Annotated in this window: 55 protein-coding genes and 2 pseudogenes (1 of these 57 running past the window's edge); 22 read left to right on the top strand and 35 right to left on the bottom strand. The window is 68.8% G+C overall.

Annotated elements, in window-relative coordinates; all coding sequences use genetic code 11:
• The 5 genes from ABD355_RS44195 to ABD355_RS44175 form a co-directional block, all read left to right on the top strand.
• Nucleotides 1-305 carry the 3' end of a 2-oxoacid:acceptor oxidoreductase subunit alpha gene (locus ABD355_RS44195; RefSeq protein ID WP_344407095.1) on the top strand. 1600 nt of this gene lie to the left of the window's left edge, so 305 of the gene's 1905 nt are visible here — the last part of the coding sequence; its start codon lies off the left edge, out of view; its stop codon occupies nt 303-305.
• Nucleotides 302-1354: a 2-oxoacid:ferredoxin oxidoreductase subunit beta gene (locus tag ABD355_RS44190; protein ID WP_344407093.1), complete on the top strand. Its 1053-nt coding sequence runs from the start codon at nt 302-304 to the stop codon at nt 1352-1354. Before ABD355_RS44195 ends, ABD355_RS44190 begins: the two co-directional genes overlap by 4 nt.
• A 45-nt stretch (nt 1355-1399) precedes the next feature.
• The gene (gene fdxA, locus ABD355_RS44185) at nt 1400-1714 is read left to right on the top strand and encodes a ferredoxin (RefSeq protein WP_344407092.1); all 315 of its coding nucleotides are present in this window, start codon (nt 1400-1402) and stop codon (nt 1712-1714) included.
• 3 nt (nt 1715-1717) lie between these two features.
• A complete protein-coding gene (moaA, locus tag ABD355_RS44180; RefSeq protein ID WP_344407091.1) occupies nt 1718-2707 on the top strand; it encodes a GTP 3',8-cyclase MoaA in 990 nt (329 codons plus the stop codon).
• A gap of 85 nt (nt 2708-2792) precedes the next feature.
• Entirely contained in the window at nt 2793-4031 is a 1239-nt protein-coding gene (locus tag ABD355_RS44175; protein ID WP_344407090.1) for a molybdopterin molybdotransferase MoeA, read from the top strand.
• Nucleotides 4032-4309: 278 nt separating this feature from the next.
• On the opposite strand, the gene ABD355_RS44170 is transcribed toward ABD355_RS44175, so the two are convergent.
• A complete protein-coding gene (locus ABD355_RS44170; protein ID WP_344407088.1) occupies nt 4310-5011 on the bottom strand; it encodes an SDR family NAD(P)-dependent oxidoreductase in 702 nt (233 codons plus the stop codon).
• A 143-nt stretch (nt 5012-5154) separates the two neighbouring features.
• On the opposite strand from ABD355_RS44170, the gene ABD355_RS44165 reads away from it, so the two are divergent.
• Together ABD355_RS44165 and ABD355_RS44160 are read left to right on the top strand one after the other, a co-directional pair.
• Entirely contained in the window at nt 5155-5856 is a 702-nt protein-coding gene (locus ABD355_RS44165) for a TetR/AcrR family transcriptional regulator (RefSeq protein ID WP_344407086.1), read from the top strand.
• A gap of 335 nt (nt 5857-6191) precedes the next feature.
• Nucleotides 6192-6389 (top strand): annotated as a pseudogene (locus tag ABD355_RS44160) (response regulator transcription factor); the annotation flags it as partial.
• Nucleotides 6390-6533: 144 nt separating this feature from the next.
• On the opposite strand, the gene ABD355_RS44155 reads toward ABD355_RS44160, so the two are convergent.
• From ABD355_RS44155 to ABD355_RS44140, 4 genes are read right to left on the bottom strand one after another with little or no spacing between them, the layout of a single operon-like run.
• Nucleotides 6534-8549, bottom strand: coding sequence for a beta-galactosidase (locus ABD355_RS44155; protein WP_344407085.1), 2016 nt, complete (start codon nt 8547-8549; stop codon nt 6534-6536).
• A gap of 47 nt (nt 8550-8596) precedes the next feature.
• Nucleotides 8597-9478 (bottom strand): carbohydrate ABC transporter permease, encoded by an 882-nt coding sequence (locus ABD355_RS44150; protein WP_344407082.1) that lies wholly within the window; start codon nt 9476-9478, stop codon nt 8597-8599.
• Entirely contained in the window at nt 9475-10455 is a 981-nt protein-coding gene (locus ABD355_RS44145) for a carbohydrate ABC transporter permease (RefSeq protein WP_344407080.1), read from the bottom strand. The genes ABD355_RS44150 and ABD355_RS44145 overlap by 4 nt, the downstream gene beginning before the upstream one ends.
• Nucleotides 10456-10468: 13 nt before the next feature.
• A complete protein-coding gene (locus ABD355_RS44140; RefSeq protein ID WP_344407079.1) occupies nt 10469-11782 on the bottom strand; it encodes an ABC transporter substrate-binding protein in 1314 nt (437 codons plus the stop codon).
• Between the two features lie 449 nt (nt 11783-12231).
• On the opposite strand from ABD355_RS44140, the gene ABD355_RS44135 reads away from it, so the two are divergent.
• Both ABD355_RS44135 and ABD355_RS44130 read left to right on the top strand, forming a co-directional pair.
• Nucleotides 12232-13296 carry a LacI family DNA-binding transcriptional regulator gene (locus ABD355_RS44135; RefSeq protein ID WP_344407078.1) on the top strand — a complete coding sequence of 355 codons (1065 nt, stop codon included), beginning with the start codon at nt 12232-12234 and terminating at the stop codon, nt 13294-13296.
• 132 nt (nt 13297-13428) lie between these two features.
• The gene (locus tag ABD355_RS44130) at nt 13429-15486 is read left to right on the top strand and encodes an RICIN domain-containing protein (protein ID WP_344407077.1); all 2058 of its coding nucleotides are present in this window, start codon (nt 13429-13431) and stop codon (nt 15484-15486) included.
• 414 nt (nt 15487-15900) lie between these two features.
• Here ABD355_RS44130 and ABD355_RS44125 read toward each other — a convergent pair whose 3' ends face one another.
• From ABD355_RS44125 to ABD355_RS44115, 3 genes are all read right to left on the bottom strand, one after another.
• Nucleotides 15901-16593 carry an NADPH-dependent F420 reductase gene (locus ABD355_RS44125; protein WP_344407076.1) on the bottom strand — a complete coding sequence of 231 codons (693 nt, stop codon included), beginning with the start codon at nt 16591-16593 and terminating at the stop codon, nt 15901-15903.
• Between the two features lie 143 nt (nt 16594-16736).
• On the bottom strand, nt 16737-17180 hold the full coding sequence (locus tag ABD355_RS44120; RefSeq protein ID WP_344407075.1) for an SRPBCC domain-containing protein: 444 nt from the start codon (nt 17178-17180) through the stop codon (nt 16737-16739).
• Between the two features lie 5 nt (nt 17181-17185).
• Entirely contained in the window at nt 17186-18169 is a 984-nt protein-coding gene (locus ABD355_RS44115) for an NADP-dependent oxidoreductase (protein WP_344407074.1), read from the bottom strand.
• Nucleotides 18170-18259: 90 nt separating this feature from the next.
• On the opposite strand from ABD355_RS44115, the gene ABD355_RS44110 reads away from it, so the two are divergent.
• Complete coding sequence (locus ABD355_RS44110) at nt 18260-19120, top strand: LysR family transcriptional regulator (protein WP_344407072.1); 861 nt, start codon at nt 18260-18262, stop codon at nt 19118-19120.
• 287 nt (nt 19121-19407) lie between these two features.
• Here the strand turns inward: ABD355_RS44110 and ABD355_RS44105 are convergent.
• Nucleotides 19408-20802: pseudogene (locus tag ABD355_RS44105) on the bottom strand (PHP domain-containing protein); the annotation flags it as partial.
• 372 nt (nt 20803-21174) lie between these two features.
• On the opposite strand from ABD355_RS44105, the gene ABD355_RS44100 reads away from it, so the two are divergent.
• Entirely contained in the window at nt 21175-22809 is a 1635-nt protein-coding gene (locus ABD355_RS44100) for a 3'-5' exonuclease (RefSeq protein ID WP_344407070.1), read from the top strand.
• A gap of 58 nt (nt 22810-22867) precedes the next feature.
• Here ABD355_RS44100 and ABD355_RS44095 read toward each other — a convergent pair whose 3' ends face one another.
• The gene (locus ABD355_RS44095) at nt 22868-23146 is read right to left on the bottom strand and encodes a hypothetical protein (RefSeq protein WP_344407069.1); all 279 of its coding nucleotides are present in this window, start codon (nt 23144-23146) and stop codon (nt 22868-22870) included.
• 182 nt (nt 23147-23328) lie between these two features.
• On the opposite strand from ABD355_RS44095, the gene ABD355_RS44090 reads away from it, so the two are divergent.
• Nucleotides 23329-23628 (top strand): DUF6300 family protein, encoded by a 300-nt coding sequence (locus ABD355_RS44090; protein WP_344407067.1) that lies wholly within the window; start codon nt 23329-23331, stop codon nt 23626-23628.
• A 48-nt stretch (nt 23629-23676) separates the two neighbouring features.
• Here the strand turns inward: ABD355_RS44090 and ABD355_RS44085 are convergent, their stop codons facing one another.
• The 12 genes from ABD355_RS44085 to ABD355_RS44035 all read right to left on the bottom strand — a co-directional run bounded on the left by ABD355_RS44085 (nt 23677) and on the right by ABD355_RS44035 (nt 30029).
• A complete protein-coding gene (locus ABD355_RS44085; protein WP_344407066.1) occupies nt 23677-24057 on the bottom strand; it encodes a toxin Doc in 381 nt (126 codons plus the stop codon).
• Nucleotides 24058-24060: 3 nt separating this feature from the next.
• A complete protein-coding gene (locus tag ABD355_RS44080) occupies nt 24061-24312 on the bottom strand; it encodes an antitoxin MazE7 (RefSeq protein WP_344407065.1) in 252 nt (83 codons plus the stop codon).
• Between the two features lie 37 nt (nt 24313-24349).
• Nucleotides 24350-25324 (bottom strand): ATP-dependent DNA ligase, encoded by a 975-nt coding sequence (locus ABD355_RS44075; protein WP_344407064.1) that lies wholly within the window; start codon nt 25322-25324, stop codon nt 24350-24352.
• Nucleotides 25325-25545: 221 nt separating this feature from the next.
• Nucleotides 25546-26100, bottom strand: coding sequence for an RES family NAD+ phosphorylase (locus ABD355_RS44870; RefSeq protein WP_425585874.1), 555 nt, complete (start codon nt 26098-26100; stop codon nt 25546-25548).
• A 116-nt stretch (nt 26101-26216) separates the two neighbouring features.
• Nucleotides 26217-26852, bottom strand: coding sequence for a hypothetical protein (locus ABD355_RS44070; RefSeq protein WP_344407063.1), 636 nt, complete (start codon nt 26850-26852; stop codon nt 26217-26219).
• A gap of 210 nt (nt 26853-27062) precedes the next feature.
• Entirely contained in the window at nt 27063-27440 is a 378-nt protein-coding gene (locus ABD355_RS44065; RefSeq protein WP_344407062.1) for a PIN domain-containing protein, read from the bottom strand.
• Complete coding sequence (locus ABD355_RS44060) at nt 27437-27700, bottom strand: hypothetical protein (RefSeq protein ID WP_344407060.1); 264 nt, start codon at nt 27698-27700, stop codon at nt 27437-27439. Before ABD355_RS44060 ends, ABD355_RS44065 begins: the two co-directional genes overlap by 4 nt.
• Before the next feature lie 72 nt (nt 27701-27772).
• The gene (locus ABD355_RS44055) at nt 27773-28249 is read right to left on the bottom strand and encodes a hypothetical protein (RefSeq protein WP_344407057.1); all 477 of its coding nucleotides are present in this window, start codon (nt 28247-28249) and stop codon (nt 27773-27775) included.
• A 29-nt stretch (nt 28250-28278) separates the two neighbouring features.
• On the bottom strand, nt 28279-28437 hold the full coding sequence (locus ABD355_RS44050) for a hypothetical protein (protein ID WP_344407054.1): 159 nt from the start codon (nt 28435-28437) through the stop codon (nt 28279-28281).
• 136 nt (nt 28438-28573) lie between these two features.
• Nucleotides 28574-29251 carry a hypothetical protein gene (locus tag ABD355_RS44045; RefSeq protein ID WP_344407053.1) on the bottom strand — a complete coding sequence of 226 codons (678 nt, stop codon included), beginning with the start codon at nt 29249-29251 and terminating at the stop codon, nt 28574-28576.
• On the bottom strand, nt 29248-29853 hold the full coding sequence (locus ABD355_RS44040) for an RNA polymerase sigma factor (RefSeq protein ID WP_344407052.1): 606 nt from the start codon (nt 29851-29853) through the stop codon (nt 29248-29250). The genes ABD355_RS44045 and ABD355_RS44040 overlap by 4 nt, the downstream gene beginning before the upstream one ends.
• Nucleotides 29850-30029, bottom strand: coding sequence for a hypothetical protein (locus tag ABD355_RS44035; protein WP_344407050.1), 180 nt, complete (start codon nt 30027-30029; stop codon nt 29850-29852). Before ABD355_RS44035 ends, ABD355_RS44040 begins: the two co-directional genes overlap by 4 nt.
• A gap of 495 nt (nt 30030-30524) precedes the next feature.
• On the opposite strand from ABD355_RS44035, the gene ABD355_RS44030 reads away from it, so the two are divergent.
• The gene (locus ABD355_RS44030; RefSeq protein WP_344407048.1) at nt 30525-31739 is read left to right on the top strand and encodes a UDP-N-acetylglucosamine--N-acetylmuramyl-(pentapeptide) pyrophosphoryl-undecaprenol N-acetylglucosamine transferase; all 1215 of its coding nucleotides are present in this window, start codon (nt 30525-30527) and stop codon (nt 31737-31739) included.
• Here ABD355_RS44030 and ABD355_RS44025 read toward each other — a convergent pair.
• The 4 genes from ABD355_RS44025 to rfbB are packed head-to-tail and all read right to left on the bottom strand — an operon-like array spanning nt 31705 to nt 35343.
• The gene (locus ABD355_RS44025) at nt 31705-32196 is read right to left on the bottom strand and encodes an arsenate reductase/protein-tyrosine-phosphatase family protein (RefSeq protein WP_344407045.1); all 492 of its coding nucleotides are present in this window, start codon (nt 32194-32196) and stop codon (nt 31705-31707) included. The genes ABD355_RS44030 and ABD355_RS44025 overlap by 35 nt on opposite strands.
• Complete coding sequence (locus ABD355_RS44020; RefSeq protein WP_344407044.1) at nt 32193-33197, bottom strand: ATP-grasp domain-containing protein; 1005 nt, start codon at nt 33195-33197, stop codon at nt 32193-32195. The genes ABD355_RS44025 and ABD355_RS44020 overlap by 4 nt, the downstream gene beginning before the upstream one ends.
• Entirely contained in the window at nt 33194-34327 is a 1134-nt protein-coding gene (locus ABD355_RS44015) for a DegT/DnrJ/EryC1/StrS family aminotransferase (protein ID WP_344407042.1), read from the bottom strand. The genes ABD355_RS44020 and ABD355_RS44015 overlap by 4 nt, the downstream gene beginning before the upstream one ends.
• Nucleotides 34324-35343: a dTDP-glucose 4,6-dehydratase gene (rfbB, locus tag ABD355_RS44010; protein ID WP_344407041.1), complete on the bottom strand. Its 1020-nt coding sequence runs from the start codon at nt 35341-35343 to the stop codon at nt 34324-34326. Before rfbB ends, ABD355_RS44015 begins: the two co-directional genes overlap by 4 nt.
• Before the next feature lie 299 nt (nt 35344-35642).
• Here rfbB and ABD355_RS44005 point away from each other — a divergent pair, with 299 nt between their 5' ends.
• The 3 genes from ABD355_RS44005 (at nt 35643) to ABD355_RS43995 (ending at nt 42035) form a co-directional block, all read left to right on the top strand.
• Complete coding sequence (locus ABD355_RS44005; RefSeq protein ID WP_344407039.1) at nt 35643-37046, top strand: NsdA family TPR-like regulatory protein; 1404 nt, start codon at nt 35643-35645, stop codon at nt 37044-37046.
• 265 nt (nt 37047-37311) lie between these two features.
• Nucleotides 37312-40335, top strand: coding sequence for a tetratricopeptide repeat protein (locus ABD355_RS44000; RefSeq protein WP_344407038.1), 3024 nt, complete (start codon nt 37312-37314; stop codon nt 40333-40335).
• A 50-nt stretch (nt 40336-40385) separates the two neighbouring features.
• Nucleotides 40386-42035: a hypothetical protein gene (locus ABD355_RS43995; protein ID WP_344407036.1), complete on the top strand. Its 1650-nt coding sequence runs from the start codon at nt 40386-40388 to the stop codon at nt 42033-42035.
• Nucleotides 42036-42185: 150 nt separating this feature from the next.
• Here ABD355_RS43995 and ABD355_RS43990 read toward each other — a convergent pair whose 3' ends face one another.
• From ABD355_RS43990 to ABD355_RS43975, 4 genes are all read right to left on the bottom strand, one after another.
• Nucleotides 42186-44030 (bottom strand): hypothetical protein, encoded by a 1845-nt coding sequence (locus tag ABD355_RS43990; protein ID WP_344407033.1) that lies wholly within the window; start codon nt 44028-44030, stop codon nt 42186-42188.
• Nucleotides 44031-44279: 249 nt separating this feature from the next.
• On the bottom strand, nt 44280-45434 hold the full coding sequence (locus tag ABD355_RS43985; protein WP_344407031.1) for a protein kinase domain-containing protein: 1155 nt from the start codon (nt 45432-45434) through the stop codon (nt 44280-44282).
• A 110-nt stretch (nt 45435-45544) separates the two neighbouring features.
• On the bottom strand, nt 45545-46411 hold the full coding sequence (locus tag ABD355_RS43980; protein ID WP_344407029.1) for a DciA family protein: 867 nt from the start codon (nt 46409-46411) through the stop codon (nt 45545-45547).
• 9 nt (nt 46412-46420) lie between these two features.
• A complete protein-coding gene (locus ABD355_RS43975; RefSeq protein ID WP_344407027.1) occupies nt 46421-47923 on the bottom strand; it encodes a helix-turn-helix domain-containing protein in 1503 nt (500 codons plus the stop codon).
• A gap of 921 nt (nt 47924-48844) precedes the next feature.
• Between ABD355_RS43975 and ABD355_RS43970 the strand changes: the two genes are divergently transcribed.
• On the top strand, nt 48845-49480 hold the full coding sequence (locus tag ABD355_RS43970) for an SGNH/GDSL hydrolase family protein (protein ID WP_344407026.1): 636 nt from the start codon (nt 48845-48847) through the stop codon (nt 49478-49480).
• Nucleotides 49481-49536: 56 nt separating this feature from the next.
• Here the strand turns inward: ABD355_RS43970 and ABD355_RS43965 are convergent, their stop codons facing one another.
• The 5 genes from ABD355_RS43965 to ABD355_RS43945 form a co-directional block, all read right to left on the bottom strand.
• A complete protein-coding gene (locus ABD355_RS43965) occupies nt 49537-50472 on the bottom strand; it encodes an FAD-dependent oxidoreductase (RefSeq protein WP_344407025.1) in 936 nt (311 codons plus the stop codon).
• Nucleotides 50469-51059, bottom strand: a complete 591-nt coding sequence (locus ABD355_RS43960) for a cysteine hydrolase family protein (protein WP_344407024.1) — start codon at nt 51057-51059, stop codon at nt 50469-50471. The genes ABD355_RS43965 and ABD355_RS43960 overlap by 4 nt, the downstream gene beginning before the upstream one ends.
• Nucleotides 51056-52222 (bottom strand): helix-turn-helix domain-containing protein, encoded by a 1167-nt coding sequence (locus ABD355_RS43955; protein ID WP_344407022.1) that lies wholly within the window; start codon nt 52220-52222, stop codon nt 51056-51058. Before ABD355_RS43955 ends, ABD355_RS43960 begins: the two co-directional genes overlap by 4 nt.
• 213 nt (nt 52223-52435) lie before the next feature.
• A complete protein-coding gene (locus tag ABD355_RS43950; protein WP_344407020.1) occupies nt 52436-53122 on the bottom strand; it encodes an AAA family ATPase in 687 nt (228 codons plus the stop codon).
• Nucleotides 53119-53877 carry a GntR family transcriptional regulator gene (locus tag ABD355_RS43945; protein WP_344407019.1) on the bottom strand — a complete coding sequence of 253 codons (759 nt, stop codon included), beginning with the start codon at nt 53875-53877 and terminating at the stop codon, nt 53119-53121. The genes ABD355_RS43950 and ABD355_RS43945 overlap by 4 nt, the downstream gene beginning before the upstream one ends.
• Nucleotides 53878-54211: 334 nt before the next feature.
• Between ABD355_RS43945 and ABD355_RS43940 the strand changes: the two genes are divergently transcribed.
• The 5 genes from ABD355_RS43940 (at nt 54212) to ABD355_RS43920 (ending at nt 56357) form a co-directional block, all read left to right on the top strand.
• Nucleotides 54212-55000 carry a hypothetical protein gene (locus ABD355_RS43940; RefSeq protein WP_344407018.1) on the top strand — a complete coding sequence of 263 codons (789 nt, stop codon included), beginning with the start codon at nt 54212-54214 and terminating at the stop codon, nt 54998-55000.
• A 161-nt stretch (nt 55001-55161) separates the two neighbouring features.
• A complete protein-coding gene (locus ABD355_RS43935) occupies nt 55162-55473 on the top strand; it encodes a hypothetical protein (protein WP_344407017.1) in 312 nt (103 codons plus the stop codon).
• The gene (locus tag ABD355_RS43930; protein ID WP_344407015.1) at nt 55473-55739 is read left to right on the top strand and encodes a WhiB family transcriptional regulator; all 267 of its coding nucleotides are present in this window, start codon (nt 55473-55475) and stop codon (nt 55737-55739) included. Before ABD355_RS43935 ends, ABD355_RS43930 begins: the two co-directional genes overlap by 1 nt.
• A 75-nt stretch (nt 55740-55814) precedes the next feature.
• A complete protein-coding gene (locus ABD355_RS43925; protein WP_344407014.1) occupies nt 55815-55985 on the top strand; it encodes a hypothetical protein in 171 nt (56 codons plus the stop codon).
• 213 nt (nt 55986-56198) lie between these two features.
• Nucleotides 56199-56357, top strand: coding sequence for a DUF5999 family protein (locus ABD355_RS43920; protein WP_344407157.1), 159 nt, complete (start codon nt 56199-56201; stop codon nt 56355-56357).
• The last annotated feature ends 21 nt before the right edge of the window (nt 56358-56378 follow it).

The following is a 56378-nucleotide window of genomic DNA, read 5'->3' as shown; positions in this document are numbered from 1 at the left end:
GCTCCACCTACGGTCCGATCACCGCCGCCGTGCGCCGTGTGCGTGCTGACGGCGGACGCGTCGCGCAGGCACACCTGCGCACCCTCAACCCCTTCCCTGCCAATCTCGGCGCGATATTGCGGAGCTTCCGCAGGGTGATCGTGCCGGAGATGAACCTCGGCCAGCTCGCCCTCCTCCTGCGCGCCCGCTACCTGGTGGACGTCCAGTCCTGCAACCAGGTGCGCGGCCTGCCGTTCAAGGCCGCAGAGCTGTCCGGCGTCCTGGCAGCGGCGCTCAGCACCCTCACTTCGGAGGACCAGCGATGACCGAGTCCAACCGGTACCCCTCACTCCAGCTGGTGCCCAAAGCCGACGGCCCGCAGAGCGCCAAGGATTTCAAGACCGACCAAGAGGTCCGCTGGTGCCCGGGGTGCGGGGACTACGCGATCCTCTCCGCCGTCCAGTCCTTCATGCCGGAACTCGGCATCAGGCGCGAGAACACCGTCTTCATCTCCGGCATCGGCTGTTCGTCCCGCTTCCCGTACTACATGAACACCTACGGGATGCACTCCATCCACGGTCGTGCCCCCGCCATCGCCACCGGCCTGGCGGCATCACGCCGCGACCTGTCGGTCTGGGTCGTCACCGGCGACGGCGATGCCCTGTCCATCGGCGGCAACCACCTCATCCACGCGCTACGCCGCAACACCAATCTGAAGATCCTGCTGTTCAACAACCAGATCTACGGGCTGACCAAGGGCCAGTACTCGCCGACGAGCGAGATCGGCAAGATCACCAAGTCGACGCCGATGGGTTCGCTGGACGCCCCGTTCAACCCGCTGTCCCTGGCGCTCGGTGCCGAGGCCACGTTCGTGGCCCGGACCATCGACTCCGACCGCAGGCATCTGCAGTCCGTACTCCGCGCGGCTGCCGAACACGAGGGCGCGGCACTGGTCGAGATCTACCAGAACTGCAACATCTTCAACGACGGCGCCTTCGATGTGCTGAAGGAACCGGGCACCCGCGACAACGCGCTGATCCCTCTGGAACACGGCCGGCCGATCCGCTTCGGTACTGACCAGGGCGTATTCCGCGGCTCGAACGGTGCGTTGTACGTGGAAGCGGTCACCGCCGCCAACGAAGACGACGTCATCGTCCATGACGCCTGTGACCCCAACCCGGCAACGGCCTTCGCGCTCACCCGCCTCACGAACGCCGCGACGCTCCACCACACCCCGATCGGCGTTCTGCGCTCCGTACGACGACCGGTCTACGACGCGCTGATGGCAGAACAACTGGAGCGCGCCGAGGCCGAACAGGGGCGCGGCCACCTCGGCGCACTGCTGGCCGGCAGCGACACGTGGACCACCACCTGACCCCAAGCCCCGCTCCGCCCATTTCCCTCGCCTCAGGAGACACCCATGACCTATGTCATCGCCGAACCGTGCATCGACGTCAAAGACAAGGCGTGCATCGAAGAATGCCCCGTCGACTGCATCTATGAAGGCCCCCGGTCGCTGTACATCAACCCGGACGAATGCGTCGACTGCGGCGCCTGCGAACCCGTCTGCCCGGTCGAAGCGATCTTCCTCGAGGAGGACCTGCCATACGAATGGACGGCTTTCGCGAAGGCCAACGCCGAGGTGTTCGACACCGCGCCCGGCGGAGCCGCGCAGCATGGTCCCCTCGACCGCGACCACCCCCTGATCGCCCAGCGCGGCAAGACGGGAGCCTGAACGATGCTCCGGGACAGTCACGGACGGGTGGCGACCGATCTGCGTGTCTCACTGACCGACCGCTGCAACCTTCGCTGCACCTACTGCATGCCGGCCGACGGTCTGGCATGGCTTGGGTCCGAGTCGGTACTGACCGACGAAGAGGTGGTGCGACTGGTGAGCATCGCCGTCGAGCACCTGGGCGTACGCGAGGTCCGCTTCACCGGCGGCGAACCCCTGCTGCGCCCCGGACTGCCGGGCATCATCGAGGCCGTCGCCGACCTGCGGCCCCGCCCGGAGATCGCCCTCACCACCAACGCCGTCGGCCTCGAAACCCTGGCCGACCCGCTTCGTCGTGCCGGCCTCGACCGGATCAACGTATCCCTCGACACATTGGACGCAGACGTCTTTCACCGGCTGACGCGACGGCACCGGCATGCCGACGTTCTGGCAGGTCTGGCGGCCGCCGACGCCGCAGGCATGACCCCGATCAAGATCAACTCTGTGCTCATGCGCGGAATCAACGATCACGAAGGACCCGAACTGCTGCGCTGGTGCCTGGCCCGAGGGTACGAGCTTCGGTTCATCGAGCAGATGCCGCTGGACGGCGACCGCGCCTGGACCCGGGACGGCATGATCACCGCAGACGAGATCCTCGAGAACCTCCGCCATGACTTCAGGCTGACGCCGCAACCGCAAGACGTCCGAGGCAGCGCCCCCGCCCAGACGTGGCTGGTCGACGGCGGCCCTGCCCGTGTCGGTGTCATCGCCAGCGTCACCGCGCCGTTCTGCCAGGCGTGCGACCGTACGCGACTGACCGCAGACGGGCAGGTGCGGGCCTGCCTCTTCTCCCGCACGGAGTCCGACCTGCGCGGCCTGCTGCGCTCAGGCGCCACGGACGAGGAGATCGCCACCCGGTGGCGGACCGCCATGTGGGGCAAGCAAGCAGGTGGCGCCATCGGCACAGACACCTTCGAGCAACCCGCCCGCACGATGTCGGCCATCGGGGGCTGAGCAGATGACCAAGGGCGTCCGCCGGGACCGGACTGATCACACCCACCCGGTCGGGACTCACCGTTCCCCGTCCGCCGATGCCAGCGTGCCCGATGCCCCCCACCACCGCGAGCACCGCAAAACTCCCCACCAGTCGTCCGCCGTGACCTGGGACCAGGCGCGCGCCTACGCATACTCCGCGGCCTTGCCGTGCCCCGCTGTCCGTGTGGCGCTTGCGGACGCGCTGGGAGAGCGCCTCGCTCGACCTCTCACCGCGCTGAGCGCCATGCCGGCCTTCGACACCGCAGCCATGGACGGCTTTGCCGTCTGCGGCCTCGACACCCAACGCTGGACCATCGTCGGCAGGCTCCGCGCCGATGCCGCCGACCAGGACATGGACCTCGCCCCAGGACAGGCCGTCGAGATCGCCACCGGTGCCGCCCTGCCCCGAGGTGCCAGCGCAGTGCTGCCCTACGAGCACACGCAAAGGGAGGCGAATTCGGTCATCACCGTCGGGGCGACGAGGCGTGCACTGGAGCCCCGACAGCACATCCGTCACAGGGGCGAGGAGTACGAAGCGGGGGACGTCCTGCTTCCGGTGCGGACAGAGCTGACCGCCATGGCACTCGGACTGGCCGCTGCTGCCGGCCACGACACCCTGGAAGTGATGGGGCGCCCCTGCGTGCGAGCCCTGGTCACTGGCGACGAGCTGATCACCTCGGGCCTCCCCGGCCGCGGCCGAGTCCGCGATGCCACCGGCCCACAGCTTCCCGGGCTCGTCGCCTGGGCAGGCGGCCGGCTCACGAGCGTGCGGCACGTTTCCGACAGTCTCGACGCCCTTGTCGGCGAGTTCGACCGGGCCACAGAGGAACTGGTGATCGTCTCCGGCTCGTCGTCCGTCGGGCCGGTCGATCACCTCCAGGCAGCCCTGCGACGCCTGGGCGCCGAGCCGCTGGTGACGTCCGTCGCCTGCCGGCCGGGCCATCCCCAGAGCCTGCACCAACTGCCGGATGGCCGCCTGATCGCCGGCCTTCCCGGCAATCCGCTCGCCGCGCTCGTCGGGTTTCTCACCCTGGTAGTCCCCGCCATACAAGGCGCCCGCGGGCTGCCTCTGCCGCCACTCCCACGGGTGGGCAACGGCGGGATCACGTCCCACCCGACGATGACCCGTCTCGTCCCGGTCCAAGTCCGCGACGGCCGAGCGGTACCCCTTCCACATGGCGGCAGCGCCATGCTCCGCAGCGTGGCTCAAGCAGATGCCCTTGCGGTCATGAAACCGGCCGCTCGACCGGCGGAGGGAGCACCGCTGCTCGCCTTGCCCACTGCCCACAACTCGTCTTCGTGACAAGGATCCCGCAACGAGCCCCGGGAATGCGGCCGTCGGCGGCGGAACTGCCCTCGCCGCCGAGTTCGACCGTGCCGACGAGCGGTAGGTGCGCGCCCTGTTCGACGCCGCTGTCGACCAACTCGGCCATGGTCCCGGCCGTCTGGCGGCGAACCCTCGAGGCCACGGACCTTCCCCCGAGAAGCTGGGCTCACAGCCGCGTCGCGGCGCGAAGCTGGAACGCCGCGACGCGATCAGGTTTCGACAAGGGGGGCCGAGTCAGCAGAGCCGGCGCAGCGTCAGGCGCGGGGGAAGCCCTCGGCATCGAGGCGGAAGACGAGCTCGGCCTCGTCGCGCTTGGTGGTGTGCAACTCCCAGTAGAGCGGGGCGATCTGCTCGGGCTTGGCCGCCTCCACGCCAGGGATGACAGAGACGCCGATCGACGAGTCGATACCGACGTGGGCAGCCTGGACACCGGTACGGTCCAGCTCCTTGTGCAGGTTCATCACCCAGTTGCGCAGCGCCGCGGCGGCGGCGTTGACGTTGGCGACCCGCGGATCGGGCCAGATCGAGCCGGCGCCGGTGGTGTAGAGCAGGGTGCCCGCACCGGCCTCCCGCATCGCCGGCAGTACCGCCTTGGTGGCAGTGATGGCTCCGTAGAGCTGGAAGTTCATCTCGAACTCCACATGAGACGGCTCGGTCTCGGTCGGGGCGGTCAGCTTGATGGCACCGAACGACCCCACCGGGGAGTACTCCAGGACATCGATCCCGCCGAACCGGGCGGCGGCGTCCTTGAGCGCCTGGGTGAGCGCGTCGCGGTCGAGCACGTCCGCGGGGAACGCGGCGGCGGTGATGCCCTCGGTGGCGAGCGTGCCGACAAGACCGTCGAGCTTCTCGCGGTTACGGGAGATCAGGGCGACGTCGAAGCCCTGGGAACCGAAGGTGCGGGCGATGGCCAGGCCCATCTGCGGGCCGGCTCCAACGATGGCGATGCTGGTCACAGCGATCCTTTCCAAAAGCCAGTCAGGAAGAAAGTCATCCGGATAGACCTATCCAAATCGAGATCCGGATAGGCCACTCCGTTTCACTGGTGTCACCGTACCACCAAAAATGGATAGGGCAATCCGATTGCTAGACTCCCGGTATGACCCCTGCCCCCCAGCATCCCGACGGCCCCGCCACCCAGCCGCTGCGCAGCGACGCCGAGCGCAACCGGGAGCGGATCACCGTCGCCGCGCGCAAGGTGTTCGCGCGTGACGGTCTGGGTGCCTCGATGGCCTCCGTGGCCCGTGAGGCCGGCGTGGGGATCGCCACCATGTTCCGCCGCTTCCCCACGAAGGAGGAGCTGGTCGACGCCGTCTTCCTCGACCGCATGGACGCCTACGCCCAGGCGGTCGCCGTCGCCCTGGACGACCCCGACCCCTGGCACGGGTTCGTCGGCTACATCGAAACCGCCTGCGCGATGCAGGCCGCCGACAGCGGCTTCGCCGACGTCCTGACCACGACCTTCCCCACCGCCAAGGCCCTGGAGCGGCGCCGCAACGAGGCCTACGAGGGGATGGTCGAACTTATCAACCGGGCCAAGGCGACGGGCCGGCTACGCGAGGACTTCGACTCCTCGGACCTGGTGCTGCTGCACATGGCCAACGCCGGTGTCGTCAACGCCACCGGCGCCGCCGCCCCCGACGCCTGGCGCCGCGTCGTCGCCCTGCTGATCCAGTCCTTCGAAGCCCCGGCCCGCGGCCCCCTGCCCGCCTCACCCGGACACGACGACCTGTACAAGGCCATGCTGCGCGCCAGTCCGCCGGCTGATGCGGCGCCGGAGCTGGATGCGGGGGACGGCTGACCTGAGGCTGGAGCAGCCTTCTCGTGGCGCTCGATCCCTCGCTGAGCTCCCTGTGATCTGCGCCCGCGGGTGTATCCCGGTCCAGTCGGCTGTGTGGGAGCGCGGCGGGTGCTGTCGCGTTCTCACCGCGAAACACTGCTTGCACACCATCGTGTGCACTTCCTCGACCAGCCGGTTCCGCCCAGAGCCCGCCTTTCCTCAGGGTCTGTTGTGCGCCTGTCCCAGGGCTGTACGAATCGCCATGCTGTCGGCCGACTTCCCTGGGTCCCGGAAGAAGGGCAGTCGAGGGTCGGACAGGTAGGGGAGTACGTAGGCGGGGCTGCCCTCCTGGGCAGGCCGCCGCGCAGCCCCCTGTTCCCGCGAAGGCTGCCCCGCCGGTGGAGCCCCTCACCGACCGCGAACTCGACGTCGTCCGCTTGGTCGCCCTCGGCCGGACGAACGCCGAGATCGCCGCCGAGCTGTATGTCTCCCTCTCGACGGTCATGATCGCGGCCTGGGCCTGGCAGCACGGGCACGCCCAGCCGGGCTCCTGAAGCGGGGTCGTGCAGCCGGGCCCGTGACAGCGGTCTCCGCGCAGTTGAGCGGTGACCTGGCTGCGGCGGCGGCCCGGCTGGGCCAGGGACCACACGGTTTGAGGGCGCCGCTTGTGTGGAGCGAAGAATCCTGCTCCTCTCCGGTCAGCGCGTCTCGCGCACGACCGCGACACCTCCCGCCGGAACGGTGACCCATCCGCTGACGTCCTTGCCGGTGAGGAGTTCGACGCCGTCGGTGGGTACTTCGCCACCGATCCCGCCATGGTCGATCAGGAACAGGTAGTCGGCATCGGGACCAGTGCGCCGGACGGCTTCGATGCCCTTCACCGGGGTGGCGACGACCGGCTCGACACCGGCCTCGTCACAGATGCGGGCCAGCAGGGCGGCCAGCGTTTCGGAGTCGGGGCGAGTGGCCACGTACCAGGCGGTCCCGTCACCGGGAGAGTGCCGGGTGACGGCCGGTACGCCCTGCAGCGGCCCGTCGGCATAGGAGGCGACCGCTTCGGCGCCCTCGAGCCGGACGCGCTCGGACCAGGCGGTGGCGGTGGCGTCCGCCGGAATCGCCCCGGTGAGGGAGAGCGTCTCGCCGGGCAGCAGCGGGAAGAGCTCGTCGGTGTGTACGCCGAGGACGTCCCGGAAGGCGCCGGGGTAGCCGCCGAGCTGCACATGGCAGTTCTCGTCGACGGCACCGCTGTGGAAGCCGACGGTCAGCGTGCCGCCGCGCTCGGCGAAGCCTGCGAGATTGGCGGCGCCGGTGTCGTCGACCAGGTAGAGGCTGGGAACGAGAACCAGGCGGTAGGAGGACAGGTCGGAGTCGGGTCGTACGAAGTCCACGGCCACGCGGGCCTGCCACAGAGGCCGGTACCAGTCCCGTACGAGGTCCACGAAGCGGAGCTCACCGTTGGGCTGGGACGGCTGTTCCATAGCCCAGCGGGCGTTCCAGTCCCACACCACCGCGACCTGGGCGGTCGTCGTGCTGCCCCGCACCTCTGCCAACGCCTTGAGATCAGCGCCGAGTTGTACGACGTCCCGCCAGATCTGGCTGTCGGTGCCGGCGTGCGGCAGCATCGCCGAGTGCCACTGTTCGGCGCCCGCCTTGGCGGCCCGCCACTGGAAGAAGGCGATGCCGTCGGCTCCGTGGGCGACGTGCGCCAGAGCGTTGCGCCGCATCTCGCCGGGCCTCTTGGCTCGGTTGACGGGCTGCCAGTTGACGGCTCCGGTGGAGTGCTCCATCAACAGCCAGGGGCCGCCGGCCATGGAACGAACCAGATCACCGCTCAGGGCCAGGTCGATCTCGGACTCGGGGTCGCTGGACCTCAGATAGTGGTCGTTGGAGACGATGTCCAACTCCGGTGCCCAGCGCCAGTAGTCCAGCGCCTCGATGCTGAAGTTCACCATGAAGTTGGTGGTGGCAGGGGTCGACGGGTCCGCCGCCCGCAGCACGTCGCGTTCTGCCGTGTACAGTGACAGCAGTTCGTCGGAGCAGAAGCGGCGCCAGTCCAGCAGATGGGCCGGGTTGGGGTCGGCGCCGGTGGCGCGGGGCGGCAGTACCTCGTCCCAGTTGTAGTACCACTGGCTCCAGAAGGTGGTGCCCCATGCGTGATTGAGGGCATCCAGGTCGTCGCCGTACTTCGCCTGCAGCCACCTGCGGAACGCCTCCGCGCTGGTATCGCAGTAGCAGGCCGCGTTGTGGCAGCCGTACTCATTGTGGATGTGCCACATGGCGACGGCCGGGTGGTCGGCGTAACGCTCGGCCAGGGCGCGTGCGATGCGCAGCGCGGCGGTGCGGTAGGCCGGGCTGGATGGACAGAAGGTCTGGCGGCTGCCGTACGACAGCGTGCGGCCGTCGCGGTCGACGGGCAGGGCCTGCGGGTGGGCCCGGAAGAACCATGCCGGTGGCGCGGCCGTCGGAGTGGCCAGGTCGGCGGCGATGCCGTTGTCGTGCAGCAGCTTCAGCAAGCGGTCCGTGCGGGAGAAGTCGAACTGCCCCTCGGCGGGCTCCAGAAGCGCCCACGAGAAGATACCGACGTTCACCATGGTCACCCCGGCCTCGCGCATGAGGCGCATGTCCTCGGCCCAGACCTCCTCGGGCCACTGCTCGGGGTTGTAGTCGCCACCGTAGGCGATGCCAGGCAGGCGGAGGCGGCGTTCAGTGCTCACTGGTGGGTGCTCCGGGAGGTAGCAGGAAACAGATGGCTTGAGGGGGGTCAGCCCTTGTTGGCGCCCAGGGTGAGGCCGCTGACGAACTGCCGCTGCAGCACGAAGTACACGATCAGGGTGGGGATCGCGGTGAGCAGGGCGCCGGCGGCGACCAGGTTGGGGTCGGTGAAGTACTGGCCGGAGAGGTTGTTCAGCGCCGAGGTGATCGGCATGTTCTCGCCGGTGGAGATCAGCACGATGGCCCAGAAGAAGTCGTTGTAGATCCAGATGGACAGCAACGTCGCCAGGGCGGCCATCGCGGGCTTGCACAGCGGCAGCACGATCTGCCAGTACATCCGCCACACCGACGCGCCGTCGACGAGGGCGGCCTCGGTCAGCTCGTGCGGCAGCATCCGCATGTAGTTGCTCAGCACGAACGCGCAGAAGCCGGACTGGAACGCCACGTGGATCAGCACCAGGCCGAGCGCGGAGTCGTACAGCTTGCCGCTGACGGTGATGCCGGGCAGGTCGATGAGCAGGTACATCCGGTACAGCGGGGTGATGATGACCTGCTGCGGCAGCAGGTTACCGGCCGTGAACACCAGCAGCAGGAACACGTTGAGCCGGAAGTCGAACCGGCTGACGTAGAACGCGACCATCGACGACAGCAGCAGCGTGAGCAGCACGGCCGGGACCGCGATGATCAGCGTGTTGCCGAAGTAGTGCATCATGTCCGACTGCCCGAACGCGTTCTTGAAGTTGTCGAAGTTCAGCTTGTCCGGCCAGGAGACGTAGCCCTTGGTGCTGGTCTCCGAGTACGGGCGCAGCGCCGCGAAGATCGCCCACAGCAGCGGGGCTAGCCAGGCGAGCGAGGTGACGACCAGGAAGGTGTGCAGCAGGATGCGGGCGGGGCGGACCGGAGTGCGCTTCTTCAAGGCGATGGTGCTCATGCGCGCCGCTCCTTCCGGAAGGTCGCGATCAGGTACGGGATGATGACCGCGAGGGAGATGACCAGCAGGACCCCCGCGATCGCCGACCCGTATCCGATCCGGCTGGACTCGCCGATGATGTTGTTGGTGATCAGGATCGACAGCAGCTCGGTGCCCTGGGCGCCCTTGTTGAAGACGAACACCAGGTCGAAGGCGCGCAGGGCCTCGATGATGGTGACGACCAGGACGACCGTGTTGGTGGGCCGCAGGGTGGGGAAGATGACGTTCTTGAACGTCTGCCACTCGTTGGCGCCGTCCAGGGAGGAGGCCTCGCGCAGCGACGGGTCGACGCCCTTCAGACCGGCCAGGTAGAGGATCATCATGTAGCCGGTGTGCCGCCAGGAGGCGGCGACCAGGATGGCCCACAGGTTCAGGTGCGGGTCGCCGATCCAGTCGATGTAGTGGCCGGGCTTGTTGGCCCCGATGAGGCTGTTGATCAGGCCGGTGTCGGGGTTGTAGACGAGTTGCCAGACGAAGCCGGTGACCGCCAGCGACACCACGACCGGGAGGAAGTACGCGGTCTGGTAGACGCGAGTGAAGCGGATCTTCTTGTCCAGCTGTACGGCGAGGAACAGGCCCATCGGCGTCGGGATCAGGATGAGCACGACGAACCAGATGATGTTGTGCTCGACGGCCGGCCAGAACTGCGGGTTGTCGGTGAACAACTGCTTGAAGTTGTCCAGCCCCACCCACTTGATCGAGTCGAAGCCGATGCCGTCCCAGCTGGTGAAGGCCAGGGCGATGGAGGCGAGGGCGGTGACCCAGACGAGGGCGACGTGCAGAACCGTCGGCACGCCCGCCATGAGGGCGAGCGTGACGCGGTCACGGCGGGTCAGCAGGCGACTGTGCCCCTGCTTGACCCGCTTCTTCTCAGGCGCGTGGCCCGGAGGCGGCACGGCAGCCGCCTCCGGGCTCTTCGAGGTGATGTCGATGGTCATTCAGCCGCTCGGTTCAGGAGGACGCGAAGATCGTCTTCTTCTGGCGCTCGATGGAGGACAGCAAGCCATCGACGCCCTTCGGGTTCTGCAGGAACTTCTGGAGCGACGGCTGCATCACCGTCGAGGTGAAGTCCGGGCGCGAGTCACGGTCCATGAACTGCGTCAGGCTCTTGGCGTTTGAGATCATCTCGAACGCCTTCTTCTGCAGCACCGAATACGAGGCGGTGGAAGCCTTGTCGGAGGCGGCCACCACGCTCGGGTCGGCCTTGAGGTAGATCTCCTCCGCGTCCGCGGTACCCAGGAACTCCAGCAGTTTCACGACACCGTCGTGGTTCTTCGGGGACTTTGACACCATGAAACCGTCCGTCGGGGCCTCCACCGTGTCCTGCCCGTACGCGGGGTTGATCTCCGGGAAGGCGAAGAAGTCCAGGTCGTCCAGGTCGGCCTTGTTGGTGAACTGCTGCGCCACGAAGGTGCCCAGCAGATACATCCCCGCCTTCTTCGACACCAGCGTCTGGGCGGCGTCCTGCCAGGTGCGGCCCATGAAGCCGTCCTGGTGGTAGGGCAGCAGCTCGGCCCAGTGGTCGAAGGTGGCCTTCACCTTCGCGTCGGTCCAGGACGCCTTGCCGCCCATCAGCTCGACGTGGAAGTCGTAGCCGTTGAGGCGGAAGTTGATCTGGTCGAAGGTGCCCATCGCCGGCCAGGCGTCCTTGTCACCGAACGCGATCGGGACCAGGCCGTCCTTCTTCATCTTCTTGCACAGCTTGACCAACTGGTCCCAGGTGGTGGGGACTTCGTAGCCGTGCTTCTGGAAGACGCTCTTGCGGTAGAAGACTGCCCACGGGTACGTGGTCAGCGGCACGAAGTAGTACTTGCCGTCCGCGCCCTTGCTGAGCTTCTTCATCGCGTCGGGGAAGTTGTCCCCGATCTTCTCCCACACGTCGTCGATCGGCGAGGCCAGCCCCTTGGCCGCGAAGAACTGCATGCGGTAGCCGGCGAACCAGTTGAACACGTCGTCCGGCGTGCCCTGCAGATAGGAGTTGATCTGCTCCTGGAACGTGTTGTGGTCCTTGGTGTTCACCTTGACGGAGATGCCGGACTGCTTGGTGAACGCCGTGTAGATCTCACCGTAGGCCTTCTTCGGCACGGCGTCCGACTGGTTGGAGCCGACGGTGACGGTCTTGCTGTCCGAGCCACTTCCGCTGCTGCCGCATGCGCTCAGCAGAGGTATGCCCGCACCCGCGAGCAGGGTGGCGCCACCCACACCGCGCAGCAGACTGCGACGGCTCGGCGCGGGGAGGGAGAGACCCGAGAGGGAGAGGTCCATGTACGGCTCCAGACAGGGCGGCTGTACCAAGCTGTGGCACTTCGGCCCGAAGGGATGGAGGAGGAAGCGGCTCACCAATCGACCACAATCAAACGTGATCACACAAACCCGATCGGCGGCTGCCAGGAAGAGTGAGCTCTGCGTGGGCTCACTGTCAAGGCCGAGTGATGATGGTCGCCGCGCTCGTAGCTGCTCCGCCCGCTTACGCGAACGGTTGAAGCCGCTCAACCAATTCGCTTCTGACCTGCGCTGACACCTCATGCTGCTCGCCTGCCAGCTGTGTTCATGGCCGCCGCGCCCCGAGAGGAACGCGCGAAAGCAGCCGTCCGGACTCTTGACTCCGCCTGCTCGGCTGCGTAGACATGACCACGCGGTCAGACCGCGCGATCATACATACTGACCTCGTCAGTTCGCAGGTCACCGCACATACACAGCCTTCGGGAGACTGAATGACACCAGGAGTGGGGCGCGACGTGGCGTCCTCCGCGCCGCGCAGTGCGGACGTCGCACGGCTGGCCGGAGTGTCGCGCAAGACGGTCTCCCGGGTGCTGAACGACGAACCGTATGTCTCGGATGAGGCGCGTCGCCGAGTCCTCGCGGCCGCCGGGGAACTGGGCTATCGGCTGAACCACGCGGCCAGGGCCCTGGCCTCCGGGCGCACCCGCTCCCTCGGCGTGGTCGCCCTGGGGACTGCGGGATACGGGACCGCGTCTCTGCTCGTGCACATCGAGCAGGCCGTACGGGACGCCGGTTACGCGCTCCGCGTGATCAACACACCGGACGGTGACCCCGAGGGCATCGCAGGCGCTCTGGCGGCGCTCCTGGAACAGGGCGTGGACGGCGTCGTCGTCTCCGAACCCGTCGTGCAGGGAGAAGTCCCGCTGCGCGTCGACGTACCGGTCCTGTTCCTCGGCGCGCCCCCTTCCTTCACCGCCACTCGCACACTGACCGCGAGTGTGGCCGCCCACGAACTGGCGCGGGCGGCCACCGAACACCTGCTGGATCTGGGGCACCACACCGTCCACCACCTCGCCGGCCCGCGCCACTGGTACGCCACCAAGGACCGTATCCAGGGATGGCAGGCGGCACTGGCCGCGCGAGGCGCACACGAGCCGCCTCTGCTCAACGGTGACTGGTCGGCCGCCTCCGGGTACGCGGCGGGTCGCGCCCTTGCCTCGGACACCTCCGTGACCGCGGTGTTCGCCGCGGGCGACGAGATGGCCATCGGCCTGATCCACGCCCTGAGAGAAGCCGGACGACGCGTGCCGGAGGACATCAGTGTCGTCGGATTCGACGGCAACCCGGTCTTCGCCTATGTCTCCCCGCCCCTGACCACCGTGCGTCAGCCCTTCGCCGCCGCCGCACGGGAAGGAATCAGGCTTCTCGTACACGCCATCGAGAAACCCGACGACGAGCTGCCGCAGGCGGACGAACCCCCGGTCGAACTCGTCGTCCGCGGCTCGACCGCGCCCCCGCCGTCCCACCGAGACCGGCTGCTACCCCACAGCAGGTGAGCACCCGCCAAAGCTCCCCGCCCCGACAGCACGCCCGCCTCCCCTGAACTCCGCCGTTCCCCGCCCCCCCCCACTGCCCAGGGGAACGGCGGCAATCGAAACACCCGCGCATTCCCCGCTACGGAGCCGCACATGTCCCCTGCCCAGGCCGGCGCCAGACCCGGCGCCACTCCACGTTCCCGCCCCGTCCCCCTGCTTCCCCTGCTGCTCGCCCTGATCGCAGCGGTCGGCACGGTCCTCCTCCCAGCCGCTGGCAAGGCCCATGCCCTCTCCCGCCCTTCGCAGACCATGTACACCCCGCCCTCCGGCGCCCCCGCCCCGGGATCGCTCTACCCCAGGGCGATCCGGCTGGAGCACAGCGGCTCGTCCAACGGCACCATGCTCGCCTCGTTCGAGCAGTACACGTCCGGCACTCCCGTCTTCCCGATCTACCGCAGCACCGACAACGGCAACTCCTGGACCCATATCTCGGACGTCGCCGACACCCAGAACGGCTGGGGCATGCGCTGGGAGCCGCAGCTGTTCGAGCTGCCCACCGCGATCGGCAACTTCCCCGCCGGGACCCTGCTCATCGCGGGTGACTCCGTTCCCAGCGACCGGTCCGCCACGAAGATCGACATGTACGCCAGCACCGACCACGGCGTCACCTGGACCTTCGTCAGCGACATCGCCACGGGCGGCGCGGCCTTCGACACCAACGGCAACACGCCCGTGTGGGAGCCGTTCTTCCTCGTCTCCGGCAACAAGCTGATCTGTTACTACTCCGACCAGCGCGACCCCGCCCACGGCCAGAAGCTCGTGCACCAGACCACCACCGACGGCGCCAACTGGGGCCCCGTGGTGGACGACGTGGCGATGCCGACCTACAGCAACCGCCCCGGCATGGCCTCCGTCGCCCAACTGCCCAACGGCAACTACGTGATGACGTACGAGTACGGCGGCGCCCCGGAGAAGAACTTCGCCGTCTACTACAAGATCTCCGCCGATCCGGAGGCGTTCGGCTCCGTCACCGGCCAGGTGCTCAGGGCCACCGACGGTTACGTCCCCTCCAGCGCGCCGTACGTCACCTGGCTGCCCACCGGCGGCCCCAACGGCACTCTGGCGGTGAGCGCCCAGAGCAGCACCGATCTGTTCCTCAACACCCAGAACGGCGCCGCGAACGCCTGGACCCGGATCCAGTCCACCGTCCCCGGTGGCTACAGCCGCGGCATGCTCCCGCTGGCCGACGGCCACAGCCTGCTGGTCCTCAGCGGCGGCTACGGCGGCGTCTCCACCCTCAACCCCGTCAGCTACGGCACCATCGACCTCGGCGGCGGCATCTCCGACGGCGCCACCTACACGGCGTCCAACGCGGGCAGCAACCTCATGCTGACCATCGTCGGCGGCTCCACCACCAACGGCACCTACGCCACCCAGCAGAACACCGACAACGTCACCGACCAGCAGTGGAAGTTCGTCCTCCAGCCGTCCGGCTACTTCAAGATCTTCAACATGGCCAGCGGCAAGGTGCTGGGGGTGGAGAACCAGTCCACCGTCAACGGCGCCAAGATCCTGCAGTGGGACGACAACGGCACCCTCGACCACGAATGGGCCGTCGCCCCCAGCCCGTCCGGCGGCTTCACCGCCCTCAACCGAGTCACCGGCAAGTACCTCGAGATCCCGGGCGGCTCCACCACCGCCGGCACCACCGCCGGCCAGTGGGACAGCACCGGCTGCGCCTGCCAGCGCTGGAACCTCACCCAGACCGCACTGCCGAACCTGTCCAGCGGCCAGTACGTGCTGGTGAACAAGAACAGCGGCAAGTACCTGGAAATCCTCAACGCCTCCACCACCGCCGGCACGGCAGCCGACCAGTGGCAGAACACCGCGTGCGACTGCCAGCTGTGGACCTTCCAGTCCCAGAGCGGCGGGGCGTGGACACTCCAGAACGTCCACAGCGGCCTGAAGCTCGACGTCAGCGGCGCCTCCACCGCCGCGGGCGCCGCCATCGACCAGAACACCGCCTCTGGCGGCAACTCCCAGAAATGGACCCTGACCAGCGCGGGCGGCGGCTACTACAAGCTCGTCAACGTGGGCAGCGGTCTGGTGGCCGGCGTGGCGCAGTCCTCCACCGCCAACGGCGCCTCCGTCATCCAGTGGAACAACGTCAGCGTCGACGACCAGCTCTGGAAGATCGTCCGCGTCAACTGACCCGAAGAGAGGCCGAAAAGACAGCCGAACAGCGGCGGGGTCCGTCCACGTGACAACCAACAGACCCCGCCGCACCACTGCGAAGCCCCAGCTCGCGGCTCCCTACCCGCCTCGCCCAGCACGACGCTCTCTACCGGGCCCTGCTCCGCGCCAACCCGACCGGCGACACCGCGCCGGACGCGCCAACCCGACCGGCGACACCGCGCCGGAGCCGAGCAAGGGCAGCTAATCATCACCCGGCTCAGCGGGGAGCGACTGGTTCACCAAACCGAAACCACGACCGCCCCGAAGTCGCTACCGGCTGTTCCGATCCTCCCGGAGGCCGCAGCCTGACAGGCGACTCCATGGATTGGCTGATCGTCGGCATCTCTTGCCGCCCAGCAACCGGTCTCGGTTCGTGGGGTGGACCCCTTTTCAGTGCTTGCGACGTGCCTGTTCCAGGGCCGTACAAATCGCCTTGGTGTCGGCCGACTTCCCCGGGTCCCGGAAGAAGGGCAGTCGAGAGTCGGACAGGTAGGGGAGAACGTAGGCGGGGCTGCCCTCCTGGATGCGCCAGCTCTCCGCCGTGGCACCGACGTCGACGGAGTCGTAGCCGAGACGGTCGAGCAGGGCGGTGACGGACTCCTTGGCCGCGTCGTCATCGCCGGCGATGGGCAAGGCGCTGCGGTCCGGGGATCCGGCGGGACGGGCGAGGGAGATGAGGTGTTCGAAGTAGATGGTGTTGAACGTCTTCACCGTCCGCGCGCCCGGTACGTACCGCTGGAACAGTTCTCCTGCGGTCAGGCTGCCCGTCTCCAGTTCGGCGATGACGCCGTCCCGCAGGCGGTAGTAGTTGTTCGTGTCGATGACGGTCTTTCCAGCGAGGGCGTCCGCGGGCAGGTGAGGTACGGCGCTGAAGGGCACGGCGACGACCGTCCAGTCGCCGGCCGCGGCGGCCTCTGCCGGAGTGGCCGCATGCGCCCGGGGGCCGAGGATGTCGGTGAGGCCCCGCAGGGTCTGGGGACCACGCGAGTTGCTGAGCACCACGTCGATCCCCGCGTTGACGGCCAGGCGCGCGACCGCGCCGCCGATGTTGCCGCTCCCGATGATGCCGAGCGTGTCGTTCATTGCTGTTCCTTGTGAGATGGGCTTCGTCTCTGGACGAACTCGCCGGCGCCCGCAGACCGAGGCGGCTGGGTGAGGGCGGTCTGCGGGCGTGGACGTGCTCTGGCCGTGGACGGGGTGTCCGCAGTGCGGATTGCGCAGGGGGATCAGTGCCGGGAAAGGAGTCGTTCCTTCAGGGCGGTGCCGTAGCTCGCGTAACGCTCCTCCATCTCGGCCCGGGCGGGCTCCACGGTCTCCACGGCTGCCGGGCCGGAGAACTCCTCGGATTCCGTGAAGCGCGTTCCGCCCTCACGCGCCTCGAGGAGGAAGGAGTGCTGCCCCATGAGGACGTCGGGAATGCCGCCTTCCCAGGCAAGCCGTCTCGGCGCCTCGAAGTGGAGGACCGTGAAGCTGTATTCCCCGTCGATCTCGCTCCTCAGCGACACCTGGGCCCGCAGCTGGGTTCCGGGACGGATATCGGTGGGGACATCGACGAAACTCAATGAGGGGTGCCACTGTGCGTATGAGGCGAAGTCGGTCAGTTCCTTCCACACGTCTTCCGGGGCAGCGGCGATGTCGGTGACCGCGGTGATGACGGGATTGTTGCCCATGCTTGTCACGCCTCCTTGCGGTTTTCGAGGACGATCTTGCCGCGGGTGTGGCCGCCGGCCAGGTGCTGCTGGGCCTGCGCGGCCTGGTCGAGGGGATAGACCCGGTCGATGTGGACGGTGAGCTTGCCCTCTTCGGCGAGCTCCACCAGGCGGGTCAGGTCGTCGCTGTCGAGGTAGAGGTAGACGTCGACGGCCCCCGGGTACTCGGCGGCGGACTGCGTGATCGAAGCGACCCGCACCCCGAGGGCGGCGACCTCCTGCGTGGTGGCAAGGGAGCCACGCCCCGCGGTGTCGAGGACCGCGTCGACCCCGTCCGGAGCGATCTTGCGCACCTGCTCGACCAGTTCGTCTCCGTAGCGCACCGGCGTGGCCCCCAGGGACTCGATGAACGCCTGGCTGGCTTCGGAGCCCGTCCCGATCACCTGAGCACCCCGTGCCAAAGCGATCTGGACGGCGAGGTGTCCCACGCCGCCCGCCGCTCCATGCACGAGCACGAGGTCACCGGCGGTCACCTCGAGGCTGTGCACGATCGCCTGGTAGGCGGTGAGCCCGGCGACCGGCAGCCCGGCGGCCTGGGCCCAGCTCACGTTCCTCGGCTTGCGCACCAGCTGGCGCGGCTCGGCCGCGATCTTCTCCGCGTAGGTGCCGTAGTGCATGGCCTGGCCGCGTACGTAGCCGATCACCTCGTCGCCCGGCCGGAGTCCCGTCACAGCGGGTCCTACCTGCTCGACGACCCCGGCCAGATCCCACCCGGGCGTCACCGGAAAAAGGGAGTCCATGACAGGATCCGCGTGTCCGCCCTGGAACGCCAGATCCGCCGGGTTGAGCGCCGCCGCCTGGATCCTCACCATAACGAGATCGGCGAACATCTTCGGATCCGGAACATCGACGACTTCAAGGACCTCGGGTCCGCCGAAACTCTGGTACTGAACGGCTTTCACAGCTCTGCCTTTCGTGATGTGTGCGGGTTCACGGCGTAGGGGCCTCATCCGGCCGGAACCGGGGGCGCACCACCTAGCTGACCAGGGGCTGAGCGGGGGAGCAATGACTGTCTGGGCAACCGGTAATACCCTGGATGCATGAATCAGCTGGAGGCCCGGGAGCTCGCCTACTTCGTGGCGGTGGCCGAGACGCTGCACTTCGGACAGGCGGCGGAGAACCTCGGCATCACGCAGCCGCCTCTGTCCCGAGCCATCGCCCAGTTGGAGAGGCGCGTGGGTGTCCCCCTGCTGGAACGCACTACCAGGCAGGTGAGGCTGACGGGCGCGGGTGAGGTCTTCCTGGCCGAGTGCCGCATGATCCTGGCGGCGATGGACGCCGCCGTACGCAAGGCACGCAAAGCCGCAGGGCAACAACGGGTCACGATCGCGACACGCCCTGCCGCCGCTCCCGGCGTCCTGCCCGACCTGCTCGCCGCCGGCGCACAGGGCCCCGAGGGCGTGCTCACCGACGTCGTCTTCACCTACGACGAGATCGGCGCCCTCCGGGACGGCACCGCCGACGTCGCCCTCATGTGCCAGTCGGTAGCCAACCCCGACTCCGGTCTCGAACTGATGGAACTCGGCCCGGAGGAACCGGTCGTCCTGCTCCCGGCGGGCCACCCCCTGGCCGACCGCCCGTTCTTGACGCTCACCGAGGTGGAGGCGCTGCCGGGGTATGAGGCGCAACTGCCCAACGAGCCGCTGGACACCATGGTCGACCGCGTTGCCCTCGGCCGGCTCGCGGTCGTCGTAGGCGACAGCGTCAGCGACCGCCTCGGCAGATCCGTACGAGCCGTGCCCGTGTACGGGTACCCCGTCACCCAACTCGTGCTGGCCTGGCTCCCCGACGCACGCCCGGCCGCGTCACGTCTCACTGCGGCCGCTCACACCGTCATAGAACGACGCACGCCGCGACCCCCAGTGTTGGCGAGCACCGACCACGCAGGTTCCGCCGACTAGGACGTCATCTCATGCGGTGAGTCGGCGGTAGCAGACGAGTCTGCAGGCGATGCTGGTGAAGGCCAGCACCTGAGCTCTGCATCGAGAAAAACATGGTCAGGCCGGATACCCGGAGTGGCCGCGCCCGCAGGGTCGCCGGGTGCGGCGGGACGGTTTTGGGCGATCGGCGCTGCCACAGCGGTCGTGGCAGCCCTAGCCGCGGTGGTGGCCACGCTGCTGATGCAGGGCGTGCTGGACATGCACCGGATGGCGGCTGTCCGCTTCAACACGCTGAACTTGACAGGGAAGCGAAGAGCGTGGCGGGCGCGGTAGGTCTCCGGCATGCCGGTGACGGCGACGCGTTCGGTGCCGAAGCGTTCGATGATGCGGTCGTAGACCTCGAGCCGGCGGGCGGATTCCACGTCGATGTCGATGTCCGGCAGGCTCGCGCGGCGCACCGACAGGAACCGCTCCATGAGCAGGTTGAAGTCGAGCGGATTGGCGGTGGCGATGCCGAGGGTGTGGTTGACCATGCTGCCGGCGCCGGATCCGCGGGCGGCAACCCGGATCCCGAGCTCGCGAACGTCTTCGACGACTTGGGCGACGGTGAGGAAGTAGCTGTCGTACTGCAGCGTGCGAATGACTTCGAGCTCTTCCTCGAGGCGTTGGCGGGCGTGGGGGTCGCGGTCGAGGCCGCGGCGGATGAGGCCGGCCTCGGCCTTCTCGCGCAGCAGCCGCGCTGCGTGGGCGGGGCCGCCGGGTGCGCCGACGACGGCGGGCTCCGGGAAGTGCGGGCGGCCCAGACCGAGATCCTCGACAGGATCGACGGTGCAGGCCTCGGCCGTGGCGGCGGTGTCGGCCAACAGGCGGGCGGCGCGGTCGTCGCCGTGGCCGGCGGCCGCGGCGATCCGGCGGGCGGTATCCCCCATGGCGGCCGGGCCCTTCAGCCAGCGCTCGCCGGAGTCGAGGTGGCGGCGGTCGATGGGGCGCAGCAGGCGGGCGGCGTCCAGGACGTCGGCGAGGCGGTGCTGGTCGGCGTCGGCGTAGCGGACGGCGTTGGTCAGCACGGCCGGGATGCGCAGCTGGTCGGCGAGGGTGAGGGTGCGGGCGGCCAGGCGCAGTGAGCCGGGCCCGGTGCCGGCATGCCCGAGCCAGCAGCTTTCCAGGCACAGCTGGATGCCGGGTAGCTGCTGCCAGGGCGCGAGGAGGTGTTCGGCCAGATCGGGTCGGCCGGCGGCCAGGGCGCGGACGGGTTCGGCGGCGGGGCCGAGCAGCACGGTCAGCCCCTCCCCCGCGTGCTGGTGCAGGTCGTCCCAGGTGAGAAGGGGCGGGCCGTCGCCGTGGGCGTGGGCGGCGGAGGTCAGCCGGCACAGCCGCGCCCAGCCGGCGGCGGACTGGGCGAGCAGGACGATCCGGTGGGGCGGCTCGTCGACGTGGGCGCCGCCGCGGACCGGGGTACGGCGGCGCTGTGCGGGGGCGGGGGCGAGCGGGGCGACGGCGAGATTGATGCCGAAGATCGGCCGTACACCGTGTTCGAGGGCCGCCTGCGCGAACCGTACGGCGCCGGTGACGGCGTCGCGGTCGGTCAGTGCCAGCGCGGTCATGCCGCGTTCGGCGGCGCGCTGGACGAGCTGCTCGGGGTGGGCGGCGCCGAAGCGGGTGGAGAACCCGGAGACGGCGTTGAGGTGGGTAAATCCGCCCATGGCGCGCCTCCCATCGTCTGCCTCCTTCGGTCGGCTGCGTGGTGCACCGCCCCTTCGTTCGAATGCTTGTTCGAACATCGTAGCGCGTGAGATCCCAGGTCACGAGTGGGGCGGGTGAGCGTCACCCGCACGCGGGACACGCGCCGCCCCTCCCCGGGCGGCCGCAGGGGCCCGCCCGCCGGGGCGAGGGCGCCGCCACGGGGAGCCGGGAACGGCTCCGGGTGGGTGATTTTTTTTCCTCGCGTACGCGTGCGCAGTTCTAAGCGCATTGTCCCAACTTGCTTAATTTCAAAGGCTCTTGACAAGTTTTCAGATGTTCTGTCACGTTCTGTTCCGCGACGGTGGAGCGACCACGAGAAAGGACGACGAGCAGTGGGACGACGCAAGGGATTCGGTCCGGTCCAGCTGGCCACTCACGCGGGCCTGGCCCGATGGCAGATCGAACGGGGACAGCTCGAGAAGCTCATCCCCGCTCCAGCCCTGGACTCGGGCCGGTGGGCGGACGAGCAGGCCGACGACGTCAAAGCGCGCCGCGACCAGATCGTCGAGGTGCTCGGCACGCACCCCGGCTACGGCGCGAGCCGCAGCGCGCAGTTGCTGACGCAGGCGCCGGATCTCGCCGGCAAGGAGCTCGATGTGTGGGCGTGCGACGTCGAACAGCTCGCCGAGCAGGGCTTGCTCGATCCCGTCGGCGCCTACGAGGGCCACACGCTGTACGACGAGCGGCAGCTGACCGCCCCCACCGCGCAGATGTGCGCGGCGCTTGAGCAGATCGTGGCCGAGCGGGTCGCGTGGCTTCAGGCCTCGGCCCGGACGGACGAGGCGGCCGGCCGGTGCGGCTGGGAGGCCGCCGAGTTCGAGAAGGCCGCCCAGGAGCAGGGCATCACGCCGGGTCAGTTCGGCCGGTGGGCGCTTGAGGACGTCGAGCGGCTCGCCGGCAACGAGGACCTGGGGGCGGACATCCTGGCCGCGCGGATGCTGGGGCCGGAGCTGGCGGCGCAGCACCTGGAGATCCGGCGCCGGGACCTGGACTACTGCGTCCAGGCCGGATGGCTGGCCCCGGTCAGCCAGGTGCGGCGAACGGTGTGGTCGGGCGGCCGCGGCTACCGCAAGGTGGTCGAGGTGCCGATGTACCGGGTCGGGGACCTGGACGCGCTCAAAGACATCCCTGGCGTGGACTGGGAGGCGGTGCGGGCGACCAAGGCCGGCCGGCCGTCCCCGCTGCGGGCCTTCGCCCAGCTGGCGCCGCAGCGGGCCGCCGTCGTCCACGCCTTCGTCGACGAGCTGCGCGAGAGGTTCGGCCTGCCGGTCTGGGCCCGCTTCGCCAACCTCGACAACCGCTGGCTGATCGACTGGGAGCCGGGCCCGGACGGCACCCCGTCACGGGACGACATCGCAGCCCTGCTCGCCGGCAACCCGGTCGCGTCCCGCTTCACGGACGGCATCCAGCTGCTCAGCGCGCAGGGCAAGGCGATCCACTGGGCGCGGCGGATGCTGCAGCCCGGCGTCGCGGTCGTGCTGGACACCGAGACGCACGCCCTTTGGGGCCGGGTCATGGAGGTCGCCGTGGTCGACGCGGCCACCGGCGAGGTGCTGCTCAAGAGCCTGGTCAACCCGCAGACCCCAGTGACCGAGGATGCCTTCGAAGTTCACGGGATCAGTGACGCGATGGTCGCGGGCGCGCCGACCTGGGATGAGGTGCTGCCGCAGTTGCTGCGGGTCACCGCCGGGCGGAAGATCCTCGCCTACAACGCGGAGTACGACAAGACGGTCATGGTGGGCGACTGCCGGCGGGTGGAGGCGGATCCGCAGCACCTGCAGGCGAAGGATCAGTGGGGATGCATCATGCGCCGGCGCTCCGACTGGGAAGGCGTGCGGGACTTCCTGCCGCTGGGCGGCGGGCACCGTGCCCTTGGCGATACGTGCGCCGCGCTGGAGATGCTCACCTCCCTCGCCTCGGCCCCGGAGTGGGTGCTGGAACGTCTGGAGGAGAAGGCCAGCGCTTGAGCCGGCGCCGTACGGCGCGGCAGGCAGGAATTTCGATCCCGGCTCGGAGGTCGCCTCGCTAGTGGTCGGCGGGCCCTTCCGGGCCGGGATCGCGCGCTGGAATGGTGCTTCGGCAGTCTTTGCATTCGACGGTCTGGGGCAGCGTTGTGAAGCGGATCCCGGAGATGCCGTAGGAGCCGTCGATTCGGTAGCTGCCGCAGACGGGGCAGGGCGTGGCCTGGAAGTCCTTGTCGCATCGCAGGCACCGGCCGTGCTTCACGTCGCCGTCGCCGTCGCCCGCTTCGATCAGGGTGTCGGCGCTTCCGCACCGTGCGCAGTGCACTTCGGTGTCGTCCACCGTCCTCCTTCGCTGCTGTCGTCAGGCAGATATGCAACCAGGTGCCGGCGGATTCCGCTGACGTGCTTCCCCTCCGCGTCAAAGGCGTCGTCTTCAGGTGGTGTCTCTGCTGCCCGAGGGGTTGACGTAGTAGATCAGCGGGTCTTGGGTGGAGGCTCACGTTTTAGGCAAGGGGGCTCCATATGCACCGAGTTGTGCGATCCGAGCGGCTGCCGCAGTGCTCACGGTGTCAGGGGAAGCTGATTACCAGCGCGGTGATGCCGAAGGACGACGACGAGGGGCGCCCGATCCACCTGGAGCTGTGCGCGGTCTGCGACGCGGACAAGCCGGCGGCCGCCGCAATGATCCGGTTCTTCACCGAAGGTGGCGGCCGGGACGTCTCTCGGGCCGAGGAAGGTGCACGGCTGCTGTGGGACTGGGCGCGGGAGGGGATGGCCGCCCATGGCTGGGTCTGGGAAGAGACGCCGTCCGGCCAGAACTGAGCAGCACCGCCTCGGGCGCGCGTGTCCTGGCCGGTCCCTCCGCCCGGATCAGCCGTTACCGCTCCAGGAGCGCATGCGGTCGGCGACGTCGTAGACGGTGAGCCGTAGCGCGCGGATGTCGGTGATCAGGTCCCGCCACAGCTCGAAGGAGTCGTCGATCTCCTTCCCGGAGGCCCGGATGTACGCCACCGCGACGCCGTACGCGAAGTACGCGTTGCGTGCCGGCAGCGGGCGCAGCAGCACCAGCTGTTCCAGCAGTGCGGCGGCCCGCCAGTAGGCGTCGGGCTCTCCCATGTCCAGCTGCGGGGTGTTCACCCGGTGCCGGGCCACGGCGGCTACCAGCCCCGAGTAGTCCCGTACCCCGAGTTCCTTGCCGAGTAGCTCCTCCTGGCGGTCCAGGAGCCACCGGATGTCGATGTGCAGGTCCAAGGGTCAGGCCGCCCGGCCCGCGGCGTCCCGGCGGGGCGGAGCGTCATTCGGGAAGGCCGCGTCGAACGCCTCGGCCAGCCCGGGCTGCGCGATGATCTCGCGGAACACGGAGGTCGCCTTGCTCAGCTTGATCTGGTTCTCTTCCTCTATGGCCAGCTCGGCCAGGTAGGCGCGCACGCTCTGTCCGCGGGCTGCGGCGACTGCAGCGAAGCGGTCCCTGGTCTCGGAGTCGACCTTTACGGTGGTGTCAGCCATACCCCGAGTATGCACCCGTGGGTACCTTTGCGAATACCTATCGCGGGAAGCGGCCACTTTCCGGTCGGTGCCCTTCGTCGAGCATCTCGGGTGTCAGGTCGCCGCGCACTCGTCGAACACGCGGGCGGTGGCGATACCGGCCGAACTCCAGCCGTGGCTGGTCGACCTCGATCTCGACGACGACCTCCGGCGTGACCGGCCGGAAGTGCACCGGATCTGCGCCGGGCAGCCCGCCCACCGTGCCCGGCAGCTCGCGCATCTCGTCGCCAGCCGCGTGCAGGAGCGGCGCCACGGCCAGGCGGACCTGTTGAGTGAGCGGCAGACTTACGCCAACTGCCCGCATTTTGCCGCCCGTTGGCTGGCCCAGCACGAGGGCCTGCGCCGCCGGTGTCCTGCCGGTCACCCCGATGATCACTGCCTCCGCGGTGTGGCGTTCGCGCCACTTCACCCAGCCCGAGGCAAGGCCGGCTGCGTACGGGGCGTCGGTCCGCTTGCCCACGAGACCTTCCACGCCGGCGAGTGCTCCGACCCACTTCAGGGCTTGTGCGCGGTCCTCGGTACTTGGCACCGCGCGCAGGGCAGGCGGGCCGTCCTCGAGGAGTCGCAGCAGCTCGGTGCGGCGCTCGGCGTACAGGCGGGGCCTCCAGTCGGTGTCGCCGACGGCAAGGACGTCGAAGAGGGCGACGTGGACGGTGAAGTCGGCGCCGCGTTGCGGGCCGCGGCGGCCGGTCCGGGTCTGCAGGCGGTCGAAGGCTACGCCGGAGCCGTCATTGAGGACAGCGACGAGCTCGCCGTCGAGGACGGCGTCCGGCAGGCCGGCGGCAGCGTCGGCGATGTCGGAGAACTGGCGGGACAAGTCAGTGCCGTGCCGGCTCCACACTCGTCGGGTCGCAGTGTGGATCTGGCATCTCCAGCCGTCCCATTTCGGCTCAAGCGTCCATCCCTGCGACTCGGGCACGGCAGTGACTGCGCGGGCCAGAGCGAGCGGGGCGGGCAGGGTGAAGGGCGGCACCGGGACCTCCTGCGGGGCCTTCAGCGTAGGTCGCCGGCCCCTGGCATGCGTTCTCGGACCTGCGCGGCGGACATACGGTGGAACCATGGCGAGGCCGAGCTTCTTCGAGGCAGAGGGCATCGCGATCCGGCGCCTGATACTCGCGCACCCCAAGGACTACGCCCGGCTTCTGGAGGAGGCCACGGCTGAGCTCCCGATGAGCCTTGCAAGAGCTGCAGGGATTACGCTGGAGGACGCACGACGTCGCCAGAACCCGGCTCCTTGACCTGTAGGCCGTAGGCGCGAGCGAAGGAGTCCAAGTACTTCCCGGCTGGAGTCTTGGGAGGGGTCGGCCAGTCGTCCTCGTCGGGCCCCTCGGCGGGACCGAACAGGGCGATGGACCGTGCCGTGGTCTTAGCGTCATGCCGCGGGTAATACAGGACCCCGTCGAACCCACCCTGTTCCCAAAGGCGGGCCCATCCCTGCGGCGTGGTGTACGGGGTGAGGGTGGACAGCTCCCTTCCCAAGGCTCCCAGGATGGAGCAAGTTCGACGAGTTAGATCGACAAGCCGATAGGGTCGGGCAGTGGTGATACAGGAGACAGACATGCTGTCCAGCGCCTTGGGAGCGATGTCCGGACCGCGCAGGATGACGTAGCCGAGCTTTTCGGCCAACGCTGTGAGTGGGTCGGTCGCGGTGTAGCACGTACCGCGCTCCGGCCCGCTGGTGTCGAAACGCCCCGACCTGCTGTCGCTGATGCAAGGAAAGTGCCAGCATCCCTTGTCCATCGGATGCACACGGTACAAAGCACGGCCCGCCGGCAGGGTCCGCGCCGGAAACCGTTGCACGTCTAGGCTCGGCGGAGGCGCTGGCCAAGCCTGTTGCCGGTCCGTGAGTACGCTTGAGGCCTGGCTCACCGCGACCACCTTGCCGCGTACGCACGGGCGTCCTCAAGCACAGGACCGGTTGGCTGGTTGCCACGCAGCCACTCCACCGGCGTGACGTCGCCGAGCTCCGGGTTGGGAGCGGTTGCCCACTGCACCACCATCCATGGGCTAATGCTCAGATCGCGGAACACCGTCAATACCTTGGCTACGCGGCGGTGCAGATGGTCGTCGGTGAATTGCCAGACCGGAAACAGAAACCGCCCGTCGGTCGTGTTAACCATCAGCAATTCGCGCATCTCACCTTGCTTCTCGGCCTCGGCGGGTGAGATATCCAGCAGTTCGGCAACACCAGAGGAGTCGTAGAACGGGCCCCACCCATCGTGCGCAGGTTTTCGAGGACGCAACTGTCGAACGTTCCCGGACGAGCTCGGCTTCGCCTTCACCAGCCCCGCGTTCAGAGCCGGGCGAGACCCGCGCCGGCCAGCCCGGGACGGTTGTTGCAGTCCAGACTTGCCCGTCAGGGCCTTGCGGGCACCTGCGCCAGCGGACCCTCCGAGCTTGTCGTACTGCGCCGCAGTCTTGCCTTTTGCTGGCTTCTCGGCGATCTTGGCAATCTTCTCGCTCTTGCCTGACCCGGTCTTCCGTGTCTTGTCAGAGGTCATAGGCAGCCTCGTCCCGATCATCTCCGAGTTCCAGTGTGCGACAGCGCTGCCGCTACTGCAGCGCGCGAAGTTGCCGTTGAACATCACGCGATAGACCGCTTACCTGGAGTGACACCGTTACGGGCCGAACCGGGGTTACCCGGTCTGACCGATGCGTCGCCGCGTTCGCCGCTTCATCCTTAAGGTACGGACAAGGCGCGACAACGCTGATCAGGGACTCATGGGGTTCAGTGGGCTGATGCCGGTTCCGGCGTACAGCTCGGGGTCCAGAGACAGCAGCGTCGCGTCGTCTCCGGCCTGCTCCGCTACGACAACGGAGGAGGCCGGGTGGAGGATCCGCCAGTCCGCCTGCCGCCATGCGACCGCGGCCAGGGCATGGGCGCGCGTGAAGTCGGTGACCGTGGTGAAGCGACGGTTGAGGATGTCCTGGCCCGATCCGGGCCTGGCACGCTCGGCGACCGTGGCGGACAGGGCGGGAATCACGATCTCGGCATAGCCGTAACTAGCTTCGACGTACAGGCCGTTGAGGAATTCGTCGCCCTCGGCGAGCGCCTGGATGCAGGTGTGGTCGAGCAGGACGCGGATCACGCGGCGGAGTGCTCCTGTCCGAGGTTCTGCAGGAAGGTGCGGGCCCGGGCCCGGGCATCGTCGGAGACGGTGACGCCGGTGGCCTGCCGGACCTCTTCCAGGGCCTGCTGTGCGCGGTGTTCCTTTTCCTCCTCGGTCAGCTCACGCGTGACCAGCTCTGCCAGGAGCTCGTTCATGGTGGTGCCGCGTTCGCTGGCCAGGGTCTTCAGGCGGTCGCGCACGTCCTTGGTGGTCTTGATGCTGGTGTCCTGGTCTCCCATAGCTCCACTCTACCGCGAGTAGAACGACCGAGCCTCAGCGGATTCTCGTTGAGCTCGACCTCGTCTGCAGGTCTAAGAGTGGACAGTGACCAGCGGTCTCGACGCACTGACAAACGCATCGATGGCGTCCCGGGTGGTCGCACGAAGGAGGTCGAGCTCCCGCTCACTGCTGGCCTTGTAGAGCTGGTCGATCATCTTGAGGGCATGCCGCCCGGTGGCGGCGAGGCTTCCGTCATCGGTAAGCAGATCAACACGAAAGATCGTTTCGAGTGCGACCGCCCTGAGGCGTTGACTCTCCCGGTTCAATTCCGCGATGTCGGACTGCCCTTGATGCCGGTGGGTCCCGAACCACAGATCCATCTGGCCGCGACGGTAGTTCGCAAGGGCGCCTCCGCAGACGGCAAAGGCGTCCAGCCGCTCCTGACGCAGCTTTTCAGCACGTGCGTACTGCTGCTGCCGGCTCGTGTTGCGCTGTTGAAAGACGTAGGTGAGTCCAGATCCCATGAGTGTGCCCAGAACGGCAATCAAGCTCGCGGCAATGGCCTGCACAACCTAAGGAGACCACAGCCGGAGTCCGGTCAGGAGTCGTATGTCCAGGCCTGGCCCGTCTGGCGGTGCTCCTCGACAGGCAGGGGGTCAACGCCGGGCCGCACCCGGTCCAGGTACAGCAGCCCGTCGAGGTGGTCGATCTCGTGAGCGACGAACCGCAGCGGGGTCGGGCCAGGAAGATCAGCCATCGACTCAGGGGCGAGATCCGTGAGCCCCGTCTTGCGCGCAGCCTGATTGGCAGTGGTTGCTCTCGTTGGGTCCAACGGGGGCCGTCGCCGCTGGGACCGTTCCGGCGGCGACGGCAATCGACGAACTTTCAGCTGGTCACAGTGGTGAGGCGAGGTGGCGTAGCTGGTCGACCAGAGCGGGTGTGGGGAGGGGGACGGTGCCGATCTCCGGGTGTTGCTGGCGGGTGATGTGGGGGTGGACCTGGTCCATGTGGGGCGGGGTGAGCAGGGGGGCGGTGGACCGGTCGCCGCACTGGGCGGTGGGGTCGAATCGGTGGCGTACCAGTTCGGTGCGCCAGTGGTCGGCGTCGTGGTACTCGCCGCTGTGGGCGTGCTCGAGGAAGAGGCAGTATTCGGCGACGTGGTGGCCGACGCCGGCGGCGAAGCGCCACCAGAAGCGGGCGCCGCTGCTGTCGTCGGCGAGGTGGAGCAGGCAGGCGAAGACGAGTGCACCGGCCTTGTCGGCGTACTGGCTGGCGATGAAGTCGGCCAGGTGGGTGTCGGCGTCGGGTCCGAGGAGCAGGAGGCAGACGGCGTTCAGGTCCCACCAGGCGCGGTCGGCGTCCGGGGTGCGGTCGTCCTCGGGTGCGGTCCACTCGGTGTAGGCGAGGGCGGCGTCGGCGGTGCGCTGGCGGGGCGGCCGGTGGCGGGTGACCTGGCGGGCGCGCAGCCGGGCCTCGGCCGCGGTCATGTCGTAGGTGGCGTAGCGGTTGCGGGTGCGGGCCTTGGTGAGCAGGTCGTCGATGGTGCGGGGTTCGGTCGGCAGCGGGGTCATGAGCGGTTCTTCCCGTCGGGGGTCTCCGGGCAGCGGAGTTTGAGCGTGTGGGCGAGGCGTTCGCGGCCGGTGCGGAGCTGGGACCGGACGGTGGCTTCTTCGTTGCCCATCACGTCGGCGGCTTCGGCGGCGGTGAAGCCCATGCCGTAGTGCAGCAGGATCGCGTCGCGTTGTCGCTCGCTGAGCGAGGCGACGGCGGTGTACAAGGCGATGGCGTCGGTCAGCGCGTCGTAGGGGTCCTCGACGTGTTCGGCGAGGGCGGCCTCGAAGGCGGCCGTCTCCATCAGCTCCGGGCGGCGCCGGCGCTTGCGGTGCATGTCGATGATGCGGCGCTTGAGGATTGTCCAGGCGTAGCCCTCCAGGTTCTCCATCTGAAGCATGCGCGGCCAGCGGTCCATCACCTGGTCGAAGGTCAGGTCGACGGCCTCTTCCGCGTCAGCGTCCGAGCCGAGCTGCAGGTAGGCGTAGTGCATGTAGTCGGTGCGGCGCTGCTGGTGGAACGCCCAGTACGACATCTGCGCAGGCACGTCCCACTGGTCGATCGGGACCGCGCGCGGCGCCCCCACGGCGCCGCCTGTCTCCTCCGGGCCGCTCTCGCTCACGATGCCTCCTGCTGCGGCTCGTTGGTGCGGGCCGGGGTGCGGGCTCCGGTCAGCTGGGTGATGCCGAAGCGGACACCGGCTGTGAGCAGCCGGCGGCCTCCGCGGATCACGTCCGGGCCGAACACCCTGAGGGCGAGCGCGGTTTCAACCAACCACGCCGCAGCGTCGAGCTGCACGGGTCCTCCCCATGTACCTGGTACTTGTTCTGTTCCAGGTGCCGCCACCCCTCCACCCCGGCACCAGAGGCACCAACCGCCTCCACCCATAGAGCGCTTCAGCAGGCCCAAGCGTGCAGTCGATCACCCCAGAAAATTACGGTCAGTATCGAAGCGATTGCGACTAGTTCAATCACGGGCACTGCCCGCTCGCGGGCGGCGGCGCCAATCTCAGCCCGAAGGTGGCGCCAGCTACTACAGGCAAGGCCGCGACGGGAGCCCAGGTCGGCGATCGGCGCTCCGGACTCACGTCGCCCGGGGGAAACAGGCGTGAGGAAGTACCGCTCGACCTGACGAACCTCACGCCCACCCACCCGGTGGTCCGTGCTGGGCTGCGCGAGCTGCTTGCTGGCACGCCATCGTGACTCCGAACTCCCGTTATCGTGGCGTGGTTTCGGATCTCAGGTCCGCTACGGTACGAGCCAGTCTTCGCATTCCGGGCCAGATGGGATCTCGTTGGTGAACAGTGCTCACGGCGCCGCACCTGATGTCTTCCGGTTGGTTGTGACGGGCGGCGGGACCGGGGGGCACACCTATCCCGCCCTGACCGCTGTCCGCACGCTCCAGGACCGGCTGGCCGTGTCCGGCCGGATGCTGGACACCCTGTGGATCGGGACGGAGGACGGGTTGGAGGCCCGGGTCGCGCCCGCCGAGGGGATCGCGTTCACCACGGTCGCCACGGGCAAGGTCCGGCGGTCGGCGAATCCGCTGAAGATGCTGTCGGCCGCCAACGTGCGGGACATGGCGCGGGTGCCGCTGGGGGTGGTGCAGGCCCGCAAGGTGATCGCGGAGTTCCGGCCGGACGTGGTCCTGGCGACCGGTGGCTATGTGGCTGTTCCGGCCGGGCTGGCGGCTCGTCTGTGCCGGCGGCCGCTGGTGCTGCACGAGCAGACGGTGCGGCTGGGGCTGGCCAACCGGCAGCTTGCCGGGTCGGCGACGCGGATCGCTGTCTCCTCGGAGTCGACGTTGGCGCTGCTGCCCGCGGAGGCGCGCTCCATCGGTGTCGTCACCGGGAACCCGGTACGGCCGCAGGTGCTGTCCGGGCAGGGGCTGAAGGCGATCGAGGCGCTGGGCCTGCGGGGCTTCGACAGCAGTCGGCCGACGGTGTACGTCACCGGGGGCGCACAGGGATCCCAGCAGATCAATATGGTCGTGGCCGAGGTCCTGCCGTGGCTACTGGAGCAGGCGAACGTGATCCATCAGTGCGGTCCCGACCACGTTGAGGCCCTGCGCCAGCGGGCCGCGGCGCTTCCGGCGGAGAGTGCGGGCCGCTACTACGTGAGCGGGTTCGTCGGCGCGGAGTTGCCTGATGTCCTGGCGCTCGCGGACGTGGTGGTCTCGCGCAGCGGGGCGGGCACGCTCGCCGAGCTGACCGCTCTGGGCAAGGCGGCGGTTTTCATCCCGCTGGCCACCTCGGCGGGCAATGAGCAGGCGCACAACGCGCGCCATTTGCAGGAGGCCGGGGCGGCCCTCGCGCTGGAGGGCGAGGTGACCGGCGCGCGGATGCGGGAGGCGTTGGGCCCGCTCCTGGCCGATGCCCACCTGCGGCAGGCGATGGCGGAGCGGGCCCGTGCGCACGGTCGCCCGGATGCAGCCGACCGGCTCGTGGACGTGATCCTGGAGGCCGCTGAGGGGGCTAGGGCAGGTGCCGGGCAGCACCGCGCTCGATGACCTCCACACAGGTGCGGAACGCCGGGTAGGCGTCCTCCCACGGGTCGTGGACGTCTTCGCCGTCGAGGTACAGGCGCAGCTTCGGCGCGGCGTGTTCGTCGGCGGTGGCCTGTAGTTCGTTGAGGACGGTGTGGTCCATGGCCACGATGGTGTCGGCCCACTCCAGCAGCCGGAAGTTGACCTTGACCGCGATGTGGTCCTCGATGTCGTAGCCGCGCTCGGCGGCGGCCCGGACCGCGTTGCTGTGCGGGCCCTTGCCCACGTGCCGGTAGCGCAGGCCTGCGGAGCGGACCACTACGTCGTCCCCGCCGTGCGCGGCCAGGACGGCGGCCGCGATCGGCGAGCGGATGTGGTTGCCGACGCAGACCAGCAGGATGCGCCGCCGGCGCGGATGACGTCCCAAGCCTTCCCGGGCGGCGGTGGTGCTGGGTGGGTTCTGTTCGGTCGGGTCGCTCACGTGGTGCCTCCGGTGGGGTGGTAGGGAGCCGGGCCGTGGGCCAGCACCGTGACGTATTTGCTCAGGTAGACGTCCGGTTTCGCGGCGAGGCGGTCGTGGTCGACAGGGAGGTCGAACAGGCCGTTGAGGGTCTGCTGCACCAGGTCGGCACCGGCAGCCTCGCTGAGCGCGAAGCCGCCCGCGAACCGGGCGTTGATCTCGGTGATCACGACGCGGGGGCCGCCGCTGGCGTCCGTGATGAAGCCCTGGACGTCGTTGGGCCCGACCGCGCCGACCGCGGCGAGTGTGGCCCTGACCAGCTGGACGGCTTCGTCGTCGTGGAAGGTGCGGGCGACCATCGACAGACCGCCCTTGACGATCAGCCGCTCCCGCAGCACCACCGAGGGGCGGCCCGAACGGTCTACGAGGCAGTCGGCGCTGAACTCCCGGCCGGTGACCGTCTCCTGGATGATCGGGTCGGCGACGAGGTCGCACAGCATCCGCGCCTGCTGGCGGGTGTCGCAGAACACGATGCCCTTGGCGCCTTGGCCGTGGCGCGGCTTGACCACCAGCGGCCCATCAGGGGCCTGGTGGAGCGTCTCGGGCAGGAACGTCTTCGGCACGGGGATGCCGTGCTCGTGGAGCACCTCGTGGAAGAGCGCCTTGTCGATGGCTGCCCGCGCGGTCTCCAGGCCCGGGAGCCAGGTTCGTACGCCGAGGCGGGCCAGGTCCTCCTGGAGTGGGATGAGCGCGGGCAGCTCGTGCTCGACGATGGGGATCATGCCGTGCGGCTTCAGCTCGCGGCACAGCGCGAGCAGGTGCTCGCCGTAGCGGGGGTCGTCGGCTCGTGTGGTGACGCGCGCGATGATGCCCGGCGCCAGCAAGCCGGGCGCGAGCGGGTCCGCGTCGACGCCGATGACCTCGTGGCCGCGCCGGAGAAGTTCCAGGGCCAGGTCGAGGCCGGGGGCGCCGCCCACGCCCGTGACGAGCAGACGGCGCGGCTGCATGCGCTGGCCGGTCACCGGGTGACCGCCGCTCGCAGCAGGTCCACGACCGCACGCACGTCCCGCTCGGTCATCTCCGGATGGAACGGCAGGCTCAAAATCTCCGCAGCCGTCTGCTCGGTCACCGGCAGCGGCCGGTGCCACGGCGCGAACGCGGACTGGAGGTGGTTGGGCGGGTAGTGCACGCCGACCCCGATGCCCTGAGCTTGCAGGTCAGCGAAGACCTGATCCCGGTGCGGCACACGGACGACGCAGTTGAACGGCACAGTGCGCTCGATGTCGACGTCGACCAGGACCACACCGTCGATCCCCGCGAGCGCGTCACGGTAGGTGCGCCACAACTGCGGCCGCGCAACCTCGATCTGGTCGAAGCGGGCGAGCTGGGCCCGGCCGATGGCCGCATTCAGCGCCGACATCGGGTAGCGCAGGCCGAAGCTGTCCACGCCGTAGGTCGTCGAGCGGATCCGGTCGGCCTGCGACTGGCCGATGCCCAGCATCCGCAGCAGCCGCACCTTGTCCGCCTCCTGTGGGCTGCGGGGGACGACTGCGCCGCCCTGCCCGCAGGTGAGGTTCTTGATCGGTCCGAAGGAGAAGCAGGTCAGCGTGCCGTGCTCCGCGTGCGCGCCGACCTTGCGGTCGCCGTGCCAGGAGCCGAAGGCCTGCGCCGCGTCCTCGATGACGACGATGCCGCGCTCGGCGAGCACCGGCGCCGCGGCCGCCAGGTCGACGGCCCGGCCGCCGTACAGCACGGGCATCACCGCGCGGGTGTTGGGGGTGAGGGCCTCAAGGACACTGCTGCCACTCAGGCACAGCGTGTCCGGGTCGATCTCGGCGAAGCGGGGGCGGGCGCCGGCGGCCACGATCGCTTGGATGCTCGCGGCGAACGTCAGCGACGGCACCACGACCTCGTCGCCGTCGCCGATCCCGGCAGCCAGCAGCGCCAGGTGCAGCGCGGCAGTGCCAGACTCGACCGCCACCACATCGGGCACGTGAAGGTAGGCGGCGACCTCCCGCTCGAACGCCTCGGTGATCGGTCCGTGCCCGTACTGGCCTTGGTTGAGCGCCTCGACGAAGGCGTCGGCTTCCGAACCGTGCAGGTAGGGGCGTGCGTTGACCCGCACCGCGGCGGGCAGGGCCATCAAGGTCATCGTGCCACCCCCGCGAGTGCCGGGGTGGTGGCCTGCTGCGGGATCACAACCGCCCGGTCGGACAGCGGCGCCCACCGGTCCGGGTGGGCGCGGTACCAGTCGGCGGTTGCGGCAAGCTCTTCCAGCAGGTCGTGCTCCGGCCGGTAGCCGCACTCAGCGCGGATCTTCGACCAGTCCATGGCGTAGCGGCGGTCGTTGGCCCGCCGGTCGGGCACGAAGGTCATCAGGTCCTGGTCGGCGCCGCATATCTTCAGCAGCAGCTCGGTCAGCTGCACGGTGGTCAGGTCCGTTCCTCCGGCGATGTTGTAGATCTCGCCCGGTCGTCCGTGGCGCATGACGGCGCTGATGCCCTGGCAGTTGTCCTGCACGTGCAGCCAGTTGCGCAGGTGCTCGCCTCGGCCATGCAGGGTGACCGGCTTGCCGCGCAGCAGGCGGGTGATGAACCGCGGGATGAGTTTCTCGGGGTGCTGGTTGGGCCCGTAGTTGTTGGAGGAGCGGGTCACGCACACCGGCAGCCCGTAGGTGCGGTGGGCGCTCAGCGCTATCAGGTCGCTGGCGGCCTTGGAGGCCGCATAGGGCACGGTGGGCAGCAGCGGGGCATCCTCGGTGGCCATCCCCTCCAGCAGCGGCCCGTAGACCTCGTCGGTGGAGACGTGCACGAACCGTTCGACCTGGTGCCGGGAGGCGGCGTTCACCAGGATCTGGGTGCCCAGCACGTTGGTCTCGACGAACAGCGGTTCGCCGGCCAGGGAGCGGTCGACGTGGGATTCGGCCGCGAAGTGCACCACGTGGGTGTGTCCGTCCATGAGCTGGTCGACGAGCACGGCATCCAGAATGCTGCCCTCGACGAACGTCAGCCGCGGGTCCAGGAAGGCCTCGCCGAGGTTCTCGACGTGGCCCGCGTAGGTGAGGGCGTCCAGCACGGTGACCCGGGCGACGTCGTCAGACTGCAGGAGCTCCTTCACATAGTGGGAGCCGATGAATCCGGCGCCACCGGTCACGAGCACAGTGTTCATGGGCAGGTTCCCTTCCACGGGGTCAGATCAGGAGCCGGGGCACTGCCGAATCCACCGGTGCGCGAACACCCGCGCCGGCGGCCGCCGGTCGTGCCGCTCCGAACGTGATGGCGATAACTGAAGGAAACTCCGCCGCCTGCGTTCGCACAGGCTCACGAAGGGGGCTCACAACGGGGAAAAGGCCCGTCCGCAGGCGGGCGCCTCCTACGCTCGAAAGGCCAGCCTGCCCTGCGGGACGGCACATCCGGCACTGCGGGACGGCACATCCGGCAGGGACTGTTCCCGAGGAGGCGTCTGTCATGGGAGTCAGCGTCCATCCGGCCAGGACCGCGAACGAGGAGTTGGCCCAGCTGATCGAGGCGTCCGGGATGAGCCATCACGCGCTGGCCCGCCGCGTCAACGTCCTGGCCGAACAGGCCGGGCTGGTCTTCTCCTACACCCATACGAGTGTCACGAACTGGACTCGTCGCGGCATGATCCCGCGCTCGCCGGTCCCCGCATTCATTGCCCAGGCGCTGGCAGAGGGCTTAGGACGGCCGGTCGACCCGGCCGAGATCGGTATGCCCGAGATACGCGAGTCTCCCCGGCAGGTCGGTTTGGATTTCCCCCGGGACGCTCACGAGGCCGTCCGTACCGCCACGCGATTCTGGAGCACCATGCACCGCCGTACTTTCCTTACTGCGCCCTTCGCCGTCGGCGCCTACAGCACACCGGTCACCCGGTGGCTTGCGGTGCCGGCAGACCCGGATGCAGCTCACCTTGGGCGCTACCGCGTGGGCCGCCAGGATCTTGATGCCCTGTGGGCGGCCGCCGCCGAAGCGCAGCGCTCGGACTCGAAGTACGGCGGCGGCACGGGCAAGGCTTCCAACGTGACCACGTTCCTCAACGAGCGCGCGCTCCCGCTCTTGCGCGGCCACTACCCCGACGCCGTGGGCAAGGAACTGTACGCAGGCACCGCCGAACTGGCGCGAGTCGCAGGCTGGAGTGCCCTCGACATGGGCCATCACTCCCTCGCTCAGCGGCATTTCATCCAGGCTCTGCGGATGGCGCGCGCCGGGGGAAGCCTCTCCGTGGGCTGCCACGTCCTCACCAACATGGCCCTGCAGAGCACCTTGCGCGGATATCCCGACGAGGCCGTGGACATGGCGCAGGGCGCCTACGATCGCGCTCGCCACCAGGCAGCTCCCCGCGTCCTGGCCTTCGCCAAACTCATCGAGGCCCGCGCGCACGCCCGTCTCGGCGACGCACGGTCCGCCGCCGGCGCGCTCGCCTCCTCCGAACGCCTCCTGGAGCGCGCCGACTCCGAACCCGGTGATGAGCCCACATGGATCAGCTACTACACGCCTGCACGGATGGCAGCCGACGCCGTGGAAATCCACCGGGACCTGGGACTGCCCGCCGCCGCCCTGCGTTGGAACAACCGAGCGGAGCCCATGCCCGCAAGCGCCTTCACCCGCTCCGTCGGCCTGCGGATGACCGTCCTGGCCACCGCCCACCTCCAACACCGGGACCTCGACCAGGCCCTCGCCCACGGCCAGCGCGCCGTCACGATCCTCAGCCAGGTGCGCTCCACCCGCGCCACCGACTACCTCGCCGGCGTCGTACGCGACATGGCGCCCTGGCACCGTGACCCCCGCGTCGCCCATCTCTCCCACCTCGCACGCAAGGCCATCGCCTTCAGCAGGACCGGTGCCGTCGCCTGACCGCCTCCTGACTTCCCTATGACCGAGACGATCACCGGTACTACCGGGCCCGGGCCCACCCGCGACGAGCGCCGGGAGTCCGATTGGGTTCGGCGGAGATCGCGCAAGGCGCGCGGGCCGAAAGGGGCATGGCCAAGCCCGTGCTCAGTCTCGGCAGGTCCGATCGAGGACAGTCCAGACCAGGAAGCCGAGGTTGTCTGCGCTGGCGTGTCACTCCACTGGTTGTGACGCGGCATCATGTTCGTACTCCAGGGGGTGGTGTGGGATGTCCGAGCAGCGACCGTCACGGCAAGAGGTGATCCGGCGGCGCCGACGGACCGGTTTCGTCGGGCGCCGCAACGAGCTGGGGATATTCCGGGACAACTTCACCCGGAACCTGGAAGAGGAGACCTACCAGTTCATTTTCCATGTGCATGGAAACGCCGGGGTGGGCAAGACGTCGCTGATCCGGCAGTGGGAAACCGTGGCTCGCGAGCTCGGTGCGGTGAGCACTTATGTGGATGATGACGTGCACAGCGCGCTGGAGGCGATGGAGGCGGTCAGCACCCAGCTGGGCAAGCAGGGTCTGGCGTTGAAAGGGTTCGACAAGGCGCTGGCGACGTACCGCCAACGCCTTCACGAAGCCGAGACCGCCCCTGGCGGCCAGGTTTCGGCAGAGACGACCACCCCCGGGCAGGCGGTGTCGGTGTCCAGCACAGTGGCCGCGCAGGTCGGGCTGGCCGGACTGAGCCTGTTGCCGGGTGTGGGGGTGTTTACCGCAGCGGTCAACCCGCAGCAGATTGCCCAGGGCGCAGACCGCCTCCGCGCGATGCTCAGCATCAGGCTCCGCAACCACGATGATGTTCGGCTCGTTATGTCACCGGTGCAGGTGCTGACCCCGCTGTTCCTGGAGGACCTGGCCGAGGTAGCGCGGCGCCGGCCCTGGGTGGTGCTGTTCTTCGATGTCTACGAGCGGACCGGACCGGTGCTGGATACATGGCTACGGGACGTTCTGGTTACTACGGAGTACGGAGAGCTGCCAGTCAATGTCCAGGTTGTGCTGTCCGGGCAAGGGCGGCTGGATGCCCGATGCTGGGGAGACTGGCTCGACCTGATCGCTGAGGTGCCGCTGGAGGTATTCACCGATACCGAGGCCCGGCAGCTGATGGCCGCGAAGGGCATCACCGACGAACGGGTGATCGAGGTCGTCCTACGCCTGTCGGGCCGGCTACCGGTGCTCGTCGACACTCTTGCCCAAAGGCGCCCGCACAGCCCCGATGCGGTCGGTGACCCGTCTGGCACGGCGGTGGAACGCTTCCTGAAGTGGGAGACCGACCCGCACCGCCGCACGGCCGCCTTGGCCTGCGCGTTGCCCCTGCAGCTGGACGAGGACATCTACCGCGCTGCCGTCCCCGAAGCCGCAGCGGATCAGTATCCGTGGCTGCGGGCCCTGCCGTTCGTCACCGGCCAGGGTGGCCGGTGCCGCTACCACGACGTCGTCCGCGCCCCGATGCTCCGCCTGCAACGCGCCCAGTCCCCCGCCCAGTGGCAGACACAGCAAACCCGCCTCGCCGACACCTTCCAGCAGTGGCGCCACAGCCTGGAAGCAACCCTCGCCCCGGAAGACCGCTGGGACGATGGCCAGTGGCGGGAGCATCGGCTGGCAGAGACCTACCACCGCTTGTGCGCGAACCCGAATCAAGCGCTGCCTGACGCTCTCCTGGAGCTGGTTCGCGCCTGTGCCTACCACCCTGCGGCCCTCCGCCGATGGGCCCAGATAGTCACGCAAGCCGGACTGGACGCCGCCTCCGACAAGCTCACCGAATGGGGTCAGCGCCTCGAGACCGCCACAGAGGATGACACCGTAGGCAGCATTCCTGCTCTGACCGTGCTCCTCACCGCCACGGAACTCAGCACCGCTGGCCAGGCTTTCGCCCGCGCCATCCGTGGTCGCGAACACAGAAACGCCGACAACTTTGATGCCGCGCTGACCGACTACACAACGGCCCTGGCGCTGGACGCAGACCTCGCCCGCGCCCACTCTGGCCGCGGTAGAACATATTTCGAGATGGGCCGCTACGGGGAGGCTCTGGTCGACCTCACCCGCGCCATCGAGCTCAACCCCAACGACAGTGGAGATATCGCTCTCCGCGGACAGACCTACGGGTATGTGGGGCAGTACGAGGAAGCCCTCACTGATCTCACTCGCGCCATCGAGCTCAACCCCCAATATGACTGGGCGCTCACCGGGCGCGGTGAAATCTATCGGTCGACGGGCCGATACGACGACGCCCTTACGGACTTCGCCCGCGCCCTCGAACTCAACCCCGACGACACCTGGATCCTCGCCGAGCGTGGATACACCTACTGGTTAATGAGTCGTTTCGAGGACGCTCTCATCGACCTCACCCGTGCCCTTGAGATTGACTCCACCTATGTCTGGGCCCTCACCAACCGCGGAACGACTCAGCTACTCATGGGCCGCCACGAGGGCGCCCTCACCGATCTCACCCGCGCCATCGAGCTCAACCCCACCTACACGTTGCCCATCACCCAACGTGGAACGACATACCGGGACATGGGCCGATACGACGACGCACTGATCGACTTCACCCGCGCCGTCGATCTCGACCCCACCAACGATCGACACTTCGCTGCCCGTGGACACCTCTACCGGCTGCTGGGCCGGCAGGAGGACGCCCTGACCGACCTCGCGCACGCGATCGAGCTCAACCCCGCCAACGCCTGGGCCACCGCCCAACGCGGCGACATCTACCGCCTCATGGAGAGGTACGACGACGCCCTGGCTGATTTCAGCCGAGCCGCCGAACTCGATCCCCAATACCTGGCGAGTCGTGGAGAGACCTACCGGCTCATGGAGCGATGGGACGACGCCAGCAGAGACATCGAGCAAGCGCTCGAAGCCGATCCGTCAAGTCTTCAGGCTCGGTTTGAGGCGGCGATGCTGCTCAGCATGACCGAGGAGACAGACCGAGCCAGACAACAGTGGGAAGAGTTCGACCGCCTCCTCGAAACGTCAGCGGAGTCCTCGACCGTGAAGACCACGGGGCTGTTTGTCGCCCGCTGTGCGCTCGCAGACTGGGGCCGCGCGGACACTCTGCTGGCTGCGTGGCTGACCAGCAACCCGGACGAGGTGTCTGTAGCCGAAACTCTGCTTTGCCTCAACAGCCTCGCCCGTTCCCCCCACGCCGACGCAGCGCGTCTGGAGACCTACCTCACCCAGCTCTCCCGTCCCTCGCGAAACAGCTCGGCCGTGACATCGGCGGTGTCCACCGGCACCGTCGCCTGAAAATGGGGACCGCCCGGAACAACGGATCAAGCAAGGCTGGGAGTACGCACATGGCTGTGCAGGCCGACACGCAGCAAGGGCGCGTCGCAGGGCGGGTGTGGACGGTACGCCTGGCCCCCTACGGGAGCCCTTCTGCCGGCGCGGTGCGGCTCTCCTGCTCCCGCCCGGCCTGCGCCGAACAGCGTTTTCCCAGCGGCGCCGCTGCGGGGCGCAAGGCCGCGATCGGCCACATCAACGAGCATCTGGCCCACATCCGCGCGAGCGGCGGGCCGCGCGGCGAGGCGTGGTGCGCTTGTCGAGCCGCAGACTGCACATGGCATACCCCCGACGTCCTCGATGGACGGCGTGGTGGGGCGCGGCCGACGGCGGGGGCAGTGCGGTGCGGCGGCCCGGTGGTCCTGACCGTGTACGCGGACCGTGCCGGAAGGCTGTGGCGGGTCGCCGAGATGTGCGCGCGGTGTGCGGCGGCCACTCCCGGCTGCCGTGTCCTGGACACCGCCGCGCCCCCGGCTCGCACCGCACCGGCCAGGACTGACCAGGCGGAGGGGAAGCCAGCCGCGGAGCGGGAGCCCGCAGACAGCACGGTGAGGAACGGTGCTGTGGCGGCGGTGTTCTCCGACCGCAACTCCTCCCCCGCGGCCGCTGCTTCGTCTTCCGCAGCCGCCGAACCAGCGCCGGTTCCTGGTGCCCGCACCGCCTCACCGGCCGGGACGTCCCGTCGGGCGAAGCGGTGGGGGAAGATCGCGCAGCGGACCGTGCCACACGACCTTGAGCCCGACGTCCTGAGGATGGAGCTCATCGAACTCGGGGATGCGTTCCGTGCATACCAGCAGCGCGCCGAACCCGACCTCGTCCTCCTCGCCGAGCTCCACATGCGCAAGGCCCGCGCCTTCCGCCTGTGGGCTGATGTGAGTGGCGACGGCTCCCTGAGCCACGAGGCGCACCGGGCCGAGAAGGCGGCGCAGACCACTCGCGAGATGCACGAGAACCGTGGCGGCGGGCCAGCTGGCGACACGGCGGGCGGCGACGGGCCGGTCGTGGAACGGCTGCTGACCCGAGGGCAGGCCGCGCACGCCCGTACCCTGCTCGACTACGTCCCGGCCCATGCCCCGCACCCGGAGGCGACGGTGCACCTCGCGGTGCTCATGCTCACCGTGCGGGCAGCGCGCGCCGGCACGGGAAACATCACCGGGCAAGACCTCACCGGCTGGCTGCAGGGGGATGCCGAGCAGGTGCTCCAGCAGCTGGTCGACTCCGGCTGGCTGCACCTTCCCGGCACCATCACCGAAGTACTGGCCTCCCGGCCCGAGGACCCCACCGCCATCACCGTCCCCTCACTGCTCCCCGAACAGCCCCGCCCGTTCACCCTCGGCAAGACCGCCCGCTCAAGGGTCTCCGGCTGGGCCCAGAAGGCTGTGGGCGACCGAAAGATCCGTAAGAAGAAGCTGAGCGCCGCCACCCGTCTCCTGGCCCTGTACACCGCCGCTCACACCCGCCCCGACGGGCGGCTCGGCCGCGCCGAGGACGGCGGGCTGCACCTGGGCCAGGCCGCCGCGTTCACCGCCCTGCCGCCCGACCAGGTCGCCGAGCACGCCGAACTGCTGGTCGCTGCCGACTGGCTCACCGAAGCCGACATCGCCGGAGAACGGCTGCGCGGGCAGCTCGCCGAGCGCGTCCTGCCATTGGGCGGGTTGCTGTAGGGACAGGGGCGGGCCCCGCGTCCAGCTAGCTCGGCTTCATCGCCGGCTGGGCGCGGGGCCTGCATGCGGCATCAGGACCTCAGTTGCGCGTCGTGCACAGCTCTGGCCGTCTCAATCGGCGTCAGCCGGCAGCATCGCCGCTTCGCCCCCTCAGCCGTTCTTGCGTTTTGTCCGCGCTTTCCGAGTGACCTTGTGGGCCTTCATCTGCGCCACCACCTTGTCGTGCAGTTCGCGCAGCGGTTCCAGCTCGGCTGGCAGCGCCAGCGTCACCGGCGTAGAGCCCTTGCGGCGGGCGAGAGTAGCGGCCAGTTCACCGCTGTGCTCCTCCCATACCCGCACGCTCAGGCAGGCCCGGCCGGTGTGCACGGGGGCGTCGGAGGCTTCCCGTTCGGCGATCATGCGGGTGAGGTTGCCGTAGAGGCGCTGCAGCGGGCCGGCCTCGGTGGGCAGCGGGACATGCCGCACGGAGGCTTCGGGGTGGGTTTGCGTGTCGGCGGCGTGCAGGCCGCCGTAGTGGTCCTTCCACACCCACACCGTGATCGTGTTGGACTGCTCTGCCGTTGCGGCGCCCGGGGTCGCGCTCAGCTTCGTCGACGCCGGGTCCTTCCCCGCAGGCCGTGCGGTAGGGGCCGTCTGAGGAAACACACCGGCCTGGGCGCGTTCTGCGCGCTCTACCCAGCGGTTGATCTCCTGCCGCTGGGACTCGGTGATGTGCTTGCCTGCTTTGGCCGCTTCTTCGACGAGCAACTGCACTTGGCTGTGCAGCGTCGCGTGCGACATGTGACGCCGCGGACGGCTTCGCAGGTCTCTCAGGACCCGGCGCACCGTACTGAAGGCGGCCCGCGAGGTCAGCTCCGCCATCTTCTCTTCTGCTTGTTCCACGGCCCGCTCTGCGTCCGCGGCCTCCTGCGCTCGGGTCTGCGCGGCCACGAAGTCGGCGGCGGCGCCCGCGATCCGGTCCTCGTCCTCGGTACGGTCGTGCGCGGCGGTCGCATTGGCGCGGGCGAGCAGCTCGCGGACCTGCTGGGCATTCCGAGCCGTGACCGCTTCCTCCAGGCGCGCAAACAGCTCACGCCGCACGTCGGCTTGGCCCTCCAGCCAGTTCTCCGCATCCGATACGGCAGCCGCCAGCTCGGCCTGGATCTCCCCTTCAACGCCGGCCAGGTCCGCGATCTCGCGGCACACCTGGGCCACTACGAGGGTGGATTCCACCCTGACGGCTTTGGCCAGCTTGCGCAGCAGTACCTGCGCCCGCGCGCGTGCGTCCGGGGCCTTCTTGGCCTTGGCCACGCCCCACTGGGTGACGGGCCGGGTGCTGCGGGAACGCACGATCTGCTCCACCGCCGGCGTCGACAGACCGCGCTCCGTCATTTCGCAGTCGTCCAGCGCGAACCACTCGGTTTCGCGCGCGAACGCCTCGGTGCCGATTCTGACCTTGCGGGCGGTGCCGTCGCTGTCCAGCCGGATGCGATGGACGTACCAGCGGTCGATCAGAGTGTCCCGGTCCACCGGCACCGACACCCCGAGCACCGGCTCATGGCCGACCTGGTCCCACGTCGGCGCAACCGCCTGGTCCAGATGTACGCGCAGCCCGCCGCGGGGAAAGTGGATGTCCACCACGGAACCGATCGGCGCACCTTCCGGCTGGACGAATTCGACGTCGGCTTGCAGGTCCCGGCTGCGGAGCCAGGCCGCGGCCGCGGACTTCACATACAGGTGGTCGGCGCTGCTGATGCCGCGGGCGCGACGGCCGCACAGGTGAGGGTGCCCGTCCGGGCCCGGGTGGTGGGCGAAGTGGCAAACCCTGTCGGTGTACAGCTTGGTGGTCAGCTGCAGGCCACAGCCTCCGAGGAGCAGCCCGCACCAGAACGTGTCGTGCTCGTGGCGGCGGCGGAAGGCGTCCAGCTCGATTGCTTCCAGCGGCAGCATCAGCGGCTCCTCCGACTCTGCATCGCCCAGGACCGCCGTCTGAATCTGCCGCTTGTCACCCTGCACGAACCCCCCGCCTTTCGTCCCAACTCATCGTGCCACCAACGGTGTTGACATCACAGATGATCGACGTATGCGCACTGTGGTCGCTGTGTTCCGAGGGGAGAGCTACGGTCGCCGGGGAGCCGATCAACTCATGCGCTTTGACGGCGCGTCGGAGGCATGGAAGTCCCACAGGGTGGCGACGGTGGACGAAGCCAGTCCGTCCCAGGTTGACGGGGCGGGCCTGGGGTGTCAGGCCGATCGCGCTTCGCCCTAGATCCGTACGACGACGAAGAGGTCACCCGCCTCCCCGCCATTTCTCCCGGGCCAGCCCAATCCTTTGAGTCGCAGTCGCTGCCCGGTTCTCACTCCTGGGGGGATCCGGATCCGGTGGGTCGTTTCTGCGGAAACCTCGCCCGTCCCTAGGCAGGATCTGCAGCCCTCCGTGCCGCGCGCGCCGGTTGTGGAAGCACAGGCCGGGCAGGGGATCCGGTCGGTGAGGCGTAGCTGTGTGACGGCGCCGAAGGCCGCAATCGCAGGGCTCACCGCGCACCGGGCGTATCTGTTAGGCCCGCGGGTGGGCAAGTTCTCGTCGAAGTAGCGCCGGTCGATCTCTCGGAGAGCAAGCATGACCTCAAAGGCGCTGGCCGATCGGTCGGCAGGGTCCTTGGCCAGGAGCCGGGTGACGAGCGCCGCCAGCTCCGAAGGGGTGGAGAGCCGAAGCCTGAGCAAAGGAACCGGCTGCTCGTTGAGGTGCTGGTTGATCAGGTGCCAGGAGGTGCCTGTGAAGGGCGGATGCCCGGTGATCATCTCGTAGAGCACGCATCCGAGGGCGTACAGGTCAGATCGGTGGTCGAAGCTGCCGTTGAAGCACTCGGGCGCCATGTAGGCCGGGGTGCCGATCACGACGCCGCTGGTGGTGATGTCGTGGCGGGCGTCGCTGCTCTTGGTGATGCCGAAGTCGACGACCGTCGCCGTGGCGTTGGGGCCGATGATGATGTTCGACGGTTTGATGTCCCGGTGGGTCAGGCCTGCCTGATGCGCGGTCCCCAGGGCGTCGGCGACACAGGCCGCCGTGCGCACTACCTCGGGCAGGGGCAGCCGCCCGCCTTCCAGCACCTTGGTGAGGGGTTTTCCGTCCAGCAGCTCCATCACCAGGTAGGCGTACGGCCGCCCGTCCTGCAGGGCGGAGCCGAAGTCGTGCACGGTGACGATGTGCGGATGGGACAGGCCGCCGGCCACGGCGGCCTCGCGGGCGAACCGGGCCACCTGCCGGTCGTGGTCCGTGCTGCCGTCCTCGCTGAGGACCTTGACCGCCACCAGCCGGTCGACCTTGGGGTCGTGCGCCTTCCAGACTTCGCCATACCCGCCCTCACCAATAGGCTCGATCAGCCGGTAGCGCGCGTCCAGCACGGCCCCTGCTTGCACGACTCCCCCCTTTTCGGCGCTCACCGCGACGCACGGTGTACCAGGCGTGTACCCGTCACGCTACGCCGGGACCACGACCAGTAACAGGGGGTGCTGATCTATGAGTTGGCTCAGGCCGTGGTCTGCAGCGCCGCCGTCTCCGGGCCGTCGGCCGGCGTCCCGGACTTCCGGGCCGCGCGTTCTTGCCGAGCCCGGCGCAGGGCGGCGGCCTCGGTTGCAGCGGCCTGGCGTCGGCGCTGGGAACGAGCCGTCTCGATGGCGGGCGGTGTGTCGTCCGGCGGGTCGGGGAATGCGCGTCGGCTGAGCTCACGCAGCGCGCGGGTCTGCCGGTCGACTGCCTCCGCGATGCCCGGGTCGATGCGGCTGGGGGGCGCGGCCGACTGGTGTGCGGCGAGGGCTTTGCGGTAACCCGCGGACTTCGTCTCCCGGGTCTGCACCAGCGCCTCCGGCCTGGCCGCGGGTGCCGGAGTGGGCTTCGTCGCAGGGGGTGCGGGTGCGGCGCCGGCGGGCAGGACGCGGATGGTGTGCACGGCGTCGGTGCCGACCGTGTGGTTCGCCGTGGCGATGATCCGGGCGGTGATGAGCCGGAGTTGGGTGGCGTAGGCGGGTGAGTCGGGGCGCAGGTTCAGCTGCCGGGTCGCCGGGTTGTAGGCGACGGCCGTGACGTGGCTGGGCAGTTGGGGGGAGATGGCGGCCGCGATGTCGGGCCAGCGGTCCAGGACGGTGGCGCCGGCGGCCGGGAGCTCCCAGGCCCGGTCGGCCATCAGGCCCTGGAGCACGGCGGCGAACCCGCTCGGTTCCCGCCCGTCGCGCCGTACGGCCGTCTGCTGGCGGCGGCGCGGGGTGCGGGTCTCGCTGTCGCCGCGCTTCTTGGCGGCCTCCCTGGCCTGACGCAGGGCAACCCGGGCGAGGTCGACGCCGGACACCTGCGGGGTGTCGCCGCTGGCCTGCTCGGTGGGGTTGATCGTCTCGGGCACGTCGGCCTCCTACCGGTGTCGGATGGTCGTCAGCGAGCTGTGGGCGAGGCGCTCGATCTGGCGGGCACGGAGCACCAGGTCCTCGCCGAAGATCCGCACCGCCGTCTCCGGGCTGAAGCACGTGATCAGCGTCGTCTCGCCGCGCATCAGCTCGCCCGCAGCAGCGGCGACCAGGTCCTTGCGTTCCTGCTCGCCCATTTCCAGCGGCGCGTCCTGGCCGTCGGCGGCGTGATCCTGGTTCCGGTGGCGGCCGCCGCTGGAGATCTCCCGGACCTGAGCGAATGCGGCCTCCACCTCGAGCTGGACGGAGCGGCTGGACGGGGCCTGCCAGTCGCCCTCGTACCGCTCGGTGCGGGCGCGGACCTGCCGGATGCGGTGACGGCGGGCGGCTTCCTGGGCACCGCGCCACTGCTCGATCGCGTCGGCGCGCTTGGCGGGGGTGTCCAGGACGTTCTCCGCGCCGGCGAGCAGCACGGCGAGCAGGCCGGAGCCCCGACGGACGTGGGCCGCCTCGCCGCGGAAATGCAGCCAGGCCTTCACGTCGGTCACGGTCCACCCGGCATCAGCAACGGCGCGGGCTACCCACGCGATCCGGGGCACCGAGCAGCCGCGCAGCCAGTCCAGCTCCTGGGTGAGCTCCTTCGCCAGCTGGAAGCGGCGGCCGACGGTGTTCAGCTTGCGGCGACCTGCGGCCTTGGACTTGGACTTCTTCGCGGTGGGGGACTTGCTGCCCCCGCTTGCGAGCTTGCTCTCAGGGGGGAGGGAAGTAACACTCGCAGTGGAACGACCTGAGGTACCGACCTGCATTGGGGTGCAACGAACCTCATCCGAAACAGCCGCCGCAACCCCCTGCTCAGCCCCCCTGCGGGCACCCCTCACTGGAGCCTTCGACGCCGTCTTCGAGCGCGGCTTGCGGACCTTCCGCGCAGCCTTCTTGGCCAGCTTCGCCATCAATTCCCGGCCGGCCTCCGCGATCCCGGTCACCGCACGCGTGTACGCGGGCGCGTCCTCATCCCGCAGCACCGTCCGGATCCCCAGCGCCCGGTCGAACTCCACCGGGATCATCCGCGCGAACTCCGAGGCCTGCGCCGTCTCCCCGGACACCCGGGTCCCGCGCACGACGTACGCGAGCAGCCCGGCCTCCCGCAGCATCCCCAGGTGGTATTCCACCGACCGCTCGGACAGGCCGGTGCGGCGCACCAGGTAGCCGATGCCCGGATGGCACGGGGACAGCTGCGCGAGCTCCTGGGCGACGCGCACCGTTGTCGGCCCGAACGAGCGTGGCCCGTGCGACCGGTACCGCCGCGGCCGGTACAGCCCGGCCCCAGCCACCCAGTGGACCGCCTGCATCCACGAGTAGCCCTCCGGCGCGATCCGGCCCGTCGACGTCGACAACCACTGCTCCACCTCCGGCACGTACAACATCGCGGGCAGCACAGCGGCTTCGACGACGCCGACCGCTGAACGCGCAGCCGGAATCATCGCGGCGGCCGGCGCCGCGACGGCACTCACCAGCCCGCCCGGAGAGTCGTCCGGGCATGATCCATCCGGCGGCCATGGACCAGGTCACGTGTGGACAGATTCCGGCGAGCAGCAGCAACCCCGTCGATGACGGCTCCTGACGCGAGTGCGACGGGGGCCGGGACAGAGAGGTATACACCTTCTGCGGGTGTCGAGATCGAGTCCCGGGTGGCCCCGGACGTGGGCGAGATCGGAAAGCTGTCCCGTGCGGCGGGACGTACCGGGCGAATCGGGCTGTGAGATTGCGCCAGACGGGACGCCACGGGGGCGCAAAAGCGCATGAAACAGGCATAAGCGGGCTGGCGAAAGCCCGCGTGGTCGTGCAGAATGACGACGTCCTCCTTCTAAGAAGGTGGGTAAGGCAAAGCCCCTCGTGGTGCTTTGTGGTTCAGCCAGAACCAGAGATCGAACTGTTCGGCCGGGTGCGAACCGGACGGACAATCCCTTCAGAGGGCGCCAACCCTCCGGAGGCAGATGGGACGCCGGCTCAAGGTGACGCCAATCACCTGAGCAAGCCGAGCGTCCCGGGCGGCCAAGCCGCCCCCAGACCTAGGTCATCTCAACCCCCTCTGCGGAGGGCTGGTTGGGGTACGCGGAAACGCGCGAAAACCCCGCTGACGTGCAGCGCGAGTGATCGCGAAGACGGCGGGGATCTTGTGTGCGGGCGAAGGCCCACGGGTACAGTGGTGCCATGAACACCGAGGACCTCCAAGCCAGGTTCTCTACACCCCCGGCGCTTACCAAGGCGCCGGGGTTTTCCATATTCAGATAGATCTTGATCGCAGCCACCATACCCCTCTGATCACGCTTCGCGTAGAGGGGGACGTGGGCGAGTCGGCGAGGCTCGTGTGAAAGGGGCATCTGCCAGTGCTGGACGGTGGACTGACGGTGGCTCAGGGCAAGATGAATGCCATGCCTGACTCCCCTGCGGACATCCTCCCGGCCACATACGCGACGGCCGCGCAGCAGCGCGCGTACATCGCCGCCATGGAGAAGATCCGCGCTGCCCGGAAGCCCGGTGAGCCCGTCCGCGTCTACATTTGCGCCTCGCCGCACATCACGCGACGTCCGCAGTGGGACCAACGCCTGGCGAAGATCCGCCACCGCCTGCCCGGCGTGGAACTGGTGGAGTTCGGCGACGTCTTCACGCCGGAGAACTACGCGCAGAAGTGGCCGGAGCTGGCGCCGACCTTCGACGGTCTGGTTGTTGTCGGCCCCACCAAGCGCGGCGCGAACGGCCACGTCTACCTTCTCGGGGAAGTCGCCCGCCTCGAGGTCATCGACATCGTAAAGACCGGCAAGCCGGTCCTCCTGCACGCCCGCCGATACGGTCTCATCCCGTTCGTCGACTGCAAGATTCACCGCGTCGGCACGCCGGAACGACTTCGCACGAAGGTCACCGTCCCCGATGGTTGGGACCCGAAGGACTACGAGCCGACCCTCCAGGCCGCCCTCCGCGCACTGCGGCCCCGGCGTACTGACACGGAGAAGACGCACGACGACCCTCCCCAGCACCTGTCTCATCCGTTCGCCGCACCTCCCCGATGACGTCTTCGACCCGCTGTTGACCAAAAAAGCGCAGGTCGCGCTCGTAGTCGGTTCGGTCACGGCTGCCCCTCTGGGCTGAGGAACAAGGGCTGGAGGGCGGTGTTGTAGTAGCAGGTGAGCACAGCCTCAGCACCCGATCCCTGGGCGGTGGCTATGCGCTGATAACGCGCCGACCGCAGGTCCCCAGCGATCAGAATGCGCGGGTGCTGGCGGTCGGCCGGGCAGTAGCCGTCCTCGCCTTGAGCCAGTCCCTCAAGGGCAGCCGGCTTGTTACCCAGGTTGTTCAGCACGGTGGTGACGGCATAAACCTTCCGTTCTCCGTACCGGTCCTTGGCCTCAACCGTCCAGCCGTCGCCGTAAGCGGGACGGGTGATGGTGACGTGGGAGACAGGGACTATGCGAACACGACCATCGCCCGCAACCTCAGCGACCTTGTACTCATCTGCCGCAGGACAGAGCACATGCAGCGTCCGTGACGCCTTCGGGTGGGCCCGGAGCCAAGTCCCAAGCGGGCGATCGGCTCCGAGCACGTACGTGCGGCCCGTGAGGCTGTCTGGTGCGGCACGCCAGAGCGGCGGCGCGGCAAGATCGTTGGGAGCGGTCACCCAGTCGGCTTCGACGGGTGTAAGCGAGGCAACGCCAGTGGCGGCCACGATGGCTTGCCCGATCAGCACCTGGCCGCTGTCCAGAGTGAGTTCGGCTCGGTCATCGTGACCGCTCACTGCCACGGCTCGGGCCTGCAGCAGGGTGCACCAGCCGCTCTCTTGCAGACGCTTCAGGTCCTGCGCCAGAGCCTGTGCAAGGTCTGGGCCCGTGGACCAGTTCCCCGGCATGTTGTCCAAGGCGCCGACGACATGCAGCTTGCCTCCGGTCAGCCCGGCCTCAATCACTACGGTGCGCAGTTTGAGGCTGGCGGCCATCACCGCGGCCGCCACTCCGGCCGGGCCGGCCCCGACGATCAGGACGTCCGCGTCGTACGAAGGTGAGCTCATGCGTCTACCCCCTGTGGTCCGCCGATTTGGGTCAGGACGGCCTCGCTGGTGACGAGTTGGTCGGCGCCGAGGTTGCGAGCGGCAAGCAGCAAGGCGGCGTCGTGATACTCAGGCCCACCGGTAGAGGCGCACGCGTCGGTGACGATCCACGGTCGGTAGCCGCTCTGATAAGCGGCGATCGCTGAGTCGTAGACACAGGCGTCCGTGTCGATGCCGCACAGCACCAGGTCGCTCCAGCCCCGGTCGCGGATCAGCTGCGCACCCTCTGGTGTGAAAACCGACGACTGCGCCTTGTCAATGACTGTGACCGCGGAGTCGGTGAAGGGGGCGAGCTCCTCAACGAAGGCTTGCTCCTCTGGGGTACGCAGCCGCGTCCAGCCGGTGATCGTCTCGTACGGCGAACCGAGCTCGTTGTGGAACCGTGTGAAAACCACAGGGGCGCCGACGGCCCGCCAGCCTTCCACCAACCGCACAATCCCCGAAAGCGCACCTCGGCTATGCCGGTTGACGAAGCCCTGCTGCACGTCGATGACGATCAGTGCTGTCGAGCGAGGATCCACCCGTCCGCCTTCCACATGGCCGTTCACGGATTGCTGTCTCGAAGAGCATCCTGAGCGGCACGCAACCGATCAGGAAGTTCACTGGTCGCCAGAATGGCCTCGCGCATCACGCGGTGCTGGGCGGTCTCCGTGGGCCGGGCCGTGGTCAGCCGGACGTACGCGCCGCGCAGGAAGCGCCAGCTGTACTCCGTCGGCATCACCGGATCCCGCCCGTCCTCGACCATGTGCAGGATGTGCGACGACAGCGCCCACAGCGCCTGAACATCCAATTCCAAGGCGACGATCTGGCTCATCGTCAGGGCGCGCTCATTCAGCTGCGGGTGGTAGGAAATCCCTGACCAGCCAGCCACCCCGCGAGAAGCGCCGCCGTCGAACGCGAGCGCCTCCGGGTGCGACCAGCCATCGCGGAACTTGGCGTCCTCGACCCCTGCGCCGAGGGTCACGATGTTCGCTGGATCCTGGCGGTTGACGAGCACCGACGGCGTGGCCAGCAGTTGGAGAGCGGTATCGAGCCCGGCCCCCGACCAGGCATGCTCCCGCAACTCGTACACGGACAGCACGTACTCCGGATCCAACGACGCCTCTGTCAGCCCGTCGGCGCAGTGCTCTTCCAACAGACGCGTCATGCGCTGTCCCGTCCACGCCCTGTCTGCCAGGTATGAGCGGTAGCGCCACACTGCCAACTCCGTGAGTGAGCCCACGCGTAGATGCTCTTCCAGGTGCATCATGGCGATTCCGCAGGCATAGACGTGCACTGTGGAGGCTCGGGCCGTCCGATGTTCACCAGACAGAACTCGCTGGTCAAGGCCAGCTGGACCCGGTGGTTGGGGCGTTGCCGCCGCATACAGCGGTGCGATCCGCTCGCCCAGGTATACCGGCAGAAACTTGTGCGAGACCACGGTGCACGGCGCGGGCCGCGCCCCCGCAGCCGCCGCAGTCTCAACGGGTTCCCCTCGCAGCGCCGCCAGCCGGAGGCGGAAGGCCTCCTGCTCGTCTGGAGTGCACTGAGCGAGCGCGGCATCCAGGATCTGTGCCATCGCCGGACGGCATACCCGGCCCTTGTTCTCCTGCCAGTGAGAGACCGTCCGGGGACTGATACCGAGTTCGTCCGCGAACTGACGGACAGACTGGCGCCGTACCGACCGCAACAGCAGCGCCTCCTCACCGGTCCACCGATCCACGGCGATCACTACACACCCCCAGGGCGGTCCATGACCAGGCACACGAGGCCGTACTTCCACGCTGAGTCCACACCACTGCTACACGGGGACATCTCGCTCAACGCCTCTGCACCGGAAGCTGGTTGACGTTGATCCACGCGCCCAGCATTCCGGTCGGAGGACCTCATGCCGAACCCTAAACGAGGGCCTGGTCGACTGAACGTCATCGTTGCGTTCGGCATCTCAGAGCCCTCGGCCAAGGGTCGCCAGCACGCTCTCCGGGTGACCGTCGTAGACGATGTGCGGCTCATCGGCAGTCGGTGGGCGGAATCGGCCCGCAAACCTCAGCAAGTCTTCCTCGCTGAACTCGATCGAATTCGGATCGACCAGCGACTGGGCATTGCGCTCCCGGATCCTCTCCCAGCGCACCTCGTGGGGAGCCGGCAGGTAGATGAGGACGGGCTCGCCGCCGGCCTCCATGGCCGTCGCCGCCCATTGAGCGCGCTCTTCCGGGGTCCAGAATCCGTGGTCGACCACGACGTCCCGTCCCGCAGTCAGGAGCGCCCGGAGTTCCAAGGCGATGTCCTTGAGCACGGGCGCTTCCCGAACGCGGAACTGGCCACGCGGGAAATCCCGGCCGTAGTGACCGTAGCGCCGGAACATCTCCTCATCAGGGCAGAGTCGCACCAGCCCTGCCCGCTCAAGAGCGCGAGCCAAAGTCGTCTTGCCAGCGCCTGGCATCCCGGTCATCAAAATGGCGCGCGGTGCAGTCGCTTGTCCGCCGACCAGGGCTTGGGAGATGCGGCTGATCGCGAATCGTCCTTCCACAGTCAGGGTGTCGCTTCGCTCCGCCTGCAGGAGCAGCACGAGGCGTCGCTCAAGGCAATGGACGAGGGTGTCGTCCAGGAGAACGGTGTCGAGCTCGATCACCGCGTGACCTCCGTGGTGGCTCGCCGGGTGCGGCCGGGGGCCCCGAGGTCCACGCCGTACTCCAACAACTCGCCGTCGGCATCCAGGAAGCGGGCGGTCAGCACGAGGATCGCCGCGACGGTGCCGGCCTCCAGCTCTAGGAGCTCCAGGTCGCGCGCCGTTGCGATACGAGCCGCCTCCTCATCCACCCGCTTCGCGACGCGCCGCCCGGTAGCCCGAGCGATCAAGTCCAGCGACAGTCCGCCTTTGAGTCTCTGGCTCCGGGCCAGCTCTGGCAGGACCTGGGCGAATTCGGCGGGGATCCAGGACGTTGAGTGGGCGACGATGCCATGAGCGTCCCGGTAGACACGGCTGCGTCGAATCACGTCCTCACCAGGCGAAATGCCAAGTACGTGAGCGACATCTTCTGGCGCCTCGACTATGCCGGCGGTGTGGCCGGACGACTTCTCGCCATCACCCCACGACGACTGCGTCTTGCCGCTGCGGTCGTGGCGTTCCGAACCGGAGGACAGCGAGATGGGGCTTCCTACCACCTCGGTGCCGACGCCCGGGATGCCCTGCACGAGTCTCTCGTCGCGCAGAAGTCTCATCGCCCGATCCGCGGTTGCTGTGCTGACCTTCCACTCGGTGGCCAGCGTCTTGATGCTGGGCAGGAGGTCGCCAGGCGCGAGTTCCCCGGAGCTGATCAGGTCGCGGTAGTGGCCCGCGATGCGTGCGTACGGCGGCCGATTGTCGGCTCGGGGTGGCCCGGACATGTGCCTTCGCCTCCTTCAGTCCCATCTAGGTGCCTCACTATACCGCTTGACACCTGAGGGTACCTCAGGCAACCTGATGCAGGTAAGACATCGGTGAGCCTCTCGGAACACCGAGTAAGCACCACCGCAAGACCTCAGTAGTCGTCCGCCCTTCGGGGCGGCCGGGGTTGAGAGCTTCATCAAACTCCCCCGGAGCCTGACGGCCGCGACGACTGTGTGCACGTCGCAGCGCAGTGCGCTGTCTGTCCTGCGGGACGCCGGCCTTGCCGTGCGGCCCGGAGGGCGGAGAGAGCATCGCGACGCGCCCCCGCCCCTCCGTCCGTAAGGAGTTCACGTGCCGGCTTCGACGCTTAAGTCCACCGCCCGCCCCCGCAAGAGCCGGACCCGCTCCCGGAACATCAGCCCCCGCCCGGCACTCGCCCTCTCCAGCCTCAAGCCCCACCAGTACGACCTGCACCCCTACTGCGCGTCGCTGATCTGCCCCGACTGCAAGACGTGGGTGCCGATCACCGGACTCAACGCCAAGAAGCAGAAGCTCGTCCCGCACGACACCGGCGTCGCCGGGAAGGACCCGGCAGTCCGCTGCCAGGGCAGCAACCGCCTGATCAGCGTCGACGTCCTGGTCAAGGAATGGCAGGGACAGATGGAGACTGGCGGCCCGGAGGCCAACGGCCGCCGTTCCGCCCGCCAGCATTACAAGCCGCTCCCGGCGCCCGCCAAGCCCGTCACCAAGATGGCCCCGGAACCCGAGACCGCAGACGATGCGCTCACCGCCTACCGCGAGCACCTCAAGAAGTGCCGGAACAGCAACGCGGCCGGCCACTGCGGCGGCACCCACCGCTGCGCTGATGGCACCCGGCTCGCCAAGCTGTACGAGCAGCTGAAGCGCGCCGAACCCATCCGCCAGCGTGAAGCCCGCGTCGACGCGCTGCTCGCTCGCCACCGGTCGACCAGGGCGTGGGCCGCGCACAGCGAGGCCACGGCCAACGCGAAGACGACGGCCAAGCGCAGCGGCACCACGGTCGAAGAGGCCAACAACTCCTGCCGGATCCGCAAGGCCGACACCGTCTCCGACTACCGCGGCCCCCAGGTCCCCCTGAAACCGATCCGGATCGGTGCCTGACCCAACTACGCACGAACAACCACGGCCCCGGCCATCCCGAGAGATCGGGGCGGCCGGGGCCTTGGCTGCTCGTACGACCAGCCAACACGACGACAGCCCCGGCGACTTGGAACCCCCCGGGGCTGTCCAGGACCTGACTCGGAGGACCTGTGCAGACCAGCATGACACTCACGGCACCCGCCGCCGAACCCGACCCGATGATCCGCGAAGCCCTCCGCAGGGTCGTCGACGACCAGATCGGCCCCCGCACGCCGGGCTCCATCTACCAGAACATCGACGGCGCCTTCGAGGTCCTCGCGGTGATCCGGAACCCGGAGCGCGCTCGTGCCCTGCTGGGCCGTCGCAGCGCGCAGTGGGCCCTCGTCGTGAAGGACGTACTGCGGCCCGGTGCCGAGCCCTTCGCGATCGGCTCCGTGTGGACGACGTCGGACCACCTGGTCCACGACGCTGCGGCGACCGGAGGGGTGAAGTAATGGACTGGCGTCACAACGCGGTGTGCCGCGAAGAGGACCCTGAGCTGTTCTTCCCGATCGGCAACACGGGCCCTGCGCTCGTGCAGATTGAGGAGGCCAAGGCCGTCTGCCGCCGCTGCCCCGTGATGGAGCAGTGCCTGCAGTGGGCGTTGGAGTCCGGTCAGGACTCCGGCGTCTGGGGTGGGCTGTCCGAGGAGGAACGGCGGCGGATGAAGCGCCGCGCGGCTCGGAGCCGGGCCGCGGCGAGGAAGTCGTCGACGACATGACGGACGCCGAGCGCCAGCGCATGCAGGCCGAACTCCGCAAGGCCAACAAGCAGAGCTCGGACGACCGGCGGGCCCGTGGCTGAGAGCCTGCACGACCGCTACATGAAGGCCGACGCCGCCCACCGCGCGCACGGCGAGACCTGCACGAGGTGCTCGCCGGACGCGCGGTGTCCCGAAGGCCAACGCCTGTACGAGTCGTTCGAACGACTCCAGGACGCCTACCTCTCCCAGCAGAAGCGGGGCTGACCGCTGCGCGGGACGCAACCCCAACTTCCTGCTCGCACCCCGCTGTTGAACCAGGCCGGCCGCCCGCCGTACGGGCGGGCGGCCTCTCGCACGTCTTCAGCCCGGGCACATCCCGGGATTCGCTTCCTCCCCGCAGGAGAACCCATGGCGCGCACCATCCCGCTCAAGACGCCCCTGGACGACACCGGCCTGCACCGCCAGCAGCCCGATGACCTGTGTACGCACAGCCCGAAGTGCCCGGCGGCCGACAGTACGAACCGGGAGGCCGCCCGCGTCGTGGCCGGTCATCCGGAGCAGGGCTGGAGCCTGCTGTGCAACGGCGTCTTCGTTTTCGACGTTATGTCGATCTCTGATGCCTCTCGGCACCTGTGAGCTGGTAGTTCACGAGATGGA

It is taken from the genome of Streptomyces longisporus (assembly GCF_039532765.1).
In the GTDB taxonomy this organism is placed as follows: Bacteria; Actinomycetota; Actinomycetes; order Streptomycetales; family Streptomycetaceae; genus Streptomyces; species Streptomyces longisporus.
Note: the sequence above shows the minus strand (reverse complement) of the source record. Positions and strands in the feature narration are given on the sequence as shown.

What these genes read in the sequence shown, in the direction of transcription:
- ABD355_RS44190 (WP_344407093.1), top strand. Translation starts at nt 302, where the DNA reads ATGACCGAGTCCAACCGGTACCCCTCACTCCAGCTGGTGCCCAAAGCC.
- ABD355_RS44150 (WP_344407082.1), bottom strand. Translation starts at nt 9,478, where the DNA reads ATGAGCACCATCGCCTTGAAGAAGCGCACTCCGGTCCGCCCCGCCCGC.
- ABD355_RS44115 (WP_344407074.1), bottom strand. Translation starts at nt 18,169, where the DNA reads ATGAGGCCCCTACGCCGTGAACCCGCACACATCACGAAAGGCAGAGCT.
- ABD355_RS43965 (WP_344407025.1), bottom strand. Translation starts at nt 50,472, where the DNA reads ATGAGCTCACCTTCGTACGACGCGGACGTCCTGATCGTCGGGGCCGGC.
- ABD355_RS44130 (WP_344407077.1), top strand. Translation starts at nt 13,429, where the DNA reads ATGTCCCCTGCCCAGGCCGGCGCCAGACCCGGCGCCACTCCACGTTCC.
- ABD355_RS44080 (WP_344407065.1), bottom strand. Translation starts at nt 24,312, where the DNA reads ATGGCTGACACCACCGTAAAGGTCGACTCCGAGACCAGGGACCGCTTC.
- moaA (WP_344407091.1), top strand. Translation starts at nt 1,718, where the DNA reads ATGCTCCGGGACAGTCACGGACGGGTGGCGACCGATCTGCGTGTCTCA.
- ABD355_RS44070 (WP_344407063.1), bottom strand. Translation starts at nt 26,852, where the DNA reads ATGACCTCTGACAAGACACGGAAGACCGGGTCAGGCAAGAGCGAGAAG.
- ABD355_RS44165 (WP_344407086.1), top strand. Translation starts at nt 5,155, where the DNA reads ATGACCCCTGCCCCCCAGCATCCCGACGGCCCCGCCACCCAGCCGCTG.
- ABD355_RS43935 (WP_344407017.1), top strand. Translation starts at nt 55,162, where the DNA reads ATGACACTCACGGCACCCGCCGCCGAACCCGACCCGATGATCCGCGAA.
- ABD355_RS44000 (WP_344407038.1), top strand. Translation starts at nt 37,312, where the DNA reads ATGTCCGAGCAGCGACCGTCACGGCAAGAGGTGATCCGGCGGCGCCGA.
- ABD355_RS44135 (WP_344407078.1), top strand. Translation starts at nt 12,232, where the DNA reads ATGACACCAGGAGTGGGGCGCGACGTGGCGTCCTCCGCGCCGCGCAGT.
- ABD355_RS44050 (WP_344407054.1), bottom strand. Translation starts at nt 28,437, where the DNA reads ATGGCTGATCTTCCTGGCCCGACCCCGCTGCGGTTCGTCGCTCACGAG.
- ABD355_RS44090 (WP_344407067.1), top strand. Translation starts at nt 23,329, where the DNA reads ATGCACCGAGTTGTGCGATCCGAGCGGCTGCCGCAGTGCTCACGGTGT.
- ABD355_RS44110 (WP_344407072.1), top strand. Translation starts at nt 18,260, where the DNA reads ATGAATCAGCTGGAGGCCCGGGAGCTCGCCTACTTCGTGGCGGTGGCC.
- ABD355_RS44145 (WP_344407080.1), bottom strand. Translation starts at nt 10,455, where the DNA reads ATGACCATCGACATCACCTCGAAGAGCCCGGAGGCGGCTGCCGTGCCG.
- ABD355_RS44005 (WP_344407039.1), top strand. Translation starts at nt 35,643, where the DNA reads ATGGGAGTCAGCGTCCATCCGGCCAGGACCGCGAACGAGGAGTTGGCC.
- ABD355_RS43995 (WP_344407036.1), top strand. Translation starts at nt 40,386, where the DNA reads ATGGCTGTGCAGGCCGACACGCAGCAAGGGCGCGTCGCAGGGCGGGTG.
- fdxA (WP_344407092.1), top strand. Translation starts at nt 1,400, where the DNA reads ATGACCTATGTCATCGCCGAACCGTGCATCGACGTCAAAGACAAGGCG.
- rfbB (WP_344407041.1), bottom strand. Translation starts at nt 35,343, where the DNA reads ATGAACACTGTGCTCGTGACCGGTGGCGCCGGATTCATCGGCTCCCAC.
- ABD355_RS44120 (WP_344407075.1), bottom strand. Translation starts at nt 17,180, where the DNA reads ATGGGCAACAATCCCGTCATCACCGCGGTCACCGACATCGCCGCTGCC.
- ABD355_RS44140 (WP_344407079.1), bottom strand. Translation starts at nt 11,782, where the DNA reads ATGGACCTCTCCCTCTCGGGTCTCTCCCTCCCCGCGCCGAGCCGTCGC.
- ABD355_RS43930 (WP_344407015.1), top strand. Translation starts at nt 55,473, where the DNA reads ATGGACTGGCGTCACAACGCGGTGTGCCGCGAAGAGGACCCTGAGCTG.
- ABD355_RS44125 (WP_344407076.1), bottom strand. Translation starts at nt 16,593, where the DNA reads ATGAACGACACGCTCGGCATCATCGGGAGCGGCAACATCGGCGGCGCG.
- ABD355_RS43970 (WP_344407026.1), top strand. Translation starts at nt 48,845, where the DNA reads ATGCCTGACTCCCCTGCGGACATCCTCCCGGCCACATACGCGACGGCC.
- ABD355_RS43945 (WP_344407019.1), bottom strand. Translation starts at nt 53,877, where the DNA reads ATGTCCGGGCCACCCCGAGCCGACAATCGGCCGCCGTACGCACGCATC.
- ABD355_RS44060 (WP_344407060.1), bottom strand. Translation starts at nt 27,700, where the DNA reads ATGGGAGACCAGGACACCAGCATCAAGACCACCAAGGACGTGCGCGAC.
- ABD355_RS44045 (WP_344407053.1), bottom strand. Translation starts at nt 29,251, where the DNA reads ATGACCCCGCTGCCGACCGAACCCCGCACCATCGACGACCTGCTCACC.
- ABD355_RS44015 (WP_344407042.1), bottom strand. Translation starts at nt 34,327, where the DNA reads ATGACCTTGATGGCCCTGCCCGCCGCGGTGCGGGTCAACGCACGCCCC.